Origin of the sequence: Emticicia agri, assembly GCF_004168285.1 — a bacterium.
In the GTDB taxonomy this organism is placed as follows: domain Bacteria; phylum Bacteroidota; class Bacteroidia; order Cytophagales; family Spirosomataceae; genus Emticicia; species Emticicia agri.
In genome coordinates, this window is sequence record NZ_SEWF01000003.1 from 1 (window position 1) to 57,671 (window position 57,671).

Sequence of the window (57,671 nt, forward strand, 5' to 3'; positions counted from 1 at the left end):
TAACGTGAATTCGATGTTTATTTAATGATGAAAGTAGCTGGTTTAGTCTCATAAAAGCAATATGCAATTAGTCCACCAAAAGTATGAGCCATAGCATTGATAGGATTTCTATGTCTGGTATGATCTATGTCAAAAACAGTCATTAGAATGTCATTGACAGATTCTATCAAAGCCCGTTTTTTTAGGTTGATTTTGTCTTTTATTTTCATCAGTTTATTTTTCATATTTTTTCTGACTTTAGTAATCAATAAAAGCCCTCTGAGATAGTATTGTTCAAAGAGTTTAGTTAGATATCCTTTATCACCAAAGCATTGTCCTTTTAGACCATCAAACATATAATTCATAAGTCTGTCATCATTATCAGAGATATTGGCTGGTGTAAGGGCGAAATTAATAATTTGACCTAATTCATTGATTATCAGGTGGGTTTTTAGTCCATAGAACCAACCAGTAGAAGATTTTCCACGACCAGCAAACCCTACAAAGACTTTATTTGAATGAATTCGTCTATTATCACAAACGGGCATTTTCTTACTATCAATAAAATAATTACCCGTCCTAATAGAAAACAAAGAAAGGTATTTTAAGAACATTTGTAATCTCAGAGTCTGATAGGGAATTAATTCAATAAAACGATTATATGAAGGTATTTTAGGGAAATCTTTCACTAAAACATTCCTTACTAAATCTTGATAATAGTACTGAAAGCATTTATATCCTGAATAATGATAGAATATAATAAGTGTCAAAATTTCACTATCACTTAAGGTACTTAAGGGTTGGTTTTGGTTTGCAGGTACCCCCCTTTTTGCTAACCAATTATCAAATAATTGACAGAAATCATCGCATCTCACAAAGATTTCAATTAGCTTATTTTCATTATATTGCATAAGAATTGGGGTGATTTTTGAGGTTTATGGACGGGAATTCATAAATTTCTCATTTTTACTCCAATTCTTATTATAACTAATTGAAATACAATATTTTAACCATCGAACTCACGTTATATTTAAGTGAATCCGGTTTTTATTGAGGAAGCAAATTTGCTTTTGAATACTACTATTTCTACCTGACAATTCTATGAACATCTGGAGTATATTTAAGCGTTTACAGCCTTTTGTGAAGCCTTACAGGGGCTTAATTTACTTTGCCTTAATACTTACTTTATTGGGCTCTATTACCGCACAGGTAAACCCCTGGGTATTGCGTTATACGGTTGACACTATTCAAGGCATGTTAGATAAACATCTGACGATTCAACAAGGCTATCCACTACTATTAGAGATTACCTTAATTCTTTGCATTAAAGAAGTAATCAACTCCTTTATCACTTTCGGGCAGAAATTTTATGGTGAAAAAATCAGGATAAATATTTCGAGCGATTTATCGCAGGAGGTAGTTAACAGAATTCTGAGCTATCAGATGGCTTTTTATGCCGACAGCGAAAACCAGAAAGGTAAGCTACAGACACGCATTGACAGGGGCGTTGAAAGCCTCACGAAGCTGGTTCAGAACTTTTTCATTGATATTCTCCCGCTTTTTGCCAACTCAATCATGGCTTTGATAGTGATGTACACTGCCAATGTTTATGTGGGTTTGGTTGCTACGATAATTCTGCCTGTTTATTTCTGGATAAGTTATGTACAGGCTGATAAATTACAGGGAGTGAGAAGAAAACTAAAGTTTCAACGAGAAAATAAGAGTAATGGTATTATTAATCTGATAGAGTCTATTGTCGTAATCAAATCATTTGTAAGAGAAAAATATGAAGAGACTAAGCAATATGGTTTACAAATGAAGTTGATGGACTTGCAGTTGACTACCCGCCGAACCAACTTTTTGTTTGATGCTATCAAGAGTTTTGTAGAGCAGATAGGCGTAGTGTTGATTATTATTCTGACGGCTTATCTGGTTTTAGACCGGCAAATCTCTATTGGGGCTATTATGTTTCATATTATGCTCTTCAATAATGTTTCGGCACCTATCCGCCAGTTGCATCGTATTTATGATGAAATGAACGATGCGCTTACTTATTCAGAAGGTTTTTTTGATATTTTAGATAGTAAGAAAGCTATTGAAAAAACAGGTACTTTTCAGCCGGTCCAAATTAAAGGAGACTATTTATTGAAGAATGTGAATTTCACGTACCCGAATGGAACAAAGGCGTTAAATGATATATCTATTGAAATTGAAAATGGAAAAACAACTGCTTTAGTTGGGCTTTCAGGAGCGGGTAAGAGTACATTGATTAATCTTTTAGTGAAATTTTATGCGCCTGATTCGGGACAAATATTGTTAGATGATATAGATTTAGCAAAATATGATACGCAAGTATTGCGTGATGATATAGGGATGGTTTTACAGAAAAACCATATTTTCAAAGGAAATATTGAAGAGAATATCCGCTATGGCCAGATGACTGCATCTAAGGAAGAAATCATGGAAGCGGCTAAACAGGCTTCTTTGCATGAACAGATTATGGAACTACCCGATAAATATGAATCAGATGCACAACTTTTATCAGGCGGGCAACAACAACGCATAGCTATTGCCCGCTTATTTCTGAAGAATCCACCGATAATTATTTTAGATGAACCCACGGCCAGCCTTGATGCCATTGCTACTGAGCAGATTAAAAATAGTCTGGATGCTATTAAGAAAGGGCGTACGGTAGTGATTATCTCTCATAGCTTATCGCAGATTATTGATTCAGATAAGATTGTTGTGATGAAAAAGGGTAGGATAGTTGAACAAGGAGTTCATCAGGATTTATATGAAAAAAATGGTGTCTATCGGGAAATTTTCGATGCCTCTGCCAGAAGTCTGAATTTAGAAAAAATAGCCAAGACATTTGATATTGACGAACATTAAAAAAGAGGTAAGTTTTGCTTACCTCTCAGTTATAAAGAAATAAAAACTTCTAAACCTTTTTTGGATCCGGGTGAATATAAGGTTTGCGATACGGACGAGCCAAAAGACCATTGGCTTCACGGTCGCCTACTATTTCACGTTTTATGGGGTCATAGACTATCGGGCGGCCTGTTTGCATAGAAATATTAGCTAACAAACAACTGGCTGTTGAGATATGCCCCTGTTCAATGTCAGCTACCGGTCTGCCTTTGTTTTCGATAGCAGCTATAAAATCTAACATGTGCAAGCGTGTAGCCGGAGCTGCATTCAATTCTATTCTTTCTTCTGTCAAATCTTCCGGGTATTTTTCTCTTTCATAGACCACATCCTTATGGATTTTTTCTCCTTTACCCTGTGGGATAAAGTCATAAGCCATTGTACTTGCCCATAATGTGCCTTTTTCGCCATATAAAGTAAACGACCAAGGATAGTCAGGATTGTTTGGTGTACCCCATGTACGGTGTTGCCATACACAGTTTAGTTCTGGATATTCAAAAATAGCCGATTGGGTGTCTTCAATATTCGATTTTCCTTCTTTTTGTACATAAATGCCCCCTGTTGAAGAAATTTTGGTAGGCCAGCCTAATTTCAGCATCCAACGCACGGTGTCAAACATATGGATACACATATCACCCATAATTCCATTGCCATATTCTTTAAATGTACGCCACCAACGGATATGTGGTAAGCCATCATAAGGGCGCATAGGAGCAGGCCCTGTCCACATCTCATAATCTAAAAAATCAGGTACAGCCTGTACAGGAGGATTGCCATTGTTTCTCATATGGAAATAGCAACACATTTCAACATGCGAAACTTTGCCTAACAAGCCCGCATCAACAATGTTCTTTTTGGCATCTATCAGGTGTGGTGTGCTTTTACGTTGAGTACCTACCTGCACTACTTTATTATATTTACGGGCGGCAGCCACCATTGCTTCACCCTCCATTACATCAACACTAATAGGTTTTTGTACATATACATGGGCACCTGCTTTTACAGCATCAATCATATTCAGTGCATGCCAGTGGTCGGGTGTACCTACCAGTACAATATCCAATTGATTATCAGCCAGTAATTTTTTGTAATCGGTATATAATTTGGGTACTTTGCCTGACTTCTGGCGTTGACCTACCAATTTTCCGGCAGCCTCAAGCATATTTTTGTCAACGTCGCAAAGTGCTACTACTTCAACAGGAGCCACTTGAATCAGTCGGAACAAATCACTTTTGCCGTACCAGCCTGTACCAATTAATGCGACACGATAGGCACTTGGTGGATTGATAAGGTCCATGCCTCTTGCACCAAAAGTAGATAAGGCAAGCGAGGCAGACGCCCCTTGCATGAAGCGTCGTCGGTTAATATTAAAGTTATTCATTAGAAATTGAGGGGGTTGACTTTGATGGTTTTAAAATCTACCAATTTTAAGAATTTTTCTTAACACTTTTATGAGTTTCAGCAGATACTTAAAAAAATAATAACAAAATATAGGTTAGAAACCCAAAGCATTCAAGGGTACAGACAGGCTAATATAGACTATTCTACTGTATTCAACGACCAATGGTAAGATTATAGGAAAGATGCCTTGGCATGAGCCAATAAAAAAGGCCATAGAAGCTCTATGACCTTTTCTGCACTGTTTTATTCTAACTCTATTTTTATTTTTTCTTCACTAATTTGTATTCAATTACTGGTTTTCCACGCTCTCCACCGTCAGCTGCAAGACCCATACTTACAAATTTCAATTTATAGATATTGCCAAGTGGGTCTTTGATTACATAGAAACGGTCTTTTCTGATACCTGCTGTAGTACCAGGTGCGGTTGAGCGCCATTTGCTACCAATTGCATCTCTTGTTTTAACAAAAGTAGTAGTAGCAATATTTGCTTCTGCATAGTTGGCATAAGTAACTGTGCTTTCAAGCACTTCGGCTGCTTCTGCTCCGGCAGCATAGTTAAGCAATACGAAATCCTGGAACCAGTATGGTGTAGGAGGTACAGTACCTGCATTTGAAGTGCTGTATCCCCACTGAATATCCCAGTTAACTTTACGTGGCTCTACCTCTGCTGTTTTACCTGTTTCCAAAGACAAGAAAGTAAAGTTTACGTCGGCATTTTTAGCAATGTCAACTGTTTGAATGGTTGTTTCACCAATTCTGGCAAATTGTACTTTGTAACCTTCGCCATTACGGTTTACTTTTACTTTAAACCATTTGCTTTTGGTTTTGCTTCCTTCAAAGCTTACTAAATATACTTTGTTTTGTGCTTCTGTAGCTGAAACTTCTGCAAAAACTGTTTTAGTAAGGTCTCCGTCCCAAGAATCTGCTAAAGCAAGTGTGCCTTCTCCACCCGGTGCGAAATCAAGATTTGGTACTGAAGTAGTATCAGCCAGAGTTACCGCTGCAATATCTGTTTTAGCAGTTGGAGCAGCCGATGATTGGTAGCCCGGATTCAGGATTACTCTGAATTGTCCGCCTTGATAGAAACCTAAGTTCCAGCTTTTTCTGTTGACAGCCGTAGAAGTATTTGCGCTCAAGTCGGCATATACAGCGTTTGTATAGTTCGATTCAGCAGTTTTACCTTCTAATGTCAAGGTACTTCCTGTTGAAGTGATAGCCGCAAAGCTTAATTTCAATTCAGTACTATTGCCAGTTAATACAGGGCTACCTACTGAAGTCATTTTAAGTGTCAGGGTTTCATCACCGTTCAAAAATACATTTGCTTTTTTCTTTACTTTGAAAGACACACCCGATTGTCCGGCAGGGATTGTTACGTTTAATACGTTGTTAACGGCTGCAGGTTCTGTTACGAACTCCTTATCGTAGGTTACTAAATATGGAGTTAATTGAATACTTATAGGAATAGCTACATCAGCAGCCCGACTCAATGAGATTTGAACAGTAGCTTCTTCTCCGTCAATACCTTGTGTAGCAGTGGTAAATCCGGCTAAATTGTCAGGCAATTCTACATCTTCTTTGCATGCTCCCAGCACTACAATACCACATATAATAAGAAATTTGTTGAATAAACGATTCATGGGATTTAAAACTTTGGTTTGTATTAGAAAAAATAATTAATGCTTTGATAATTGTGCGGTCAGCCCCAGAAAATAAGAGCGCCCGTAAGACATAGGCACTGCTCCGCCGCCTGAACTATGCGCACCACCTGAGTCCACGGCGGAATTGTTTACACGCGTTACATTAAACAGGTTTTTAACACCTGCTAACAACGAGAAGTTTTTATAGAAAACTTTATTGAAAGTCAGGTCAGAGGTATGAAAGCCGGAAGTTTCAGCCAATCGTGTCTGCAAGCCTGACTCGGTTGAGATAGCCTGATAGCTTGGTTGTTTACCTGTATATTTATAGAATAAACTGATGCTTGCGGCAATTTTAGGAAATGTGTAACGGACATTGGTATTTATTTCACTTGACCATACAAATTCTGGAAGACTCTCTGTAGTTGAGAAACGATTGAAACGACCTATGTATGAATAGCCTAATGTTGCCTGAAGATTTTCCCAGTATAAGGTATTAGTCCAGGTTGTACCAGTAGTTTTATACAAGTCTACATTCAGATAAGTTGATACTTTGGTATCATTAGGGTCAACACCAATTGAAATCAGGTTATTGAATACATTATAAAAACCGCCCAAGGTAGAGTTCAGACGAAATTTAGGTTTTTCGATTAACTGATAAGATAAAAATGTGTTGAAGCTATTAGAGTTTTCAGCTTTCAGGTTTGTGTTTCCTCTGATAGAGTGGTTGCTGTCGAAGAAAGTGAAATATAACTCACGCAAGGCCGGGGAACGGAAACCTCTTGCATAGGCCATTCTTAAATCAAGACCTTTAGCTAATGTAAATTTGGTATTGATAGATGGAATGACAGGTGGGGCATCGTAAACAGAGTTTTTGATAAATCTTAAACCCGGACGAATGTTTATATTGGTGTTTAGTCTTAATTCGGAAGAAGCAAAATAGGCAAATTCGCTAATGGTTGGTGTGCCTTGAATCCTTGCTCCTGCACTTGAATTGATATTTGCTTCTAACCCATGTTGCAAAGAGATTTTTGAAGAGAACTTATGCTGACTTGTTACCCGTGCAAATGTTGTCTGAAAAATAGCTTTATCCTGTGCGCCTGAGGTCAATGATAATGTTCTTCTGTCTCTTACCAAATCAATATCAGTTGTTTGGGTTTGTCTGCTATAATCGGTGTAAGAAGCCGCTAAATTCAGACTATTTTTAGTATTAAACTGGTATTCGCCCTGTACCTGATGGAACCAGCGATTGGTAATATAGTATTGGTCTGTTGCTGAAAGATTGTTGGTTTGGGTACTGATGTAAGTATTTCCCAGACTTTTCAGTGTTTCGTTTGTGCCATTAAAACGGTACCAGCCATTAAATTTCTGTGTCCGATAAGATATGCCTGCAGTGGTAAGATATTGTTCTTTAGGCATCCATTCTTTAGACCTTCCAGTTGAGAGACCTTGCCAGCCACCAAAGAAATTTCTCGTGAAATTACCGGATAACTGCAAGCCTTTTTTCTGCCATGCCAAGCCTAAAAACTCATTGTGTGTGCCTTCTCCCTGAAAGGCCTGATATTCATTGCCAGCAGTTTCTTCCTGTGCTCTGGCTGTAAGTGTCCAGTTTGCACCTTCTTCACCTTTTTTAGTAATAATATTAATAACTCCTGCCAAGGCATCAGAACCATAAGTTACTGACATAGGCCCTTCTACAATCTCTATTCTATCAATAATATTAATATCAATCTGTCCGATACTTTCACGTGTTGACCCTCTATCGACTAATGGGACACCATCTAATAATACCTTTACATTCTGGCCTGACATGCCCATTAGTTGCACATCAGTAGTACCCAGAGTTAAATCGTTTGAGAAACGCATACCTAATTCTGTATTCAGAACAGTCTGGATATTGGTAGCACCTCGTAATCTGATTTGTTCGTTGGTAATGGTACGTACCTGATAAACAGAGTTTCGAACTGATTGCGGGTCGAACTGTCCAGTAATGACTACGTCTTGTAATTCGTTGTTTTTTTCGTCTAATGTAATTGTACCAAGCCCAACAATTTCTTCTGCTTTTACTTCAATTACTTTCTCAAAAGACTTATAGCCAATGAATTGTATAACCAGTGTTTGTTTGCCGGCCGGAGCCTTGAGTGAAAAACTTCCATCAGCCTGTGTCAACTGACCTAACCGTGTATTTTTGAGTATAACCGATGCACCTGCTACCACGCCATTATTATCAATTACTTTGCCTTCAATTTTTCCTGAACGTTCTTGTGTGTGAGCAGTAATAGCAATGTTGAATATGAATAAGAATAGATAAAGAAACCTCATTCTGTATATTGTTTTTATTTAGACTAAATATAAATAATTATGCAAATGTAATAGTTTATTTAGACTAAATCCAAATAAAAAAATAAAAAATTCCAAATATTGAATTCGTGATTAAAATGTTTAAGATGAGAATGGGTAATGCTTAATCATCGGCAGGTTATTGCAGGTTGCTTGAAAACTGTGATGGTTAGAGGTAGGTACATAAGAAAAACAGCATCGCTCCAGAAAGAAGCGATGCTGTTATGACAAAGGTTTTGTGGGGACTATAAATTATTGGTTGTTTGACTGTAATTCATGGTGATTAACGATTTTGTGCTAATGTTGCACCACGATTAATTTGTGTTTTGATAACAAAACTTTGAGTTGCTTTTTCTGTTGGTGTCTGAACAACGAAAGTGTACTCGCCATCTACTAAATTAGTAAGATTAAATGCTTTTGAATATTGCGCATCACCTGAGGCATATTCGTTGTAGTAAACGGTATTATCCTTATCTACTAAAAATATCTGCGCTTTTTGTTTATTCGGATTTTCGAATGACAATTTGAAACGTAGGCTTCCTAAGTTCTGAACATTTAGATTAGCTACCTTCTCTGCTGCACTTACTTTCCCGTTTGAAGTGCCTTTGTTTGTTTGTGCAAAGCTTGTGCTTGCTGATGTTGCGATGATTGCGATTGCTACAATTAGTGCTTTCATAATTTTCTTTGAATTTTGTTTTCTATTGGAGTAAATACTTAAAAGATTAAACTAAAAAAAGTTATACCATTTATTGCCTCCTCTGAAAACCTTTGTTGATGCAAATTTACGTAACTAATTGAATACAAGTCAATTAATAAATTGTTAATTTCGAAAAGTTGTTTTAATAATATACGTCATTATTAAAATAGTACAATGTTTTAAGGAAAATTGCAAGAGAAAGTTTAAATAATCCTATCAAAAAAGTAGACTAATTTAGGCATCAGAATTTTATTTGGGTAAAAATGATTAAACTGTAGCTATGAATAATACAAAAAGCCAAAAAGCAGTAAAAAATGTGCTTTTTGAGGTCTCTAAGTAAATAAATATTTTATCGGGGATAATTCATAAAAATTTATTTCTTTCGCAGTAAAATTCAGTAATTAAACATATGCTTAATATTCAAAATTTTCTGAAAACTTATAATAACCATAAGATTTTAGAAATTGAAAATCTGCAGATTCCGGAAGGTATCCATTGGTTTAAGGGGATTAATGGCTCAGGGAAGTCAACGCTTTTCAGGTCAATTGCCGGAATAATTCCATTTAAAGGTAATATCTTATTTAACAATACAGACTGTCGGAAAGAGGTAGTAGCTTATCGGTTGCTTGTAAATTTAAGTGAAGCCGAGCCGCTATATCCTGATTATCTGAGTGGATATGATTTATTGAGTTTTATGGCTGAAGCTAAAAAAGCCCGGGATGGACAATTAAAAAAATTAGCAGATAGCCTCGGAGTAAGCCAATACTGGAAATCTCCTATCGGGACTTATTCCAGCGGTATGCAAAAGAAAATATCCTTGCTATCTGCTTTTTTAGGAAGCCCGAAATTAATTATGCTTGATGAACCCCTGATTACGATAGATGACCGAAGTGTGCAAATTGTCTATGAATTGGTAAAGGATTATTACGAAAAACAAGGTGTCAGTTTTCTGTTATCCTCGCATCAGGATTTTCGTTTTGAAAGATTAGCTATTAAAAACATTTATCTGGTTCAGAACCAGACAGTAACTCAGCAATGAAAAGTTTAATCAGGATACTAAATCTGACAATCATTAAAGAATATTACCGCCAGAATGCTGTATTTATTTTTGCTGTAATGATGTTTGCTTTTGGCTTTCTGAGAGCCGTTGAGCATATAACCATTATAAAGCATGCACTTAAATATCCTTCTATATTGGGCTTTTTTTTCTTAGCATGGGCATTGCACGGGCTGAAAGTTACTTTATTTACGCTACGCTTGTTGGAGTCCAAGCAGAATGAATTTCTGTATCATGCAAGGTTATTTCCACCTTTGAAGAGGTTTTGTGCATTTTGCTTGTTACAACTCAGCCTGATTCAACTGACTTTTCTTTATTCGCTGGCTATGATAAAATTCGGTATTGAGGAGGGGAAATTGTTAGAGATTGGGTACATTATAGGGTTTAATGTAGTTTTAATAGTAGTAGGAGCTTTGATTTATGAATACCGCATACAAAGACCTAATGCAGAGCAGGTCAGAAGCAAGCCTATTCAGAAATTGTTTGCGCAATTCCGTACGCCACCTTATCTTTTTTTTGTAAGGTATCTGTTCTCTAAACAACCTGTTTTGCTTTTGCTGACAAAACTTTTCTGCTGTTTGATACTGTTGGGAATTTGTAATTTGTATCCGACAGATGATTATGATGAGCGATTGCTTGCCTTAGGTGGTTTATTTGTAGCGGCGGGTCATACAGTATTCTGTCAGCAATATTTTATTTTTGAGAATAAGTTTATGCTTATTACTAAAAATCTGCCATTGAGTGATTCACAACGGTTAGTACATTATTTATTAGCGTATTTTCTGCTTTTATTACCTGAAATAATTGTATTAGCCAGAAACCTACCCGATACGGTAAGTTATCTGTTTATAGTGTTTCTGATGCTATTTGTTTTATCAATGATATTTCTGAATCATCATGTGCAGTATATCAATAATATTTCGCATGATGCCTTTATGCAAAGGCTTTTTTTTACGGGTATTCTTTTTCTGGTGTTGATAATGTTCAAGATTCCTGTAATTTTGATGGCTCTTATAAATTTTTCAATCGCTGCGTTCGTTTTTAAGAAACATTATTTTTTGTCCGACTTCAATCCATAACACTATGATTCGCATACTTACTACATTATTGTTTATTACTGCCTCTAATTTTGCTTACAGCCAGTTCAGAATATCGGCCGAGATACAGGAACCTACAGAAAAAAGGGCTATTTTAGTACTTCACCGTGATTGGGTTGGTAAAGAAGAAGAGTATGAATTAACTTTAAATAGCGATAATCGCTTTAGTTTTATTACTACTATCAAAGACCTGGCTTATATAGATTTTTATTACGGAGACCAGAGTTTACATTTCTGGATTGTAGAACCCAATGACGAAATCACTATCAAATTTGACCCTAAAAAATTCTGGAGTACTTTACAGGTAGATGGGCAAGGTTCGGAAAAGGGTAAATATTATGCCGAGCATCAGAATAAATTTGAAATAGCAAATGACTGGGAACTACAGGTCGAAAAATGGCGCAAACTGCCACTGAAAGCTTATTTTGAGAAACTTGATGAGGAACAAGCTAAACAGATTGAATTCTTAGAGAACTATCAGAACCTTTCACAGAGTTTTAAAGATACACGCAAGGCAGATATTATAGGTATTATTCAGAACTATAAAGTTGAAGCCTTGTCAGGCGACCAATATACTTCATTATCGCCGGACAGTATCAGGAATAGTTTAAAAATGGGAGATATACCACCAGTAGCGCAGGCGGCTTCTTTAGAGTATGGAAATACTTATCTGAATCTGATAGATTTATTTATTGCTAAAGAGGCGATACGTAGGAAAAAAGAACTGACAGAAGTGGATGAGTATAATTTTATAAAATCGCTTTATACAAAAAAGCAAATCTCTCAGGAGTTGGGGGAGCGTATATTGGGTTTTAAACTTCAGAATGCTATTGAAGCCAACGGAGCAACTTCAAAAATTTTAACTCCTGCTTATGATTATATAGGTTTTGTACAGAACAAAACTTATAAGAATTATATCAATCAATTGATTAGTTTGCAAAGAACTTTGGCGAAAGGGTCGCCAGCCAAAGATTTTTCGCTGCGAGATATAGAGGGTAAGGAAGTTTCGCTGAAAGATTACAAAGGCAAAGTAGTTTATCTTGATTTCTGGGCAAGTTGGTGTGGGCCGTGTATTTATGATATGAAGTTTGCCGAGAAAGTAAAGGAACATTTTAAAAATAAAGAGGTAGTATTTATTCAGATTTCGATTGATAATGAAGCTGAATGGAAAGAAGCAGTGAAAATGTATGATTTGAAAGGTATTAATGTTCGGACGGATGATAATAGTGCTATTGTAAAAAATTATGCCATTTCGGGAGTACCTTCTTATTTTCTGATAGATAAAAGCGGCAATTTTGCGGTAGCAAAAGTAGTTGACCCCAGTGATGAAGAAGGTAAAACACTTATCTCACAAATTGAAGAGGTATTAGCCAGAAACGAATAGGATAACTCTTTTAATGGCTACCTATTAATCTGATAAAATCTTTGTAATAGCTTTCTCCAACAGGAATAGTAGCACGGCCGATAAATATTCGTTGGCGCTCAATTGAATTGATTTTTTCTAAGGAAATGATATAAGATTTATGTACTCTTACAAAGCGATTGGCAGGTAATAATTCTTCCATTTTCTTCATGGTTTGCAAGGTCAGAATTCTTTCGTCTACGGTATAAATGGAAACATAATCTTTTAACCCTTCTATGTAAAGAATAGATGAGAGGTTAAGTTTGATGATTTTGTATTCAGTTTTTACGAAGATAAAATCTAATTGTTGTTCAGAGACAGGGGCTTTGTTCTCAATAGGTTCAGGTATCTGTAGTATGGAATGATTAACAGGTATATGCTGAAGTCGGCCACTGACTTTTTGAACGGCTTTCAGAAATCTTTCGAACGAAATAGGTTTCAGTAAGTAGTCAATTACATCTAACTCATATCCATCCATAGCATATTCAGAATAGGCCGTCGTCAGGATTGCCTTGCATTTGCCATTTACTACCCTTAAAAACTGAATGCCTGTCAGGCTTGGCATCTGAATGTCCACAAAAACCAAATCAACTTTTCCTTGTTGTATCAGACTTAGGGCTTCAAGTGGATCGGTACAGGCATCTACCAGGGTTAAAGAAGGGAGTTGGTTAATGTATTTTACCAGAATATCTAATGCCAGAGGTTCATCATCTACTGCCAGACATCGTATTTTCTCCATATTATAATATCAAATTTAGTTCAGACGAATATTTATTGCCATCGTTTTGTATTTCTAAGTGATGGTTTTTAGGATAAATCAGGTTCAGTCTTTTTTTGATGTTTTCAAGACCAACACCCCCATATCTATCTTTATTCTGGTTCGTTAGCTGGTTCTTTACTGTAAAAATCAGATTATTCTGATTTAACAATAATTGAATTGAAAGGGGATGATTTATATCTTGCACATTCCCATGCTTAAATGCATTCTCCACAAAAGGAATCAACATCAGAGGTGCTATTCTCTGCGAAGATACGTCACCTATTACTTCAAAATCAACATAAGTTTGTCCTGAGTATCGTATCTTCTGCAATTCTATAAAATTATTCAGATAAGTTAATTCCGTATAAAGACTCACTTTCTCCTGATTTGACTCATACAGCATATAGCGCATTAACTCAGAGAGTTTCATAATCGCCTCCGGAGTTTTAGACGATTGATTGAGTGCTAACGAATAAATATTATTAAGCGTATTGAATAGAAAATGTGGATTTAACTGATTTTTCAGAAATGCATTCTCTGCATTCAGTTTTTCGGTAAGTAAAGCAGTTTTTTCTTTTTCGTTGGCGAAGAAATCTTCAATCATTTTTAAAAAGAAAGCATTGAATGAAAAAGTAATGACATTATAGGTACTATCAGTAATGTAATAAGGAAAATATCTTGATTCTTCTGAGTAATTATGATAACCGAATAAATGCCAGAAAAGAATCTCTTCAATCAAATAACGCAGAGCCACATAAATGAAGCAGACTGCTACAAAACCTAAAGCGAGATTGAGGTATTGTTTAGAAGAAAAGTAGCGGTTAAGAATAAAAAGTATTAAATAAGAGATAAGTATAGTGAAGAAAATAGTAGTCCAGTAAAATGGGTTCTGGTATCTTTCCCAAGAGAACTGATAGTTTTTATCTCCAATCAGGCTTAATATATCTCCTTTGAAGTAGAGAAACAGCCAGAAAATAATATGAAGCAGATTACGCTGACGCTTATTCATAAGAATATTGTTGAAATTGGCGTTGAAAGTACTTGTTCTCTATCATATCTCAAACAGATACCGACAAACACCGATAAAACACCGTCAAACACTCTTCTGAACCGACGAAGTCCATAAAGTCTATTAGTCGAGCGATTATCGTGTTAGACGGTGAAAAAGACTTCTATGACGATTGGAAACGATTTGTTATTGATGGCTCTTCTACTTTTGAGTATCATAATCAAAAACCATACTCACATATGAAAAAGCTGTTATTTATTCTATTGATTAATCTATCAGGTTTCGCACTTTTTGCTCAAAGACCTACGCAAGATTTAGAAGTACTCATGATTGGTGCATCGCACCAGTATGACCCTGAACCCAAACAAGATATGAGCGGAGTACATGCCAGAATCAGAGCATTTAAACCGGATGCAGTTTTTGGGGAATGGCTGTCGCCGGAAGATGAAAAAGCTATAAAAACCTATTGGAACAAAGCAGGCGTATTAAAGCGTCTGGAACGTCTGAAACAAAAAAACAACATCAACGAGAAGGATTTACCTGCTGCGATTGCTCGTTATGAAAAAACTTTAGATAAAAGCCCTGAGGATATGAAAAACAGGATAGACCTGGCAGTAGCCTATTATCTGAGTTATGATGCAGGCAATGGGTATTATCAGATGTGGCATATTGCCAAGCATCTGCAGAAAAACCCGAAAGATACCAGTGTATTTAACTATGCCCGTAAGAAGTTCTTTACCGCCTCGGTTGATTCTTTACACGAAGCAATTAACCCTTATATAGATGATGAGTACGATTATGTGGCTCATCCTATGATGGTAGAGTTGGGTATGAAGAAAATTTATCCGATGGATTCGCAACGCTGGGATAATGAATGGAGTGAAGCATGGAGTAAGGCTGATTCAGTTTTTTATGCCCGGTTGAATGAGTTGAAAAAAGATTCATTATCGGCCGAAGGAAAGAGAGCCAGAGAAATTTCGGGAATTGTAAAAAATAGAATGGATTACCTCATTAAAGATGCGATTCAAACTTATGGCAATAACCATCATACTGAAGGCATGAATGGCCCGGAAATGACAGAATGGCTTTTCAGAATTAATTTCTATTCCAACGAATATCAGGAACTCTCTATTTTTCCGGCTGATTTGTATGGATGGATGTTACATTGGTGGTGGCACAGAAATAACGATATGTGTAATAATACCATTGAACGTGCCAAAGCGAACGGCTTTAAAAAGGTGATGATTGTGGTAGGAGCAAATCATGCCGCTATCATGACTAAAATATTCAGAGAGAAAGGGGTGAAAGTAGTGAGTATATTAGATGCACCTCTTAAATAATTCAGTAGGCACTACAAGGAGATTATCTGAAATGAATTAAAACCATTATTGATACTTGTTATCGGTTTAGGTAAGGCAAACCTGTTTTGAATATGGTTTGCCTTTTCTTTTAAATTCTGCTTATAACCTAAGATATTCGATAGAAAAAGTAGAGGATAGGATTGGTAGTTAAGGCAATACCTGTTATCTAAATAATTTTAATAAGAATTTTAGTTTTTAACCATCAAATACTCCCTTTTTTTAGCGTTCTTTGTAACAATTTATAGGATGTAAAACTTTTTGTATGCTACACTCAATGACTGGTTTTGGCTCGGCGACTATCGAGAACTCCAAAATCTCTGTAACTGTCGAAATAAAATCGCTCAATTCAAAATTTTTTGATATCTATTGCCGAATCCCAAGAGGTTATTCAGAACGTGAAGTTGAAATCAGAAATATACTTACTCAAGAGTTAGAAAGGGGTAAGGTAGAGTTTATGATGTCTATCACACCCAAAGATGAAGCTGCGGCATCGACTGCGGTTAACCGGGCATTGGTAAAAGCCTATTTCAAAGATTTAAAAGAAACTTCTCTTGAACTTGGATTTGAACCGAGTCCTACCGAAATACTACGAATGGCAACCATGATGCCGAATGCGTTTAATACTGATGGGTTAAGTGAAACTGATGCACAGGAAGAGTGGGACCTGATAAAAAATGCAGTTACTGTAGCTATTTCGAAATGCAAGGATTTTCGCTTGCAGGAAGGAAAAAATACTGAGTTGAAATTCAGAGAGTATATCGAAAATATTGAAGCGTTACTGGCACAAGTTGAAGAACAAGCACCTAAGCGTATTCCGCTCGTACGTGAGCGGATTGAGAAAGCTGTATCGGAATGGATACAGAATGAAAACTTTGACAAAAACCGATTTGAGCAGGAATTAATCTATTATGTAGAGAAATTTGATATTTCGGAAGAAAAAGTACGCTTGAAAAACCACCTCGAATACTTTATTAAAGAGTTAAAGACGGCTTCTAATGGCAAGCGTCTGAACTTTATTGCGCAGGAAATTGGCCGTGAAGTAAATACTATCGGCTCTAAAGCGAATGACTCGATTATTCAGCGACTGGTTGTTCAGATGAAAGACGAATTGGAAAAGATAAAAGAACAAACAATGAATATTGTTTAAAATATCTTTATTTTTGCTCCAGATTATCTGCGCCAAATCAGGCAAGAAACCACCTTATTTTTATATTTCTTATATTTATTACCAATAACTCTAAATTTTAATTTCTGAATTATGAGCCAAATTGTTAGAGTACACGCCAGACAAATTCTTGATTCAAGAGGAAATCCTACTGTAGAAGTAGATATCCTAACCGATAACGGTTATTTGGGACGTGCCGCTGTACCTTCAGGTGCCTCAACAGGTGCACACGAAGCAGTTGAATTACGAGATGATGATCCTAAAACTTACGTGGGTAAGGGTGTAACAAAAGCCGTTGCTAACGTAAATAATACAATAGCGCCTGAAATTCTGGGAGCAAATGTTTTCGAGCAAGGATTGATTGACAAAATCATGATTGACCTTGATGGCACGCCAAACAAAGGTAACTTGGGAGCTAATGCTATTTTGGGAGTTTCGTTGGCAGTAGCTAAAGCGGCTGCTTTTGAAGCTGGTTTGTCTTTGTTCCGCTATTTAGGCGGTGTGAATGCCAATACCTTACCTGTACCAATGATGAACATCCTGAATGGAGGATCTCATGCAGATAACTCAATTGACTTCCAGGAGTTTATGGTAATGCCTGCTAAAGCAGACTCTTTCTCTCAGGCTCTTCAAATGGGTACAGAGATTTTCCATAATCTGAAAAAAGTTTTAAAATCGAAAGGTTATTCTACAAACGTAGGTGATGAAGGTGGTTTTGCACCAAACATCAAATCGAACGAAGAGGCTATCGAAATCGTATTGCAATCAATTGAGAAAGCAGGTTTCAAACCGGGCGAAGATGTGTTTATTGCTATGGATGCTGCTGCTTCTGAGTTTTACAATGCAGAAACGGGCTTGTATACCTTCAAAAAATCAGATGGCAAACAATTAAATTCGTCTGAAATGGCCGGATATTGGGAAAGTTGGGTAAATAAATATCCGATTATTTCAATCGAAGATGGTATGGCTGAAGATGATTGGGGTGGATGGGCAGAACAAACCAGATTGATTGGTGACAAATGCCAGTTAGTAGGTGATGACCTTTTCGTAACCAACGTAACACGTTTACAAGAAGGTATCGACAAAGGAATTGCGAATGCTATATTGGTAAAAGTAAACCAGATTGGTTCTTTAACTGAAACTATCAATGCGGTTAATTTAGCACATAGAAACAAATATAAGAGCATTATGTCGCACCGTTCAGGTGAAACAGAAGACTCTACTATTGCTGACTTGGCAGTAGCTTTGAACACAGGCCAAATCAAAACAGGTTCGGCTTCTCGTTCAGACCGTATGGCTAAATACAACCAATTGCTTCGTATTGAAGAAGAATTAGGTGAAATGGCCTACTTCCCAGGTTTAAAATTCTAATACCTGTTATATAGCAGGCAAAAGCACCAGACAATAAAATTGTTTCGGTGCTTTTTGTTTTTTTGCACCAAATTTATAGTTTTGAGGTTAAGAAACTATTTGAATCAATCTTGTTTCATCCAAAATGATTATTTTTTATAAATACTGCGTTACTAAAATCCTCATTTAGCTCTGCTAAATTCCGGTTTTAGTGCCTTGTCTTTACAAAAAATACTCTATTTTGTTCTGAAAAAGCTGATTCAAATAATTTCTAATTCGTGCTTTTAACAATTCCTAATTAAAACCTTTGGGCTAAACTATTTGTTTATTCAAAGATGCCAAGCTTTATAAGTCTATGAAAATTTACGTCCCTGCTTTTCTGCACAAGTACCGTTTTTATGTACTCACTACGGTAGTTCTACTGGTCTGGATAGCTTTTTTCGACGGTAGCAATCTTATTTCCCAATTTCGACTCTGGCAAAAATACCGAGAACTCGAAGATGAGAAAGAATACTATGTTGAGGCCCTGAAAAAAGTGAAGTATGAAGAAAAAGAGGTAATGGGCAATGCCGATGCTATGGAAAAATTTGCCCGTGAGAAATACCTCATGAAAAAGACCGGAGAAACTGTTTTTGTGATAGTTGATGAAAATAATCAATCTGTCGAAAAAGAAGAGTAAACAAAAAGCCTTCAGGTTTATGTCTGAAGGCTTTCATTTTTTATCTTACCTCAACTCTCGCAGTTCGCTGGCCCGAAGCATTGCGGATAGCTACCTGTTGGGCTAATGCCTCTGCTGTAGATTTAAAAGCTTCGCTGGTAATTGGCTCGTCATCCATCATAATCGGCCGCCCTTCATCGCCACCTTCTCTTATGCTTTGAACGATTGGAATTTGTCCTAATAAAGGCACATTATATTTTTCTGCCATTTCTTTCCCTCCATCTTTCCCAAACAGAAAATATTTATTATCCGGCAATTCGGCAGGGGTGAAGTAGGCCATATTTTCTACAATACCAAGAATCGGTACGTTGATTTGTGGTTGGCGGAACATGGAAATACCTTTGTTCACGTCGGCGAGTGCTACTTTTTGAGGAGTAGTAACCACTACGGCTCCGGTGAGCGGAACTGTTTGTACTAAAGTTAAATGTATATCACTAGTGCCCGGGGGTAAATCAATCAGAATATAATCTAATTCTCCCCAGTCAACATCTCCAAAAAACTGGCGCAATGCCTGGCTTGCCATCGGACCACGCCATACCACGGCACTGTCTGGCGGAGTTAAAAAGCCGATTGAAATCATTTTTATGCCATATTGCATAATAGGCGAAATCATGTTTTTGCCATTTTTCTGCGAAATTAGAGGCTGCATAGTTTCAGCCCCAAACATTAATGGGATAGAAGGCCCTGAAATATCGGCATCAATAATGCCTACCTTAGCTCCTGATTTCTTTAAAGCCATCGCTAAGTTGACCGTAACCGTTGATTTGCCTACGCCACCTTTACCTGATGAAATAGCAATAATATTTTTAACACCTTCCAGCATTGGCGCATTACTTCGGATAGAAGTAACGTCAGCCGTCATATTAATGGTTACCTGTATATCTTTGCTAAGCAGATTATGAATGGCATCTATACAATTTTTTCTGATGAGTTCCTTTAACGGGCAGGCAGGAGTGGTTAAAACTACAGTAAATGTAACCTGATTGACGCCGACCACAATGTCGCGAATCATGTTAAGGGTTACGAGGTCTTTTTTTAAATCCGGCTCTTCAACCGTACTTAATGCTTGTAATATTTTTTCTTTGGTGATAGTAAATTCTCCCATGCAATGGTAATTAATTCGTAAATACTTTTGTCGTACCTCTCCAATCAACAAGGAAAGTAGATTTTTAGTTTATTGTTTTTCCTTTCAAGACAGCTATTTCAGAACCCTCGGCAAGTAAAACAGAAGCAGGAATGGTGTTCTTTAAAAAAGCAAAATCATCGCCATAAAGTTCACTGAAATTACATTGTATCTCATAGTCTGTAACGGGGTAGACATTCCAGCGAGGGTGTGTTACTTCATATTCATTGGTTTTTTTATCCGAATATCTGGCGTAACCCCAATAATGCTCAGTAATAAATTCTTCTTCACTATCAGGCAGAATGGCATGAGACTGATTACTGGCAGTAGCCTGTAAATGATTCCATCCACTTTTTGATTTCCAGGAATACTTCACAAATAACTGTGAGTCGCTTTCGGTAATTTCGTGTTTGCAGGCATGGGTGGCATAATTTTCATTATAAACTGTATTAGCCACCAATGTAATCATCATTTTAGGGACAATCTCTTTGATAAAAACTACCCCTCTTTTCCAGTTACCATTATCGTTGTAACGTACATAAAAACGAAGATTCACTTCTTCGAAATTGACATGAAACGGGAATTTAATACCTAATACTTTGGTCTCTACAAAAAGAAAACCTACTAAACTCACGTAGCATCTATTATTCCATATATCCAGTTCGGTTTTATAAGGCAGGTATTTTTGCAGAATCTCCGGTGAAACCTCATAGTTGGCCATGAGAAGTTTTCTCCATTGAGCATCTAAAAAAGTAGTTTTTCCGGAAGGTTTCTCTTGCATTGCCAGGATTGAGGATAGGTTAATACAAAAACTGACATAACTTGCTTACAAAGGTAAGCAGGCTTATGTCAGTTTTGATAATATTTTTATTAAAATTATGCTGCTACCAGTTGTGAAAGTACTTTTTCTTTCTCGCTCGATACATCAAATTTTTCACTAAAGCCATCTAATTTAGCCAGTAACTCAGTCAGGAATTTCTGATGAGCAGGCGTATCTGTCTGAATAGGGCGATGATTCAACGACATTTTTACTTTATACCATTCTTTCAGAAAGCTACTCAGGTCTTCGGTAAAATATGTTTCAGAGAATTTTTCAAATATATATTTTTCTGCCTGTTCGTTCGGATGAATCATGTCAGCTTTATAGAAACGATAATCCCGTAAGTCGTCCATCATTATTTCATAGCTTGGGAAATAATGTACATCGGCAAAATCTTGCTCAATATGATAGCAGGCAGTACGAAGAATACTTTTACTCACTGAATTTAATTGTAAGGTTTCACGGGTGTGCCTTACAGGGCTTACAGTCAGCAAAATTTTTATTTTATTGTTGTGCATTTTCAATAACTCATACATAGAGCGAAAACGCAGCGTAATATCTTTAATACTCAAAATCTCTTTTTTGAAATTAGCTGCCGGAGCTTTATGACAATTGGCGACTGCCAGACCATTTTCTTTTAACTGATGAACAATGGATGTGCCCAGTGTGATGATTAAGAAATTGGCTTTTCTTAAAAACTGCTGTGCTTTTTTGTTGGTTTGGTTCAACAAATCTTCTAATTCTTCTCTTGAATTAGCATAGAATTTTGAATGATAGTCGTAGTGTTGCCAGATACCTGAATTTTCTACCATGAGGTGTTTATAAACAGGCTGACTCTGCAGGCTATTACTTACCAACTTGAAAATGGAAGAAGGGTTAAAAACAGTCCCGTAGGGATTACATAAGCATTGAATCTTATTATCAGCTAATTGACTTCCAATAACCTCGGAGAAACAAGAACCAACGGTCATTATTCTGGAGTCAGTGCCGATACGGAAGCGAGAAGGACTCACTTCAATTTCAGTACGGAATTCCATTTCTTTATACTTTATTAGGGGTTAGTTTTAGGGACAGTTAAGTATTTGATAATCAACTATTTGCGAAAGTAGATTTTTCAATTGATTCTCGCAAACTTTTTCTGAAAAAAAGATTAAAATTAATATTATGGAGAATATTCCTGTAACTAATATGTATATACTCAGAAACTATTGTATTATTTATATGATAATCTTATTGTATCAGAACCATCCTCAGTCAATTACTTTACCTCTGTACCAAACCACCTCTTTTATTAATAGATACTTTTTTAAATAGCGAATTTTCACTACTGTTTATTGTACAAAACTTTTAATTCTTTGATAATTAATTTCTGATTACCAATTGGCTGCATAACGATAAAGCCATAGAAATCATTCTATGGCTTTATATATGGTCTTTATGAAATACTATAATTTCAGTTTATAAGTAAGCTGAATTGTAAAATCATCTAATTCGGTATCGGCAAATTCATGAGATATAAAACCGCCTAAAGTAATGGTATTTTTTTTATTGATTTTAAAGTCAACATCTGCTTTATACCTTACTTCATCAAAGGCTTCTCCCATTCTATAAAATAAATCGGCTGATAGGGCAGGTGTAAATTTGGTTTTATTAGGGTAAGAAAGCTCTATTCTGTTTCTCAGATAACTCTTGTCATTTTCAAGTGTACCGTTATCATCTTTAAACTGGTTCTGATAACGCAGGCGATAGGCAAATTTCAGAAAAGCTATTTTGTGGTCATAATTGAGGTTGGCATAAAAACGATGATAAGATTTAAAAACGTAGGCTTCATCACCGTTATCGTATTTTCTGCGACTTATATACCGATAAAATGCGCTGACCTCCCAATGTTTATTGAATTTATAACCGGCACCTAATTCTCCAATGTATGACCCTGTTGTACTCAGGTTATTGGTTATTCTCCATTGGGCATCAGCTTCAAGAAATATTTTCTTGGTAATACTTTTGCTTACATTTATCCCTGTCCAAAGATTTGTATTTCTTTCCTGAGATAATCCGGCTACTGGTATAATAAAGAGAATTATTAAAAAGTGTTTTTTCATTGATGATTTTGTTGGTATAAGGGTAATAAGTGTTTAATGTATAGCAATAATAAAGCCTTGTTTGTCCGAGTAAATTAGTATCTAAAATCAAGAGCTAACCATTTTTTTAGTGGTATTTAAGGTTCTTTTATTCACAAAGACGACGAATACATTATAATGGTAACAAAGTGTAGAAAATTTACGTAAATGTGTAGAGGTTAACAATAAAAATTATAAATCTTTATTAAAAACAATCCTGCCTGATTATCTACACAATTATACAGATTATATACAGACTGACGTTTCTGCGGTTTTAGCTATATCAATCTGTAGCAATTTATGGTTTGGTACTTATTACCTTAAACTCCCTTTAATGAATTTTCTGAAACGCTACTCTATCTGGCTCCACCTTATTGGTTGGATAGTTTTTATAATCATGCCTTTTCTGACAGTTCCCAACGGCAATTTCAATGCCTTTCGTCAGGCTAATTTTCCATCATTTCTGATTTCACAAGTAATCAATGATGTTGTTCTGATAGCTATCTTCTATTTTAATCTTAATTTTCTGACACCCAACCTGTTTATTAAGAAGGACACAACAGCCTTTATTCTATATCTGGCAGGTATATTTATATTAATGCTGCTACTCAATAAATTTACTTTCGACACTTTTGTAAAACCTGATTTTCAAAGATTTTCAAGAACTGATATACCAGAGTTCAGGAGTAGAGAAGTGCCAACATTTTTTTTTATTCCATTACCTTTTTTTTTCAGAACTACTATCTCATTTTCTTTGGTGATATTAGCCAGTTCATTAGTAGCCCTAATAAAACAACACGGTATTCATAAAGAAGAAAAACAGCAAATGGCCTTAGAAAAAACTGCTGCCGAATTAGCTGTATTAAAATTACAAATCAGTCCGCACTTTTTATTCAATACGCTCAATAATATTCGTTGGTTGGCCAGACAAAAATCTGAAGAAACAGAAGATTCAGTTGTGAAATTGTCTCAATTGCTCAGATATATGATTTATCAGGCCAGACATGACAGAGTATCGTTGGAACAGGAAATCAATTATTTGCAGAACTATATTGAATTGCAGAAAATGAGGCTTTCTGAAAAAAATGAAGTAAGGTTCATATATGAGGGAGCTATTAAAAACTGGAGTATTGAGCCATTACTGTTTATTCCATTTGTAGAAAATGCTTTTAAATACGGTTTGCACAGCCAACATGAAAGCCTTATAGAAATTATTCTGAAAGTTAATGCTAATAAACTCAACCTATTTGTGAAGAATCCCGTCTTTGATAATAGTTTTCCCTCAGATATTGAAGATTCAGGTATTGGTATTCAGAATGTAGAAAAGCGTTTAATGCTACATTATCCGGCCAGGCATGAATTAAATATTGTGAATATAGAAGGGTATTTTAGTATTGATTTAACCATACTTCTCTCAGATGCTGAACCAGCTCAATAAAGAAAAAATCAGGTGTATAGCCATTGACGATGAACCCTTTGCGTTGCAAATCATAGTAGATGATATTCGAAAAGTGCCATTCCTTGAGTTAATTAATGTATTTTCAAATGCTTTAGATGCCGAGCTGTTTCTGAAAGAAAATGCGGTTGATTTGATTTTTCTTGATATTCAGATGCCCACGCTTACTGGCATTCAATTGTTAAAAAGACTTGAACTATCACCTATGGTGATTTTTACGACAGCCTACGAACAGTATGCACTTGAAGGATATGATCTGAATGTTTTGGACTACTTATTGAAACCTGTACCGTTTGAGCGTTTTTTAAGAGCTGCAAACCGTGCATTTGAATTGCATTTGCTAAAAGTAAAAGATGAATTGCCAGAAGTGCTTGATGAACGTTTATTCTTCTTTATTCACTCTGAATACAAGCAGATAAAACTATTTTATGATGATATTTTATATATTGAAGGACTGAAAGACTATGTAAAAATATTCATTAAAAATAATCCAAAGCCTATATTAACCCGTATGAATCTAAAAGCAATAGATAGTAAATTGATGAATACTCAATTTTGTCGGGTGCATCAATCGTATATTGTTGCTTTAAATAAAATTACCTCTTTTCAAAAGACCAAATTATTGATTGCTCAACAGGAGATTCCGATAGGCAGAAGTTTTTTAGACACATTCAGAGCAAAATACCAACAGGTTTAAGCAAACCGGCTTATATAATCTACACAAATCTTTTAAATCTCTACACTCTGCAAAAGGCAGGCATCTGAAATCAGAGTGGTTGCGTCCTTGACGATAAACCATTTAAAATGCCTGTATGCGAAAAAGACTATCCTACTTTTCATTGATTGTGTTATGGATTTGCCTTGCCGGAAAAACCTATGCACAGAATTCTAAAAAAACTACCGTAAATAACCCATTGATAAAGGATGAATTCTTTAATAATATCCCGTTAGCTAATGTTTTGGCTGATATGGAAAAAAAATATCCTATCAAACTTATTTATGACAAGACTGAGCTAAAACCTTATAACATTACCTATTGGTTTGCCAATGAGACTTTTCAGGAAGGTCTGAAAGTCATCTTCAAAAAAATGCCTTTGAAGTTTTATATGGATGAAAACGATGTGATACATATAGTAGGTAAGAATAAAAAAATAGAAACGATAGCCGATACTAAATTTGAGGGGCAACCTACTAAAAGCGATTTTACACTAACTGGTAGAGTGGTTGATGCCACCAACGGCGAAAACCTGCCTTTTGCTACTGTAACCATAAAAAACTCCAAATCGGGTAGCCAGACTAATGTTGATGGGTATTTTACTTTACTAAAAGTACCTTCAGATACAGTTACGCTTGAAGTAAGCTATGTTGGATTTGTTACGAGGCTTTTTCATTTACATCCAAGATTGAATATGGAGGACTTGAAAATTGAAATTGACCCCGCTACCGGAGTATTGGAAGAAGTAACCGTAACGGAAAAGAAGACTGAGGTACTGAAAGCAAATGAAGTGGTAGGTATGATTAAGATGACACCACGCAATATTGCCCGTTTGCCCAATGTAGGTGAAAGAGACCCATTCAGAGCTTTTCAGTTAATGCCGGGCGTAAGTGCCTCTAACGAATCGTCTTCCGGCTTATATGTAAGAGGGGGTACGCCTGACCAGACACTGGTTTTGTACGATGGTTTTACCGTATATCATGTTGACCATTTATTTGGCTTTTTTTCAGCTTTTAATTACAATGCCATCAAAGACATTCAGTTGTATAAAGGTGGGTTTGACGCAAAGTTTGGCGGAAGAATTTCGGCAGTAGCTGAAATAACCGGAAAAGAGGGAAACAAGAAAGAATTTAATGCAGGCGCCGATGTAAGTTTATTAAGTGCCAATGGCTATATAGAAACACCGATAGGCGATAAATGGACATTTTTATTAGCTGCCCGTCGTTCGTGGAAAGGCCCTTTGTATAAAAAACTATTTGAAAGATTTACCACTGAAAATACTACTCAGAATACACAGACAGGTGGTAACTTACCCGGTGGCACAGGTCGTAATCCATTCGGCTCGTTTGGACAAGAACAGGTTGCCAGTTCGTACTTCTACGATTTGAATTCTAAACTCACTTTCAGACCTACCAAAAATGATATTCTTTCACTAAGCCTTTATAATGGCACCGATAATATGGATAATTCGAGCAGTTCGAGTCTGACAGGTTTTGGCCCTCCAAGAGGAGGCGGTGGTTTTAGTGGCAGAGGGTTTAATACGGCTACCAATGATATTTCTAACTGGGGTAATTTAGGAGGTAGTCTGAAATGGTCGAGACAGTGGAATGAGAAATTTTATAGCAATGCACTGATAAGCTACTCAAATTATTACAGTAATCGTGATAATAGCCGCTTAATGACTATAACCAGAGATAGTGTGGATACAGACGTAAGAATAGGACAAATTGAAGATAATAGTTTAAGCGATGTTACAGCTAAAATAGATTTTGAATGGAAGCCTATTCTAAATAATCAGTTTGATTTTGGCTTGCAAGCCGCCAGGAATACTATTAAATATACTTATAGTCAGAATGATACAATTAAGGTTCTGGATAGAAATGATACCGGAAGTTTATACACGGCTTATGTGCAAGACCAAATCAGATTATTTGATGGCAAACTGCACATTAATCCTGGTATCAGAATGACGTATTTTGACGTAACCCAAAAAGTATACTTTGAACCAAGAATTTCCGGAAATTTTAATGTTACCTCAAAACTTAAACTGAAAGGAGCAGCAGGTATTTATTATCAGTTTGTGAAACAAATTAACCGTGAAGACATTTCACAAGGAAACCGGAATTTCTGGGTTTTATCCAATTCTTCTACACTTCCGGTTACACGTTCTAAACACCTGATTTTAGGGGGAAGCTATGAAACGGCAGATTATTTGTTTGATGTAGAGTTTTATCAGAAAAAAAGTACAGATATTACTGAATATACCCTGCGCTTTGTTCCACAGCTAAACCGGATGTTAGCCGCCAGTGAGACCTTTTTTAATGGTGATGAAACTATCAATGGCGTTGATATTTTAGTGCAAAAGAAATTCGGAAATTTTAACGGCTGGATAGGCTATACTCTGGCTGAGGCCAAACGAAGTATTGCTGCTTTTTCAGATAAACCTTATTATTCAGACCAGGATGTGAGGCATCAGTTTAAAATAATTGGTTCTTATAAATACAAGAAATGGGATTTTGCAGCTACCTGGATTTATTCAAGTGGTCGCCCTTACACTTCCATTTTGGGTGCCTATCAGGTTACGCTGCTGGATGGTACAGTTAGAAATTTTACCAATCCGTCTGACAAAAATGCCAATCGTTTCCCGGCTTACCATCGCCTTGATGTCTCTGCTACTTATAATTTCAGTCCCAAATTTAACATAGGTTTTTCTGTTTTCAATTTATATAATCATACCAATGTGTGGTATAAGAGATTTCAGGTAATTACTGATGAAGACCTGACAGTTTTGCAAACTACCAATGTCAATTATCTCGGATTTACACCTAATGTAACCCTCTCGTGGAAACTTAAATAAGCTAACAAGACAATGAAAAAGATATATAGTATTCTGTTTATTTTATTAATTATAAACTGTATCATTAGTTGTACGGATACCAATGATGTCATCAATCCCGGAGAGAAACCCATAGTAGAGGCTTATCTGGCACCGGGTCATCCGGTAAGTATGAAAGTTTTCACTGAAATACCTTATGCTGAGACATCAGAGGGCATTTCAGAACCTATTGATGGACTGAATATAAAGATTACAGGCAGTAATGGAAAAGTTTTTAACTTAAAATCAATGGGAGATGGCGTATATGTTTCAGACAATACTGAACTGATAGAGGGCGCACCTTTGAAATATAAAATGGAATTTGAATACAAAGGCAGGATAGTAAGTGCCGAAACAGAAATTCCTGAAAAACCCTTAGATTTTACCATTAGCACAAATCAGATATACCGAACCCAGATAGATTTATCAAGCGGCGGTTTCCCCGGTGGAGGTTTTGGAGGGAGCGATAATACGCCTGTTGAATTATCGTGGAGTAACCCTGACAATGTTTATCATTTTATTGCTGTGGAGAATACAGAAACAGAACCACAACAGATTATTATTCCGCCCACAGGTTCTGAGTTTCCGACTTTCAGATTCAGATTTACCAATGAGCCACTTTTAGGAACACACAATAATATTCAGCCGCAAAGTTTGGAGTATTTCGGAAATTATGATGTGATATTGTACCGAATCAATCCTGATTATTCGGCTTTGTATCAGTCAAGTGGAACAACGACCCAGAACCTGAGTACGCCGCCTTCAAGTATAATTAATGGATTAGGTGTTTTTACAGGCGTTAATGCTGATACAGTAAAATTGAATGTCGGGAAAAATTAATGGTTTTGTATAGGTATACAGTTTAGTCAGATAGGGGTTGGTAAATAGCGTTGCCAGCCCTTTTATCTTTACCAAATTGTTAAAAATGCAGACAGTAAATTAATGGTAGTTTTTTATAAGAATTGCGAATCTATGATTTACTTTGCGATAGATAAGGTAAAGCCAATTACTGCATCGTGATTCAATTTTCAACCTATAAAACCTGCACCAATTACATGAAATTAAGTTTTATTCTTATGCTTTGTGGCGTCATGTCAGTCTCCACAGTTTTTTCTCAGAAAGGAACACCCATTACTGTAGCTACTTACAACCTACGCTATAATACAGCTAATGATGGTGTGAACGCCTGGCCTAATCGTAAAGAATTTGTAAAAGCACTTGTGAGCTATCATGGATTTGATATTTTTGGAACACAGGAGGGCTTGCGTGGGCAATTAAACGATATTGCCGAATTAAACGAGTTTGCTTTTTTAGGAGCGGGGCGTGATGACGGCAAGGAGGCCGGCGAACACTCGGCTATTTTTTATAGAAAGGATAGATTTAAAGTATTAAAGTCTGGGAATTTCTGGTTGAGTGAAACACCAGAAAAACCCGGTAAAGGCTGGGATGCAACCTGTTGTAACAGGATATGTTCGTGGGCTAAATTCAAAGACCTTAAAACCAAAAAAGATTTTTATTTCTTTAGTGTACATTTTGACCATCAGGGCGTTGAAGCACGTCGCCAGTCTGGAAAACTAATGGTAAAAAAGATACAAGAAATAGCTAATGATGCACCCGTGATATGTGTGGGAGATTTAAACTCTTTGCCTGATACAGAGCAAGTAAAAGAAATACAGACTATTCTGAATGATGCGCATAATGTAAGTGCTATGCCGCCTTATGGCCCCGAGGGTACCTTTAATGCCTTTAAGTTTGATGCACCCATGAAAAACAGAATTGATTATATTTTTACAGATAAAAGAATCAATGTTTTGAAATACGGTGTATTGACAGATGCCAAAGACCAACGGTATCCATCAGACCACCAACCTGTGGTAATAAAAGCTGTTATTAACTAATTTAATGATTCTATTTTAAAAGGAGGTCATTTTTCAGGAATTGAGAAATGGCCTTCTTTTTTTAATTTATAGTGTTTTGGCTCTATTTTTGATAGTAAATAGATAATTTATTAGGCATTGACTAAAAAATAGTAACTAATATTCTGCTATGATAGAATAATTTTTTGATATTTGTTCTTTGCTATTGACTAACTTTTTTTGCACTATCTTTTATGAAAAAAACTGTACTCTTGCTATGGCTTGTATGCTGTACTAACCTGCTTTATGCCCAAAAAATAGCTTTACCCAAAATCAAATTCGGAGAGTTTAATATGGCTGACCTGGAGATGAAATCTTATGAGTCAGATTCTACTGCCGATGCTATTGTATTGTATGACTACGGGCAAACAACCTTTGAAGCCAAAGGAGGTATGATTTATACACATTTTGTGTATCATGGCCGAAAAAAAATCCTGAAGAAATCGGCTTTAGATTTAGGAACCATTTCTATGCAATTGCTGAAATTTGGTTATGAAAAAGACCAGTTGATTTCAGATATTAAAGGATTTACCTTTAATCTTGAAAATGGGGAAGTAAAGAAAGAAAAACTGAATAAGGAATCTATTTTCTTAGAAAAAATAGTTGGCGATGTGCAGAATGTGAAAATCACCTTACCCAATGTAAAAGAAGGCTCGGTGATAGATTATACTTATACTATTGATACGCCGTTCTCTTTATCAAACAACCCATCGACCTGGACTTTCCAGGGAGAACGCCCTGTGAAATGGAGTGTTTATGAAATTTCAATCCCTTCTTACTTTACCTATCGGCTTTTGATGTCAGGCTACCTTCAACTTAGCGGGAATGAGGTAGAACCGGTCAATTTGTCACTTGGCTCTTACGAAACTAACGGCCTTTTCCAGAGGTTCATAGTAAAAGATGCGCCTGCTTTCAGAAAGGAGGCTTTTATTACCAGTGCAGGAGATTATATTTCAAAAATTGATTTTGAACTGGCAAGTGTGGTGTGGCCAAATGTATTAGTTAAGGATTTTTCACTGGATTACACAGCACTTAATAAAACTATGCTTGAAAATCAATCGTTTGGGGGGCAACTTAAACGAACAGGATTTTTAGAAGATGCTGCTAAAGAGATTAAAAGTAAACATAGTGATTCTACTGCACGCCTGAAAGCGGCTTGCGAGTTTGTTCGGAAAAATGTAAAGTGGAATGAAAGCTATGGGTTATATGCTAATAACCTGAAGAAAGTATTGGAGACACACAAGGGCGATGCAGGAGATATTAATTTGCTATTGGTAGCCTTATTAAGAGAAATAGGCTTTGATGCTAACCCTGTGATACTGAGTACGCGGGGGCATGGTAAAATTCATGAGCAATATGCTTTGATGAAAAGATTCAACTATGTAGTGGCACATATTGAAAGAAACGGAAAAGATTTACTTTTAGATGCGACTGATGAATACCTGAGATTAGGGATGCTCCCGATGGATTGCCTGAATGGAAGTGGCTGGTTAGTACATCCAACTAAAGGAAGATTTGTAACAATTATTCCGGTAGAAAAAGACGTGGAGTTTAAAAAGGCAAGCCTGGTACTTGATGAAGAGGGAGAACTGAAAGGGAGCATTTTAAAGTCGTATGCTGGCTATGGTGCATTGAGCGCAAAAAAAGAATTTAAGGAGAAAGGCTATGAAAAATATCTGGAAGAAGCCAGAAAAGATAATGCTACGTGGACTATTGAAAAGGCGGACTATGTGAATACTACCGAATTAGAAGCACCAATGGAGGCACAGTATCAGGTAACTTTAAGCGATTACGTAACGAAGGCAGGTAATATGCTTTATCTGAAACCTATGCTTTCTGAAGGGCAAACGGAAAATCTATTGAAAGCTAAAGAGCGATTGTATCCGATTGATTTTGCTTTTCCGATAGAAGAAACTTTTATGGCCACTTATGAATTGCCCAAAGGTTACTCAGTGGTTGAAATACCAAAAAATATTTCTCTGAATTTGCCTGAAAGTTCAGGTAAGTTTACTTACCTCGTTGCAATCAATGATAATAAACTGACTGTAACCAGTCGAATTCAGTTTCGTAAGTCATTATATTTTGCAGGTGAATATCCATTTTTACAGGAATTTTTTGATAAAATGATAGCAAAGCATAACGAACAGATTGTATTAAAGAAAAACTGATTGTAAGATGAGATATTTGATTTTGCTATTGATAAACTTTCAGACAATTGCACAGGATTTTTCTGCCACTACAATTCCGGCAGAACTGAAAGAAAAGGCTCATGCAGTAATAAGAAACCATGATACTGAATTTTATGTGCGTGATATTGGCGAAGCTGTCATGAAAGTTAACGCCACCATCACTATACTCGACGAGAAAGGAAAAGACCATGCCAATATTGTGATTTTCTATAATAAGTTTACGAAAGTAAATAATATTGAAGCACGTATTTATGATGCTAATGGCAAACAGATTAAGAAATTAAAAAAAGATGATATTGAGAGCTTCAGTACCTCATCGGGAGAAAATTCGATTGAAGACAGCTATGCAAAGGTTGCCACATTGTCCCATAATTTATATCCTTACACCATAGACTATTCGTATCAATATACCGAGCGAAACATGATGTTTTATCCGACCTGGAGGCTTATAACAGATAGGGCAGAGTTTACAGCCATAGAAAAAGCATCTTTTAGGGTCTCAATGCCAAAAGAGCTTGACTTGAGATATAAGGAGCAGAACATGCCTGCCAAAGTTACGATCGCAACAGAAGACAGTAGAAATACGTATAGTTGGCGAATCAACAATCTGAAAGCAGTTGAGAGAGAAAGCAATAGCCCAAGTTTTGATGAAACTATGCCAACGGTTTACACAGCCCCAACAGATTTCAAAATAGACGATTACAAAGGCAACGTCAATTCATGGAACGATATAGGAAAGTTTTACGGGGCATTGAATGCTGACAGGGATAAATTACCTGCTGAACTGACGGCTAAATTGAAAGACCTGGTGAAGAATGAGGCAGATATGAGTAGTAAGACAAAAAAAATATATGAGTACCTGCAGGCTAACACACGTTATGTAAGCATTCAGTTAGGAATAGGTGGTTGGCAATCGATGAAAGCGACAGATGTAGCATCCAAGGGATATGGAGACTGTAAAGCATTAACTAATTTTACCAAGGCCATGTTGAAGGAACTGGGAATTCCATCGTATATGGCTTTAGTAAGAGCGGGAGAGGGGAAATCTGAAATTCAGGCAGATTTTCCGTCGTTTCAGTTTAATCATGTGATTTTATGTGTACCTATGCCTAAAGACACGCTATGGCTGGAGTGTACGAGTCAGGATAACCCATTTGGCTATTTAGGAAGTTTTACAGGAGACAGAAATGTGGTTTTAGTTACTGAAAACGGTGGTAAACTGATAAGAACACCTACTTATAAACATAGTGATAATCAACTTTTAAGGAATGCTACTATTGAAATAAAAGATAATGGAGAGGCAGTGGCAGATATAAAAACTGAATACACGGGTTTGCAACAGGAGATTTATGCACAGGTAGCCAATTCTTTAAGTAGCGATGACCAGAAAAAATGGTTATACAAAAACCTAAGCCTGCCAAGTGTAGAAATTATCAGTTTTTCGTTGAATGAAAAAAAAGAAAAACTGCCGTCGGTAGAAGAAAAACTGAACCTGCATTTAAGAAATATAGCTAATAAAAGCGGCACACGTCTGTTTATTACTCCCAATATACTGAATCAACATCATAAGTTGCCTGTAGCCAATGCAAACAGGAAAACAGAACTGGAATTGGATGGAAATTATTTAGATATTGATAATATCTCGTTTAAGGTTCCAAAGGGTTACACTGCAGAATACCTGCCAGAACCCATAAAAATTGAAACAAAATTTGGGAAATATTCGGCAAAAGTTGAGATGAAAGATGATATGATTATTTATAATCGTGAGGTGAGTATGTTTAAAGGACGGCATTCCGCTGCTATGTATAACGAATGGGTAGACTTCAGAAAGAAAATAGTAAAGGCCGACAAAAATCAGGTTGTTCTGGTAGTTAAACCGTAACAAATCTTTATTTTTACGTGTTATTACTTAGCCATTCAATGATTCAACTCGTCATGTCTTTACCAGTCTCAGGGCATGAAAAACCTTTAAACGACCCTTCCTATGTGTAGAGACAGCACAAACTATAGGAGGTTATAGACCAATGAAGAAAATAATCTTACCCTTGAGCCTTGCATTTGGTTGGTTTCTGCTTACAAGTGCATCTGTCGAAAAAAACGTTAATGATGACCCCAAAAACACTAAAATCAGACCAGATAATGATAATGGAGGTATTAAGTTAGCTTCCGGCTTTGGTGCAGTGGTAGTAGCTGAAGCTACAGGTAAAGCACGCCATATTAAGGTATTACCCAATGGTACAATTTATATTAAGAATAGTAACGCCAAAGATGAAAAAGGCATTACAGTACTGAAAGATACTAATAGTGACGGGAAAGCTGACGAAACAGAGTATTTTGGTAATTTTGGCGGTACGGGGATAGATATTTATAATGGCTATTTATATGCCTCTTCAAATTCGGAGGTGTTTCGTTATAAACTGGATGCTAATGGAAATGTAATTGATAAGAAAAATCCGGAAACGGTTATTACCGGACTACCTGACTTAAAACAACATGAGTCAAAGCCTTTTACGTTTGATGAAAGCGGGCATATTTATGTAACTATCGGGGCACCTTCAAACGTATGTCAGGAAAAAGACCGCCAAAAGGGTTCTCCGGGTATGATGCCCTGCCCGTTGCTTGAAAAAAACGGAGGTATCTGGCAATTTGACGCAGATAAACTAAAACAGAAACAAGAGAATGGTATCCGTTTTGCTACCGGCATCCGTAATGCTGTGGCACTTGACTGGGATACCAACAGTAAAACCTTGTATGCTCTGCAACACGGCCGTGATATGTTGTTTCAGCATTATCCTGAAATGTTTTCGGCAGAAAAAGGGGCAGAATTACCTGCAGAGGAGTTTTTGTTAATAAAGAAGAACGACGATTTTGGTTGGCCTTATAGCTATTATGACCAAGATAAAAAACAAATGATGTTAGGGCCGGAATACGGTGGCGATGGTAAGAAAACTTATGCTAAAGCCAAAAAGCCTATTATGGCATTTCCTGGCCATTGGGCACCAAATGATGTATTGTTTTATCATGGTAATCAGTTTCCGGCCAAATATAAAAATGGGGCATTTATTTGTTTTCATGGTTCGTGGAATCGTGCCCCTTTAAATCAGGCAGGGTATTTTGTTGCCTTTGTTCCTTTTAAAAATGGACTTCCGTCTGGCCCGTATGAAGTTTTTGCAGAAGACTTTGCTGGTGGTCCGGAAATTAAAAGCCCGGGTGATGCAAAGGCTCGCCCGATGGGATTAGCCGAAGGTTCTGATGGCACGCTCTATATCACCGATTCTGTTAAAGGAAAAGTGTGGAGAGTTATGTATAATAAATAATATTTTTAAGCAAAACCTTACAAACTCTATGCCTGTGAGGTTTTGCTTTTTATAGATTCATGAAAAAAAACATAATACTTTTTTTAATTTTAAATGCCTTTTTTGCCTTTGCTCAAACACCAAAAGTAACTGATGGAAAAGGAATTTACACACAGTATTGTTTAGCTTGCCATCAGGAAGATGGCACAGGTGTGCCTAACCTGAATCCTCCATTAAGAAAATCTGACTGGGTGAATGGAGACAGGAATCGGCTGATAAAGGTAATATTAGAGGGTCTGGATGAGGAGATTGAAGTAAATGGTGAAAGCTACAACCGGGTAATGGCCGCGCATAGTTTTCTGACCGATAAACAGGTAGCCGATGTGCTGACTTATATCAGGTCGAATTTTGGTAATTCATCTGATGCTATAAAGGAAGAAGAGGTGAAAGTGTTGAGAAACAAAAAACCTTAGTTTTAGAGTTGTCGGGTTGATTTAGCCAAAAGTCCTTAATCAGGATTCTTGCTTTAAAACATAAATGGCATCAAGGTTTCTACCCATTCCATCATAATCCAGTCCATATCCTACTACAAACTTTGTTTCTATTTCAAAGCCGATATAATCTACTTTCAAAGGCACTTTCAGCGCTTCAGGTTTATACAACAACGTCAGGATTTTGATAGAAGCGGGTTTTTGAGAGGCTAACTGGCCTAATACTTCTTGCATGGTCATACCAGTATCCACAATATCTTCAACAATAATTATATGCCTGTTTTTTATATCTTCTTTTAAACCTAAAATCTGCTTTACTTGTCCGGTTGACTCAGTATTATGGTAAGAGGCTACTCTGATAAATGTTACTTCACATTCTATTTCTATAGACTTAAACAGGTCGCCGATAAACATAAATGAACCATTCAACACACCAATCAATAAGGGATTTTTTCCGCTGTAATCTTTGTTTAATTGTTGTCCGAGTTCCCGTACACGTGCCTGAAGCGTTGGTGATTCAATGAAAGGAATGAAGTTTTTGTCTTTGATTTGTTTCATGTTTAATTTTTGACAAACAAAAGAATGTCCGGATATCAGTTGCAATTTAGTAAATTTGCAGTAGAAAAATAATTTTAAGAAAATTTTAAGTTTTGCAATTTTATTTTTATTCTATACGTTATTCAGAAAAAATTGGTAGAAATGAAATTAAAATATAGCTGTATTATTTTGTTGATGCTGACGCAGGTAGCACAGGCGCAGTTTTCGTGGTTTGGTGGTAGTACCAAGAAAAAGCATCATGAAGTATTGTTAGCCAATCGTGCCATTCAGATAGAAACTACGCAGGCCATTAATAATATGTATAACTTTAATTATGATGCCGCCGAACGTGATTTTAAATGGTTGACAGTAAAGTATCCTGAGCACCCAATAGGCTATTTTTTAATTGGGCTCAATGAATGGTGGAAAATTTTGCCTGATAGTAAAAACGAGCAATATGATGATGCTTGTTTTTATAATATGGACAAAGCCATTGATATGGCCGACGATATGTTAGACGATGACAGTGAAGACAAAGAAGCTGCATTTTTTATGTCGGCTGCCTATGCTGTTAAAGGACGTTTACACTCAGAGAGAGAAAACTGGATTAAAGCTGCCTGGGCGAGTAAGCAAGCCATGAAATACCTCGAAAAATGTAGAGGTTTTGGTGATTTTAGTCCTGAATTAGCAATGGGAGATGGGTTATATAATTATTATTCCAAATGGATTCCTGAGAATTATCCTTCTTTGAAGCCTATGCTTGTATTTTTCAGAAAAGGAGCAAAAAATGAAGGAATCAAGCAATTAGAGTATGTAGCACAAAATGCTTTTTATACGCGTATGGAGGCCAAATACTTTTTGATGCAGATATATTCGATGGAAAATCAGCATCAGAAAGCCTACTATACGGCATCGCAAATGCACAGTATGTACCCGAATAATTCTTTTTTCCATCGCTACGCTGCCCGTACAGCTTTTGTATTGGGAAAATCAGATGAAGCAGAAACTTTAGCGCAAGAATTGCTTAGTAATGTTAATTCGGGTAAACCGGGTTATGAAGCTACCGCCGGGCGTTATGCGGCGTATATTCTGGGGTACATCAGTATGAATTACAGAAACGATATACCTAAAGCGAAAGAGTATTATCAGAAAACGATTGATTTTGCTGTACAGAGTAAGGCTAAAGATTCGGGTTATTTCTTAGGAGCCAATATGGCATTAGGTAAAATGGCGATTACTGAGAAAGAGTATCCGAAAGCTATTCAGTACTTTACTATTGTAGCCGATAATGCAGAGAAAAAGTCAGAAACCTACAAAGAAGCCAAGAAGAAGATAGATGAGGTGAAAGGGTTGATGAAACCAGTCAAGAAGAAATAAATCATAAAAAGGAGAGATGTTTTAACTGATGGGTGTATTTTTGAAAAAAAATAGATTGTCTTGAAAAAAGCCCAAAAGTATATACTAACATTTCTCCTTTTTTTTGTATCCGTCCTATCACTTCAAGCACAAAATATCATCAGAGGACCTTATCTGCAACAACTTAGTAATAGTGGCGTAATTATCAGATGGCGTACAGATATTGCTACTGAAAGTATTGTTAAGTTTTATCAGAAAGATTCTACTCAGACTATTAGTGTTGCAGATGATAAAATTACAACTGAACACATTGTTCAGTTAAGTAATTTATCTGCAGATACCCGTTATCATTATTCGGTTGGTACTGCTGCAAAAATATTAGCCAAAGGTAAAGATTTTTATTTTGTTACAGGCCCACCTAAAGGTAGTACTCGTCCGGTTCATATCTGGGCTATGGGAGATTTTGGCGATGAATCGACCAAGATTTATATGGAAACCCAAAAAGGCATCAGGGAAAGCTACCTGAAGAATCGCCCTGACTTTACAGATTTATGGCTGTGGTTGGGTGATAATGCCTATTGCTGTGGCACTGATGCAGAGTACCAAACTCAGGTATTTGATTTTTATGGGTCAGGTATTTTTGGTAACACTGCCTTTTTCCCCGTTCCGGGTAATCATGAATACTTTGCCAGCCCTACAGGCAGAGTAGATAGGAAAATTCCTTATTTTGATATTATAAGCGTGCCGACTAAAGGCGAAATGGGCGGAATAGCGTCTAACACGAAGGCTTATTACTCGTATGATTACGGTAACGTTCATATCATAGCACTTGATTCTGACGGTTTTGATAATGGGAAGAGAGTCTATGAGCCACAAAGCCCTCAATACCAGTGGTTAAAGCAGGATTTAGCTACCAATAAAGCTATGTGGACGATAGTCATGTTTCATCATCCGCCTTATACTAAACGTTCGCATGATTCTGATGCCGAGCCTGAACTACAATACATCAGAGAAAACCTTGTACCCTTGTTTGACCAATATAAGGTTGACTTGGTACTGACAGGACATAGTCATATTTACGAACGCTCGTATCTGATGAAAAACCATACAGGGCATTCTATGTCATTTAATAAGGATTCGTATGTAGTACAAAAAGTAAATGGTCGCTATGACAGAGACCTCGGCTCAAGCCCGTTTATCAATAAAAATGATGGTACCATCTATTGTACAGTTGGTTCAGCAGGCCGATTAGACTGGAATGGCTCACATGAGGTTCACCCATCGTCTATTTATTCTAATATATCCATAGGTGGGTCTTTATTATTAACAGTGAATGGGAATCGATTGGACGGTAAATGGATTTGTGCCGATAATGTGGAGCGGGACCATTTTTCTGTTTTTAAAAATGTGAACAAAAGAGAAGACTTGCATGTAGAATTCGGGTCTAAAATTCATCTGAATTCATCATGGAGAGGAAGCCATGTGTGGTCTAATGGAGACATCAAAAATGAGGAAATAGAGTATCAGGCTTTAAAACAGGAGAAGATAATAGTAAAAGACTCTTTAGGTTTTTTAGAAGATGATTTTTTTATCACAGTTACCCCTCAGCCTATTATCAGTACTGATTTTAACGATACAGTAAGTGTCTGTACCAACAAAGCACTGAAAGTAACTTTTAATGTGCAGCATACGGATTTGAGGAAGTGGAAATATTCTTTAGAACTCTCTGATGCCTCCGGCTCTTTTAATAAACCTTTGCTATTGTCTGAATCTGCTCAAAGTCCTATGCAGTTTACTTTACCTGATAGTTTAGCAGAAGGAAACTATAGAGTAAGGGTAAGACCTGAAGTAGATTTTTTTGATGAGCGCCCAAGTAAAAGTTTTCGATTGAATAAGCCTGCAAAAGGAGGGTTTATTGGCGGAAAGAATATTCCTTTTGATACATTGGTGCCTCTCACGCTCCGGTTTACAGGTACTCCGCCTTATACCTACCAATTGAGCCAATTGCCTGAAACTACAACTTATGACAGCGAAGTAATTATTAAAGTAAGGCCAACGGCGCCGATTACTTATACCTTAGAAAATCTGAAGAATGTTTGCGGAAATGGTTCGATAAGTGCCAATGATGCAAAGGTTTCGATATTAGCTCCATTATCAGTAGAGGAGGAAAGCAATAAAGTTTTTACTATTTTCCCGAACCCGACCTATGGGGATTTAATTATTGAGAATCAAACTGAAAAACTGATAAAAACTCAGATTCATTTACTTGATTTGAATGGTAAGAAAGTATTGAGTAAAACAATCACTATTGACAAGCGAGAGGTTATTCCGCTTAATGATGTTCCGGCAGGGACTTATGTACTAAGCTTAAAAACTTCTTCACTGAAAGTAATCAGGAAAATTACCAAAATGTAATAATGTTAGCTATATGAAAAAAGCCTTTTTCTCATACGAGAAAAAGGCTTTTTTCATTTGATTCTGGCTATTTTCAAGGTACTGGTAGTACCTGACTATCTTTGAAACTTGAGAGAATTACCATTGTCTGTGTATTGGCAACTTCTTCTATTTCGTTGATAGTTTCCATAATCAATTTCTGATACGAATTTATATCTTTGGCAATTACTTTCAATAAGAAATCGCATGAGCCTGTTACGTGATGACACTCTATGATTTCAGGAACTCGTAAAATTTTCTCAACAAAAGCATCGGTAATTGATTTTCTGTGGCCTGACAAAGAAACCTGTACGAAGGTCATGACACCTAAGCCAACTTTCTCTCTATCTATCTGGGCATGATAACTTTTGATGATACCGGATAATTCTAATTTTTTTACTCGTTCGAGCGTGGGGGCGGGAGACAAACCAATTTCTTTTGAAAGCTGTGCGTTGGTAATCTTTCCATTACTCTGGAGTATTTCCAGAAGTTTATGGTCAATTGGATCGAGTTTGTTAATACTCATTGTTTATAATTATTTTGAAGTGCAAAATTTTATTTGGTGCAAAGGTATTGGTTTTTTCTTAAAAAACATAATAAAATACCGAATATTTGCCAAAAAAGAAAATTTTTTTTTAGTAAAATCCAAAAAATCAGTAATTCGTAATATGAAATAAAAGATTATTTGGTCTGGAATGTAATTCGTTATTTCGGTGTTTATCAACTGTTGTTACACTTTAAAGAAATTTTGTATGAGTAAGTCATTAGCTACAAAAATAAGAGCCATCGTAACAGGTGCAACGGGTATGGTAGGAGAGGGCGTATTGCACGAATGCCTACTACATGAAGATGTAGAGGAGGTATTAATTATCAACAGAAAATCTTCAGGTGTGACGCACCCGAAACTAAAAGAAATTGTGCATAAAGATTTTCAGGATTTTTCACCGATTGAAGCACAATTGAAAGGCTATAATGCTTGCTTCTTTTGCTTAGGGGTGTCGTCGGTAGGTATGAAAGAAGATGAGTATTATAAACTCACTTATACATTAACTCTTCATGTGGCTCATACACTTGCTAAATATAATACAGATATGACTTTCTGTTATGTTTCAGGGGCAAGTACTGACAGTACTGAGGCTGGAAGATTGATGTGGGCGAGGGTAAAAGGCAAGACCGAAAACGATTTAATGAAACTGCCTTTTAAGCAAGTATATAATTTCCGACCGGGAGCTATTGAAGCAACCAAAGGGCTTAAGAACGTTTTACCCTATTATAAATATTTAAGCTGGCTTTTTCCGGTAATTAAACTTTTTGCTCCTAATGCCGTAGTAAAGTTGAAGGAAATAGGAATAGCCATGATAAAATCGGTAACAAAAGGATATGAAAAACCTATACTGGAAGTGAGTGATATAAAAACTCTGGCAGCCCGATAAAAGAAAAGCCTCTCCAAAAGGAGAAGCTTTCTCGGGTTAACCAACAGTTACATTTCTGTAATATCTTATATGATTTTCAAAGCCAGTGTAATTTGCCATCCGCTGGCTTTCTGGCTGAATTGTGAATTGCCTTGCAGATTTAATTGTGAAATTTCGGATAAACTGCCTTCTTTTCTTAAATCTATGTCAAAGCCTAATATCTTTACACCTACGCCTATCTGATAACCGAAGGTGGCTTGTTTCATGGCATCGTCAAAACTACCTGACGTATAGCTTTTGATAGATTCGCCTAATTTCTGGTCTTCGTTCAATTTGAAAGTAGCTACCGGGCCACCCATAATGCGGATAAATTTAAGCACTCTTACACCCACTAATACAGGCACATCAATATTGCTGTATTTGAATTTTACCTTACCGTATTGGGTAGTTTCAATTGTGCCACCTCTTTGCGCAAAGAGTACTTCAGGCTGTAAATAAACTTTATTACCAATGCGACCAAAAACACCAAAAACATAGCCTGTTTGTGTATCTAAACTTTCTTTGATATTATTGTTCAAAGAACCCGCATCAGTATAAACTTTGTTGAAATTGACACCTCCTTTGATGCCTAAACCTGATTGTGCAAAGGAAATTGAGAAAGAGCATAGCAACGCAAAAAGACTAAAAATTGTGATTTTTTTCATGATGTTTTTTGTTAAAAGATTAGTAACGACTTTTGAGGGTACACGTCAATTCATAGCTGCTATTGTGTTGCTTTCTGATTTATGGAATTAACGTATATAAACCTCCAAATCGTATTTGATTAACGAAACATTAACAGTTTTTCAGGCTTGATTGTTATCATTTTATTTGTTATCTTTATGATAAGCTGAACTTATATTTTACTGATGTATCCGCATACACTTTTTAATTCTTAAAAAATTATTCAATGGCTAAAGTTAAAACAGCTTATTTCTGTCAGAATTGTGGATATAATTCGCCTAAATGGTTAGGACGCTGCCCTTCATGTGCAGAATGGAATACAATGGTAGAAGAGGTAGTCAGCAAAGACGAACCCGAAAAAGGCAACTGGAAATTTACTTCATCAGGCACGCCCAAGGTAGCTAATAAACCTAAAACCCTCACAGAGATTTCGAAACATGAAAGGTATAGAATCATTACTGATGATGGGGAGTTGAACAGAGTTTTAGGTAGTGGCATAGTACCCGGTTCATTGGTATTAATTGGCGGAGAACCCGGCATTGGGAAGTCTACTTTGATGTTGCAGATTGCCTTGAGCCTGAAAGATTATACTGTTTTATATGTATCAGGCGAAGAGAGTGAGCAACAGATAAAGATGCGTGCCGAACGTATGAGCTTCTCAAACGAACGTTGTTTTATTCTGAATGAAACAGCTACTGACAATATTTTCAGGCAAATAGAATTAACAGAGCCTGATATTGTGATTATTGACTCTATTCAGACCCTGGTTTCTCCATTAATTGAGTCTGGTGCAGGCAGTGTGTCTCAGGTGAAAGAATGTACTGCCGAACTGATGAAGTTTTCTAAGGAGTCTGATATTCCGGTTATTATGATTGGACATATTACTAAAGACGGTTCTTTGGCAGGACCTAAAGTTTTAGAACACATGGTTGATACTGTGTTGCAGTTTGAGGGAGACCGCCACATGACCTACCGGATACTGCGTACTACTAAAAATCGCTTTGGGAGTACTTCTGAATTAGGTATTTACGAAATGCAGAGCGATGGACTCAGACAAGTGAGTAATCCCTCAGAAATTCTGATTTCGCAAAGAGAGGAAGATTTAAGTGGGATTACGATTGCTGGGATGTTAGAGGGTAACAGACCTTTATTAATAGAGATACAGTCGTTGGTAAGTACAGCTACTTATGGAACTCCCCAACGGACAAGCAATGGTTTTGATAGCCGACGCACACAGATGCTATTGGCAGTTCTCGAAAAACGAGGCGGTTTCAGACTTGGTACGCAAGATGTGTTCCTGAATATTGCCGGGGGGCTAAAAGTAGAAGACCCTGCTATTGATTTAGCCGTTTGTACTTCAATTGTTTCTTCTTTTGAGGATATAAGTATCCCTCATCTGTATTGCTTTGCCGCAGAAGTAGGCTTAGGGGGCGAAGTAAGAGCTGTAAACAGAATTGAAAACCGGATTTCAGAAGCTGAAAAGTTAGGTTTTAAGAAGATCTTTATTTCAAAGTATAACCTAAAAGGGCTGAATACGAAGAATTATAAAATTGAAATTTTTGCCGCCAGTAAGTTAGAAGAAGTTTTTAGCGAATTATTCGGATAGATTTTAAACTTTTCAGGTTTAAAATCTATCTTATTGATAGTAAAACCTGTATCATGAAAAAGCTTTTCACACTTCTTGTCTTATTATCACTTTTAGTAGCCTGTTCTTCGAGAAACTGGCATTCAAATACCCATAAAGAGGTGTATAATTATGCCAGAAAAGTAGAGCGAAAACCTTCCAATGATAAATTTAATGAAAGACTTCAACTGGCTTACAAAGAGCAGAAAGATAAACTATTGATTGAAATAGAAAATCTAAAACAAATTAAACAGGCATTTTATTGGGAGAAAGTTCATGATAATTACAGGATTTTAAATGAAATGGCTTCGAGGATTCGGGACTGTGTAGTTTGTTTGAATAAGGTTACTCCTGTATATTATGAAACAGAGCAACTGGAGGCGTTAGAAAATGCAACTGATAATAGGGTAGAGGCGGGGCTACTGGCATTAGGTTTAAATACAAAACCTAATGCCCAGAAAGCGTATTATAGCTTTATGAAAGCCAAGAAATTATCGCCTAAGCGAACAGATATTGATTCATTGATTAATGAATCTGTGGAAGTGGGTACTGTAAGAATAGTATTAGAGGGAGATTACAAATATGATAAATCTTATGTGCAGGAAATTGAGCGAGATTTATTAAGAAGCCTACCAGTTGCCAGAGAAGCAAAACCATTTTATCAGTTTTTTAGCCCGGAGGAAGCTACTGAGAATCATATAAAACCCGATTATATAATTAGTTTTGGGTATGAATACCTGAATGTAGGTTTTGAAAACCGGAATTGTTCAGAAGAATCATTCAGTAAAGATATTAAGGTTGGAGAGAAAAAAATAGATAGTGTAAAAGTAGAACCCATCTATGAGAAAGTGTCGGGTAAAATCGTGAAATGTGTAAAGAGTGTAAAAGCTGAGGGCAGGGTTTGGTTTAAGGTGATTGACTACAAGCAGGATGAAGTTATTTTAAGAGATAGTTTTTATGATGATGATAATTGGGTGAATGAATGGGTAACAGTTTCGGGAGATGCAAGAGCATTACCTGCTGGAGCTGTTAGTTCTGGTACGGAATCATTTGCCCCCTCCAGATGGACACAGTTTGACAATATTACAGATGAGTTATGCAGCTCGGTTTCGTGGAAAATCCGGCAGTTTATCAGAAGGCAAAATTCGTTAGCTTTGAATTAAATGATTGGCTTCATAATTCTGTACACTTTTGTGAATTCGGGCGTGTATTCTCTTTTTAAATGCTTCAGGAGCAATTACCTGCATGGTGTCTCCAAAACCTAAAATTTCTCTTTCTAATTCAAAATTTAGCTGTACCTTAATCTGAATAATTATCCCATTTTCATTTTTTTCTAAAATTCTTTGAGAATGATGCAATGGTTTGGTTTCAACATAAGGAGCATCGGCCTTTGCAACAAATAAAGTGATTTCTTCTGCCCTTAAATTAGTAGAAACAGTTACACCTATTACGTCCTGATAAAAGGTTTCAGAATCATATAGGTCATTTTCGATATAATCTATTTTTTCATCAGGGCATAAAGACTGAATCCGGTCTAACGCTAAGTGAGTAATAAATTTTTTAATACCCCGAACACCTACAGCAAACCATCGGTTTTTAAATTCTTTTAGCCACCAGACATGAAATGTAAACGTATTGGCTTCATGCGCTTTAAATGACTGATAGGTCAATTTAATTGCTTTTTTCTGCACGATAGCATGATACAGCAAATCAAGGTAAGATAATCCTTTCAGGTTTTCATTTTTCTCAAAATTAATGACTGATTGCTTCTTATGAGCCGCTGCATAAACATGGTCTTCTAATTTCTGCACTACTTCGTTTAGCTGATTAAAATGTGAAAACCCTTTGAATTGCTTTAGGAGTTCGACGGCTTCATTCATTCTTCCTAAATCTGCGTTTGAAATAGGAATGTTAGTGATGCTGTATTTGGGGTCTTCGTAGGTATAATACTTTTTATCTATGACTACAATAGGAGCGAAGTACCCTAATTTGTCACTCCGCATCATCTGAATATCTGCTTGTATAGTTCTGACACTAATGCCCTTATCAATACCCTCATATTCATAAAGTGTATCTGAAACCTTTTCAACAAGGTCTTCCAACGTCCATTTTCTTTGTCGATTTCTCAGACAGGCATCAATAGTTTTATAACGAACGAGAGCGTTTCGGTTAGCAGGCATAAAAATTTTAAAGATATTTGGCAAAAGAATAAAATTATCTTTAACTACGCAAATATACTGCGTAGTGATATTTTTATTTTGTAGTGTAAAACAAAAACAAAATGAATATTCAAGCACTTCATGAATTAATTGCTAACGATTATATCAATGTACAGAAGCATAATGATGCCGATTTGTATATCTATAATTATTCGGCCAAAGCGCAATATGATAGAGTATGGAATGAATGGACGCTAGCGTGTAGAGGCTTAATCATGAATGCTGACTATGAAGTGGTGGCTCGCCCATTCGGGAAATTCTTTAACTGGGGAGAACTAGCAAATCAGGTGATTCCACAAGAATCTTTTGAAGTGTATGAAAAAATGGATGGTTCATTAGGAATATTGTATTGGATTGGTGAAATTCCTTATATTGCCACCAGAGGTTCATTTAATAGCGACCAGGCTAAAGTAGCTACTCAGCTGTTGCATACAAAATATGCTACTTCAATTCCGCTTTTAGATAAAACTAAAACCTATTTGTTTGAGATTATCTATCCTGAAAACCGCATTGTAGTAAACTATGGAGATACCAAAGCATTGGTTTTATTGGGTGTGATTGATACTAAAACCGGAGAAGAATGTGCTTTGCAGCAAATTGGTTTTGAGGTGGTAAAACTATACGATGGTATCAATGATTTGTATCAGTTAAAGAAACTGGAAGAAAACAATAGAGAGGGGTACGTAATAAAGTTTGAAAGCGGCTTGAGACTAAAGGTGAAATTTGAAGAATATCAACGTGTTCATCAGATTATTACCAGAGTATCGAATGTCAATATCTGGGAGCATTTAAAAGAGGGAAATGATTTAAGAGAGATTTTAGACCGTGTACCCGATGAGTTTTATGATTGGGTAAAAATGACTGAACAGCAATTATTTGAAAGTTTTAAAGCTATTGAGGCAAAAGCTAAAAGTGAATTTAAAATGTTTGGTACCAGAAAGGAAAATGCGCTTTATTATCAGACTTGTAGCTATCCGGCTGTTTTATTTAAAATGATGGAAGATAAACCTTATGACCAGATTATCTGGAAAATGCTCAGACCAAAATTTGAAAAACCTTTTGCAACACCTATAGAAACATGAAAATCTTATTGAAAGCCATTGTAGGAAGTCAGGCATACGGAACGAATACAGCTAATTCGGATATTGATTATAAAGGAGTATATGCGCAACCAGTAGAGGATTTGATTGGATTTAATTATAAAGAGCAGATTGAAGTCTCGAAAGACGAATGTTATTTCGAGGTACGACGTTTTTTGCAATTGCTTCAATCTGCCAACCCCACCATGTTAGAGTTGTTGTATTTGCCACCAGAGTGTATTGTTGAGAAGCATCCTGCTTTTGATTTGATTATACAAAACCGTGATAAATTTTTAACGCAAAAGTGCTTACAATCTTTTGGTGGATATGCCATTGCCCAGATTAGTAAAGCTAAGGGGCTGGAAAAGAAAATGAACTGGGAACAGACCAAAATAACACGCAAAACGCCTTTTGATTTTTGCTATGTTTATGAAGAAGGTAAAACCATGCCTTTGCTATACTTTCTGGAAAGAAACCATTGGTTGGCAGAGAAATGTGGTTTGGTAGCTTTGAAGCACTTTAAGAATTGCTATGCCTTGTATTATGATAGCACAGGAGAGTTGGCATATAAAGGTATTGTGTCAGAAAAAGGGAATGATGTCAAACTGAGTTCTGTGCCGAAAGGAGAAAAGCCAGTGAGTATTATGTGTTTTAATCAGGAAGGGTATTCATCGCATTGTAAAGATTATGTGGAGTATGAAACGTGGCTGAAAAACAGGAATGTACAACGTTATGTGGATATAGCCAATCATCAGCAACAGATTGATGGCAAAAATCTTTTGCATTGTCGCCGATTATTGGACATGGCTATTGAAATAGCTACTCAGAAAACCATTCATGTAAGACGTCCAAATACAGAGGAGTTATTAAAAATCAGGCGAGGCGAAATCGACTTAAATGCCTTTATGCAAAGAGCAGAAGAAGAAATAGAAGAGCTGAAAGATTTGTTTGCAAAGAGCGACTTGCCGAAGGAAATTGATAATGTATTTGTGAATGATTTATTATTGGAGGTGAGAAGGGTGATACTGTAAATGAATAATTGAACCTTTTAAACAAATGATAAGATTTATATTTGACTCTTTTGGTAGCTCACATCAAGATATATTTGTAAAAATAGATGCAGGTATTGCAACGAATGAGCCTTACATAGCAGACTTTTATTTTGTTCCTGATTTTTTGGAATTTGAATCAGCAATTCAAGATGAGATAGAATGGAAGAAGGCATGTTTTAGGAAATTTTTAGAATACTTGATTGACCAGATAAGTTTAAATCTTGATAAAACATACTTAATATTTGATCTTTCAGACCAATATATAGGTGCTATTAAAATCGAAAAATTTACCAGAAATAAGACTGTCTGCTACAAGACTTCTGCAGTTTATAGTGATAAATATTATGGGTGGAATATGAATTACAAGATTCAGCAGTCTGAATTTATGGATAGTGATTGGAGGCAAAATAGCACTATTATTTGGGAGATAACCAAAGATAATTTATTAAAAGGTATTAAATGGAGTATTGAAAATTTAAGTATTAAAACCCTGTTATAGAATAGATTAAATAATCTTTAGTTTTAAAAAATGAATAAAACAGAGACCATCAGAGATTTTTATCAGATCAAGGTAAATAGCATACCGGATAATTTAGATAAAGAAATAGGACATTTCAATGTATTTAAGTTAGAAGATTTTTTGCCTCAATATAGCAGGGAGATTCCCTATAGCCGTAAAGACTTTTTTAAAATCAGTCTTATTATCGGTAAAAACAGGGCGAATTATGCTGATAAAACAATTGAAATTGATAAGCAGGCTATATTATTTGCAAACCCGCAGATTCCTTATAACTGGGAATATCTGGGAGAAGAGCAATCAGGATATTTTTGTGTTTTTACCGAAGCCTTTTTTAATCAGTTCGGGAAGATTAAAGACTATCCGGTTTTTAAGCCAGGAGGTAATCCTATCTATTTTTTAAGTGATGAGGATTTAGTTAGGGTTAAAGGAATCTTCTTACGAATAATGGATGAGATTAAGACCGATTATCTATATAAGTATGACTTAATCAGGGCGCTTGTCATAGAGTTGATTCATACTGCCCAGAAAATGCAACCTGCAACTGTGGTGCAATCGAACCACAATGCGCATACTCGTATTTCGGCGATTTTTCTGGAGTTACTGGAAAGACAATTTCCGATTGAATCCTTACAACAGCAGGTTAATTTCCGTGCGCCTGTCGATTATGCCAATCAACTGTCATTACATGTAAATTACCTGAACAGAGTTATTAAAGAGACTACAGGCAAAACTACTTCCCAAGTAATAGGTGAGCGCATTGCACAGGAAGCAAAGACCTTGCTAAAGCATAGTGATTGGAATATTGCAGAAATTGGATATAGTCTTGGATTTGAAGAACCCCCTCATTTTATCAATTTTTTCAAAAAGTACACTCAGATTTCGCCTAAATCTTTTCGTGCAGCACAGGTAGTTTGATTTTCGCAATTATGGGTTTGTTTGTTGTAATAATTGAGACCTGCCTCAAGCCTAATTTTGTGTCATCAATTAATTTAAAAATTAAATAAAAAAATGGACACAAAGAAAGTTTGGTTTGTAACAGGCTCTTCAAAAGGTTTGGGGCTTGAATTGATAAAAAAATTGTTAAATGAAGGGTATAAGGTAGCAGCTACTTCAAGAAACATCAGTGAATTAAAGGAAGAAATTGGGGAAAATATTCCAGATTTCTTGCCACTACAAGTGGATTTGGTAAATGAAGAAAGTGTAGTTAAAGCCGTCACTGAAACTATTAACACGTTTGGCGAAATACATGTTGTTGTAAACAACGCAGGATATGGACAATTAGGAACTCTGGAAGAATTGAGTGATGAAGAAGCTCGGAAAAACTTTGATATTAATGTTTTTGGTTCTTTGAATGTTATTCGTCTCATTATGCCTCACTTTAGGGAAAAGAGATCTGGGCATATCTTTAATATTTCCTCAATTGGTGGTTTTACTGGTGGTTTTCCCGGATGGGGTATTTATTGCGCAACAAAGTTTGCCGTGGCAGGTTTTACAGAGGCATTGGCAGTTGAGGCAAAATCTCTTGGCATCACGGCAACAATTGTCTATCCGGGTTATTTTCGTACCAACTTTCTTTTGAAAGGTTCTTTATGTTTGCCACAAAAGCCTATCGCAGCCTATAAAGAGGCAAGAGAATTAGAGGCATTACACGAAAATCAAATAGTAGGTAATCAACCGGGCGACCCAGAAAAAGCAGCAAGTGTACTCATAGAAGTCTCAAAAAATGATAATCCTCCATTACATTTATTCTTGGGCAAGGATGCTTACGGTATGGCCAAAGCAAAATTAGAAATGATTCACAATGAATTAAATATAAACGAAGTGTTGGGTACTTCAACTGATTTTTAGCCATATTCTTAGATTAGAAATAGCATAATTATGACGGCTAAATGAAGTTTATCGACTGGTATATTTCTTTTAGCCGTTCTAAAGGTATCCAACGCTAAGAAAATACAAACAAAATGAAAACTGTATTAATATTGCGTGGATTGCCGGCAAGTGGGAAGTCCACTTTTGCCCGAAATTTATTAGAGGAAAAAAGAGGCATGTGGAAACGGCTGAATAAAGATGAGCTACGTGCTATGTTGGATAATTCGCATCATACCACATATAATGAGAAGTTTGTAGAAAAAGTACGGGATATAATGCTGGTAGAAGCCTTGAAAGCCGGACATCATGTAGTGATTGATGATACTAATTTATCAGACCGTCCGGTAGAGCGCATTACGCAAGTAGTAGAAAAATATAGAAAAGATACAGGCGAAGAGGTAAGAATTGAGATTAAAGAGATGATGACCTCATTAGAAGAGTCATTGGCAAGAGATGAAGTAAGAGAGAAAAAAGTAGGTAAGGAGGTGATTATGAAAATGTATAGACAACACGTATTGAAAGATGAGCGAGGGCCACATTATCAGGCTCAAGATGATACTTTGCCACCGGCGATTTTATGTGATTTAGATGGTACACTGGCTATTTTACATGCCCGAAGCCCCTATGATGCTGAACGTTGCGAGACTGATTTGTTAAATAAGCCTGTGGCAGACATTGTTCAGACTTACTACCAGTTAGGTACAAAAGTGATTTTTATGTCTGGTAGAGAAGAAAAGGCCAGAAAGCAAACCATTAACTGGTTGGAATGTAATGGTATTAATTATGATGCTTTATATATGCGAGCTACGGGAGATTCACGTAAGGATTCAGTAGTTAAAAAAGAACTCTATGAAACCCACGTGAAAGGTAAGTATTATGTAAAATTTGTTTTAGACGACCGTAACCAAGTGGTTGACTTATGGCGTTTAGATTTAGGGCTACCGTGTCTGCAAGTAAACTATGGTGATTTTTAGTGAGGTAGTATTTACCTCACTACTAAAACTTTGGCTAACGAATACTTGCCAAAACCTATGCGAACAATATAATTGCCAACAGGTAGGTCATCTATTTTAATTGTTCTTTTATAACTGGCCGCACTCAGCTTTTCTTCCGGCAGTTCTTTTACTTTTCTGCCCGCTACATCAAAAACCGAAATCTGAGCGGAAGTATTCTGTTTTAAGGTAAAATCAATTAATACCTCACTGGTAGTTGGGTTAGGTGATATTTGCCAGTCTATCAATTGACTTACAGGTTCTTTTCCGGTAAGTGATATTTTTACTTCAGTAGCCTCTTTCAGAACCTTGTTCTCAGGGTCAAAAACTACCTGATTTATAGTGCCCTTGATATTAGGAATTTCAATATCCTGCGTTGCCTTATCAATAAAAACAGATGTAGTGGTTTCGCCCTGTGAAGTAATAATTTTTATGTCAACAGGCATTGAAAAATATTCAGGATTAGTATTTTTGGTTTGGGTAACTTTAAGAGTTACAGTTGATGACCCATCTGCAGCTGTGGCAGTTGTCCATCCATAACTATATCTTGGATAACTCTCGCCATAAATCCATTCTTTGAAAAAATAATCAAGATTCAGGCCTGTGGTTTGTTCGGCTACTTTCTGAAAATCCTCAGTAGTTGCAGAGTTATAGGCCACAGATGAAACAAGATAGTTCTGAAGGGTTTTAAAGAATTTTTCGTCGCCTACTATGCCTCGCAGCATGTGCAGTACAACGCTTCCTTTGGCATAACTACGGTTAAAACCAAAGATTTCGTTTTCGCTATTAATGTTTTTTACAAAAAGACTACCTGCAGCTCTTCTGGCGAAAACCATATTGCTGTTCATCGTTGTATTGTAGGCATTTTTCCCTCCGACAGCTTCGGCATAAACAGCTTCACTAAAGGTAGCGAACCCTTCATTAAGCCAGATATGCTCCCAACTTTTGCAGGTGATTTTATCGCCAAACCATTGATGCGCCAATTCATGGGCTACAAGACTACTCTCAAAATTGCCCATCGAACTGCAAGTCTGGTGTTCCATGCCTCCACCAAAACCACATTGTGCATGCCCGTATTTTTCTTTAATAAATGGATATTGCCCGTATTTATCAGAGAAAAGTTTAAGCATAAACGGGGTTTGGTCTAACTGATTCCTTACGTTCGCAGAGAAGTTTTCGGGGTAAATGTAGTGGGTTACCACCATAGAATCAGTCGCACTATACTTATAATAATTCTTATATTCGGTGTAGTTGGTAGCGGCAATTGAAATCAGATAATGTGCAATCGGATAGTGGTTTTTCCATTGATAAGTTCTTGTACCATTAGTATTATCTAAGGTTTTTGTCAAAGTACCGTTAGATACTGACACAAATTCTTTGGGCATTGTAACCCATACATCAGATGAGTCTGCTTTATCTGCCGGAGTGTCTTTGCATGGAAACCAGTCAGGTGCTCCATAAGGCTCGCTTAATGTCCATACAATTGGAGATGTGGCATGAGAGCCAAAAGTAAAACTGCCAAATGATGAAGCAACCGGATTGCCCTGATAATAGATAATCAGGGTAAGAACTTGATTTTGCGTATAAGACTTGTCAAAAGTGATATTCACTTTGGCTGTCTCCTGGTTGTAAGTTAATTTTTTTGTACCCAACTTAATGGAGTCAACTTTCAGGGTATTTTTAAGGTCTAAAAAACAACCCGAAATAGTTGAATTTGCTTTAAGACTAATAGTAGCTTCGCCTTTCAGGTATCTTTGGGCATAAGAAATATCCAGATTTAATTTATAATACCCTATGTCTATTTTATCATCGCCAGGATATGCCATTTCAGCATAACGGGCATTTCGGGCAAATGTGCTTTGTTTAGATAATGAACAACTCATGCCACCTTTTTCCTGCGCCAGCCCTGACAGAGGTAATACTAAAAATATAAAATACAAAAATGGATTTCTCATGTGTTTTGTTATCAAAATTCCCAACGATAGCTAAGAATTGGAATTAAGCCTAATTGATATTGTTTAATGACTTTTTTCTGTAAAATATCATAATAACTATAAGCTGTATTTTTATAACCTGCAATATTCTGTATATCTAAAGCCAAAGTACGTGAATATCTTTCTTTTGATTTTTTGAGATAAATACGAAAATCAGGTCTGAAATAGTCGGGTTGTTTGACAGTAAATGCCTCAGTAACTTTATAAATAGCTCTGCCCGCCTGCTGAGATGCCTGTTCATCAATAGGTGTTTCATAGAAACCTCCTAACCAGATGATTCTGATGCTTGTTCCCAGTATCCGGTTTTTACTATATTCCCATTCTTTACCTGTTGTTAAATTAAAAATATGTTTACCGTTATAACGGGTATTTCTTTTTACACCATCGCCACCTACATATGAAGAATTAAAATAAGTACCATTTACTAACGCATAAAACCCATTGGCCAGGTATTGCTGATACGTAATTTCTATACCATAATTCTGACCTGTACCTTTGTTTTGTAATGGTTCATCTATAAAGCCTTCAACCAGATTTAAGGTAGAAAAACCTGGTTCAACTTTTTGCGTTACCAGTGGAGAAGCAGTAATAACAGGTACATTAAATATTTTCTGGTAATATAATTCTGTCTTGAAATAAGAACCACGTTTGAAAAAATACTGGTGGCTTAACACATAATGATGTGCTTTAGTAAAGTCGAGCGCAATATTGGGGGTATTTTGTGCTAATGTGCTATAAGCAAAATAAACCTGTGGTAGCTGTAACTGACTGTGCAAACCATAAGCAAAACTAATTGATTGATTATTTGTAAGCTGATAACCCACAGAAACTCGGGGTTCAACTGACTGGGATTTGCTGACTGTATAATTGAGGTAATGTAAACCAATGTTTGCAGTTAGCTTGGAAACAGGTGTAAATTGCCAGTTAATATAGGGTTGAAGTACAAGACCTCGGCCTTCACCCTTAGCCGATTGTTCGCTTGCTACTGAATAAATACCATCAGACTGATGGGTGATAAATGCACCTACTTTTAATAAATTTCTGGTGTTAATTTTATATCCAAGTGAACTGGTAAAAGAGATTCTACCTTTATAAACGCTATCAGATTGGGTTAAATATCTTTGAAAATTACTTTTACTCAGGACATAACCTTTACGGACACTTTCTAAGCCAGAGCCTACGAGTGTAGTTCTCCATAGTAATTTATCTCCAATATTGATACTATGAGTGGCACCTAAGGCTCCCATTTTGTTGGTATAATTTATATCAAAACCATCTTTTTGTACTTCCCATAGGGTTGTATCACGTTGTCCGGCAAAGTAATTACTGCTTAGTCCGGCCATACCAAATACTGTAAAAGTGCCCGATTTTTTAGAGGGCAACGATATATTGAACGACAAATCCTGAAAAGTAATGTCTTCTCCGCCAAAAGTTACTCCCAATAAGCCTAATAAACCTGTAAAAGAGTATCTGTAGTTGACCAGATAACTGCCATTTTTCTTTGAGTTGCTAAGAGGGCCTTCTGCTGCCAAATCAATACCTATCAAGCCTGCCTGAGCCGTAAACTCATGCCGCTGATTATTGCCCTTTCTTAAACGCATATCCATTACACCTGAAAGCGCATTGCCATATTCTGCCGGAAAAGCTCCTGTAAGAAAGTTCATGTTTCCTAATAACTGTGCTGATAGAATATTTACTCCTCCCGAATTCTGGGTGATTCGGTCACTGAAAGTACCGGCATTACTTAAATGGTTGGGGTTTACAATCTCTACTCCCTCTAAACGCCATTGCATGCTGTTGGGCGAATTACCTCGGATAATCATGCCATTAGCCTGATCATTTGAATTCGCAACTCCCGCATAAGCTGATGCTAAACGGGCAGGGTCGAGATAGGTACCGGGGTAGCGGAATATCTGCTCGGTTGTAATAGAATGAATACTTGTCAGTGAACCTGTAAGGTTATTAGATGGAGCCTTAACAATGGCTTCTCCTAATTGTTTGGTAGCTTCCTGCAGACGAATTTCGAGTACTACTTCTTTGCCTGACTCAACCAATATTTCTGAAATAACCTGGGTTTCAAAACCTATTGAACTAATTTCAAGCTGATGACGACCAACCGGAACTTTTTCGAGCCGGAAGTATCCGTTATCGTCAGTCTGAGCTCCTTGAGTAGTATTTTTTAAAATAATATTTGCTCCGGCAAGTGGTTTTTCGTTATTTGTATCAATGATTCTGCCGCGCACTGTCTGGGTAGTTTGTGCAGAGAGACTAACGTAAAAAAAGAATGTAAGTAGTGATAAGGTAAATTTTTTTAACATCTGCTTTGAGACTTGGGAATTTTCTGAATGACCTGAAATTATTCTTTAATATTAAACATTTTTGATTAGCAAAAGTTTATTAGTTTAGTTAAAACTACCTCTATGATACTAAGTAAGTTTGAAGTGAAATTCTATCAGCAACTGGAGGAGTTTTTCCAGGAGCATGACTTCAATCTGCACATAGATAACAAGCAATTTCGCAAAGCTACGCAAAACGGATTTCAGAATGTAATATTTTCTATTTCAGAAACACAAAAAGAATTCTGGATTGAAGTGAATTTTGGAGTACGGTATGAATTTATTGAGCAATTAGCCCAACAGTTTCTCAATAATGCCAGAGGGAACAGGTCTTCAGCCAATACGCTTGTGATTAGTTTCGGTAAGTTTCAGAATCTTAAATACTTCAGATTCAAGGTAACAGATGAACAAGAGTTATATAAGATTTTAGAAGAGATTAAAAGTTTTTTCAAACTCCGGGGGTTCAGGTTCTTAGAAGAAGCGGCTTGTTTAGAAAAAATCAACGATCTGATTAATGATATGCCTACCAAGCCTTGCAGGTATTTGTATAATCAGATTCATCGGTGCTTTAAAGGTGTAATTGCCGCAAAACTGACAGATAACCATAGTTTTACGACAATTACAAATATTTACCGACACTTTTTATTAAAAAACGGTTCAGACGAAGAGTTACTGAACTATGAACGCCTGGTTAGTTTTCTTCATTTTTATAGTCCGAATTAATCTTTCTCCACTTTACTGCTGCCTGATAAATTAGAGTTCACCTGAGGATTCCCACGGTATCTCACTTTACTTGCTCCACTTGCTCTTACGTTTAGCTGCCCACTTACATTTACCCTGCCGCTACTTGCACCAGATACATCAAGCGTTGCTTTTTCTACAACCGTATCGAAGGCATTTAATTTAGAAGCACCTGATAAATCTATTTCCATTTCTTTGCCGCTTCCTTCTATGTCTAATTCTGAGGCACCTGATAAATCAATTTCATAAAACCTTGCTTTTGCTGATAGGGTAGCTCTTGAAGAACCGGATAAATCAATTTCTAATTCATCAAGGTTATCGAAACCCTCAATGTAGGAAGTAGATGCTCCTGAAAAATCAATTTCTTTCACCGTAGGCATCTCAATGTCAATTTCCATACGATAACGCCTGACACGCCAGTTGGCATAATAGATTTTTAACTCACCATTATTTACTTTTACAATCAAATCATCAATATCACGGCTATCACCATTGGCTTGTATTTTGAAATCGTTACCTTGTTTTACATTGATATGAAAGGCATTACCCATTTCTAATTTATCGAAATTCCGTAAATTAAAAGTTTTATCTTCCGGATTACGAGGTTCGATTCCTTGTTGCAAAAGTCCACATGAGCTAATACTGAAGGCTACTATTATAATAGCTACTGCACTGTTTAATCTTAAGTTTTTCATAATCGTTTTTGTTTGTATTTGTGTGTATGACAAACGAAAAAAGCTGAACCCCTATTCGACAAACCTATTTTTTTGAAAATTTTTCTCACCTCTCAAAATTCAGAATATTTTATTATGGGTTATTAAAAAAAATTACTGAAAGTAAATGGGGGTATGGGCTTGTTGAGTTGTCACATAAAAAAATCCGTTT

Annotated in this window: 47 protein-coding genes; 29 read left to right on the forward strand and 18 right to left on the reverse strand. The window is 36.5% G+C overall.

All coding sequences use genetic code 11. The features are described 5' to 3' along the window. Nucleotides 1–17 precede the first annotated feature (17 nt). Nucleotides 18–890, reverse strand: a complete 873-nt coding sequence (locus EWM59_RS02225; protein ID WP_229239262.1) for an IS982 family transposase — start codon at nt 888–890, stop codon at nt 18–20. Between the two features lie 190 nt (nt 891–1,080). On the opposite strand from EWM59_RS02225, the gene EWM59_RS02230 reads away from it, so the two are divergent. After that, nucleotides 1,081–2,871 (forward strand): ABC transporter ATP-binding protein, encoded by a 1,791-nt coding sequence (locus EWM59_RS02230; protein WP_130019324.1) that lies wholly within the window; start codon nt 1,081–1,083, stop codon nt 2,869–2,871. A gap of 49 nt (nt 2,872–2,920) precedes the next feature. On the opposite strand, the gene EWM59_RS02235 is transcribed toward EWM59_RS02230, so the two are convergent. From EWM59_RS02235 to EWM59_RS02250, 4 genes are all read right to left on the reverse strand, one after another. Beyond that, nucleotides 2,921–4,288, reverse strand: coding sequence for a Gfo/Idh/MocA family protein (locus EWM59_RS02235; protein WP_130019325.1), 1,368 nt, complete (start codon nt 4,286–4,288; stop codon nt 2,921–2,923). A 280-nt stretch (nt 4,289–4,568) separates the two neighbouring features. After that, complete coding sequence (locus tag EWM59_RS02240) at nt 4,569–5,945, reverse strand: HmuY family protein (RefSeq protein ID WP_130019326.1); 1,377 nt, start codon at nt 5,943–5,945, stop codon at nt 4,569–4,571. Between the two features lie 36 nt (nt 5,946–5,981). Then, entirely contained in the window at nt 5,982–8,264 is a 2,283-nt protein-coding gene (locus EWM59_RS02245; protein WP_130019327.1) for a TonB-dependent receptor, read from the reverse strand. 301 nt (nt 8,265–8,565) lie between these two features. Further along, on the reverse strand, nt 8,566–8,958 hold the full coding sequence (locus EWM59_RS02250; RefSeq protein WP_130019328.1) for a hypothetical protein: 393 nt from the start codon (nt 8,956–8,958) through the stop codon (nt 8,566–8,568). A 430-nt stretch (nt 8,959–9,388) separates the two neighbouring features. Between EWM59_RS02250 and EWM59_RS02255 the strand changes: the two genes are divergently transcribed. The 3 genes from EWM59_RS02255 to EWM59_RS02265 are packed head-to-tail and all read left to right on the forward strand — an operon-like array spanning nt 9,389 to nt 12,517. Continuing rightward, complete coding sequence (locus EWM59_RS02255) at nt 9,389–10,018, forward strand: ABC transporter ATP-binding protein (protein WP_130019329.1); 630 nt, start codon at nt 9,389–9,391, stop codon at nt 10,016–10,018. Then, on the forward strand, nt 10,015–11,115 hold the full coding sequence (locus EWM59_RS02260; RefSeq protein ID WP_130019330.1) for a hypothetical protein: 1,101 nt from the start codon (nt 10,015–10,017) through the stop codon (nt 11,113–11,115). The genes EWM59_RS02255 and EWM59_RS02260 overlap by 4 nt, the downstream gene beginning before the upstream one ends. A 4-nt stretch (nt 11,116–11,119) precedes the next feature. Beyond that, a complete protein-coding gene (locus tag EWM59_RS02265) occupies nt 11,120–12,517 on the forward strand; it encodes a TlpA family protein disulfide reductase (RefSeq protein WP_130019331.1) in 1,398 nt (465 codons plus the stop codon). 10 nt (nt 12,518–12,527) lie between these two features. Here the strand turns inward: EWM59_RS02265 and EWM59_RS02270 are convergent, their stop codons facing one another. Beyond that, nucleotides 12,528–13,274: a LytR/AlgR family response regulator transcription factor gene (locus tag EWM59_RS02270; RefSeq protein WP_130019332.1), complete on the reverse strand. Its 747-nt coding sequence runs from the start codon at nt 13,272–13,274 to the stop codon at nt 12,528–12,530. 1 nt (nt 13,275) lies between these two features. Then, nucleotides 13,276–14,304, reverse strand: coding sequence for a sensor histidine kinase (locus EWM59_RS02275; protein ID WP_130019333.1), 1,029 nt, complete (start codon nt 14,302–14,304; stop codon nt 13,276–13,278). A 239-nt stretch (nt 14,305–14,543) separates the two neighbouring features. Here EWM59_RS02275 and EWM59_RS02280 point away from each other — a divergent pair, with 239 nt between their 5' ends. The 4 genes from EWM59_RS02280 to EWM59_RS02295 all read left to right on the forward strand — a co-directional run bounded on the left by EWM59_RS02280 (nt 14,544) and on the right by EWM59_RS02295 (nt 18,859). Then, entirely contained in the window at nt 14,544–15,644 is a 1,101-nt protein-coding gene (locus tag EWM59_RS02280; protein WP_130019334.1) for a DUF5694 domain-containing protein, read from the forward strand. A 283-nt stretch (nt 15,645–15,927) separates the two neighbouring features. Continuing rightward, nucleotides 15,928–16,812 carry a YicC/YloC family endoribonuclease gene (locus tag EWM59_RS02285; RefSeq protein WP_130019335.1) on the forward strand — a complete coding sequence of 295 codons (885 nt, stop codon included), beginning with the start codon at nt 15,928–15,930 and terminating at the stop codon, nt 16,810–16,812. Between the two features lie 111 nt (nt 16,813–16,923). Next, entirely contained in the window at nt 16,924–18,201 is a 1,278-nt protein-coding gene (eno, locus tag EWM59_RS02290) for a phosphopyruvate hydratase (protein WP_130019336.1), read from the forward strand. A gap of 334 nt (nt 18,202–18,535) precedes the next feature. Beyond that, nucleotides 18,536–18,859 carry an FtsB family cell division protein gene (locus EWM59_RS02295; protein ID WP_130019337.1) on the forward strand — a complete coding sequence of 108 codons (324 nt, stop codon included), beginning with the start codon at nt 18,536–18,538 and terminating at the stop codon, nt 18,857–18,859. A gap of 40 nt (nt 18,860–18,899) precedes the next feature. On the opposite strand, the gene EWM59_RS02300 is transcribed toward EWM59_RS02295, so the two are convergent. The 4 genes from EWM59_RS02300 to EWM59_RS02315 all read right to left on the reverse strand — a co-directional run bounded on the left by EWM59_RS02300 (nt 18,900) and on the right by EWM59_RS02315 (nt 22,943). Continuing rightward, the gene (locus tag EWM59_RS02300) at nt 18,900–20,003 is read right to left on the reverse strand and encodes an Mrp/NBP35 family ATP-binding protein (protein WP_130019338.1); all 1,104 of its coding nucleotides are present in this window, start codon (nt 20,001–20,003) and stop codon (nt 18,900–18,902) included. Between the two features lie 64 nt (nt 20,004–20,067). Then, nucleotides 20,068–20,802, reverse strand: coding sequence for a YqjF family protein (locus tag EWM59_RS02305; RefSeq protein WP_130019339.1), 735 nt, complete (start codon nt 20,800–20,802; stop codon nt 20,068–20,070). Nucleotides 20,803–20,897: 95 nt separating this feature from the next. After that, nucleotides 20,898–21,878, reverse strand: coding sequence for a GSCFA domain-containing protein (locus EWM59_RS02310; RefSeq protein WP_130019340.1), 981 nt, complete (start codon nt 21,876–21,878; stop codon nt 20,898–20,900). 408 nt (nt 21,879–22,286) lie between these two features. After that, entirely contained in the window at nt 22,287–22,943 is a 657-nt protein-coding gene (locus tag EWM59_RS02315) for a DUF2490 domain-containing protein (protein WP_130019341.1), read from the reverse strand. A gap of 352 nt (nt 22,944–23,295) precedes the next feature. On the opposite strand from EWM59_RS02315, the gene EWM59_RS02320 reads away from it, so the two are divergent. The 9 genes from EWM59_RS02320 (at nt 23,296) to EWM59_RS02360 (ending at nt 35,881) form a co-directional block, all read left to right on the forward strand. Continuing rightward, the gene (locus EWM59_RS02320) at nt 23,296–24,399 is read left to right on the forward strand and encodes a sensor histidine kinase (RefSeq protein WP_130019342.1); all 1,104 of its coding nucleotides are present in this window, start codon (nt 23,296–23,298) and stop codon (nt 24,397–24,399) included. Further along, nucleotides 24,380–25,114: a LytR/AlgR family response regulator transcription factor gene (locus EWM59_RS02325; protein ID WP_130019343.1), complete on the forward strand. Its 735-nt coding sequence runs from the start codon at nt 24,380–24,382 to the stop codon at nt 25,112–25,114. Before EWM59_RS02320 ends, EWM59_RS02325 begins: the two co-directional genes overlap by 20 nt. Before the next feature lie 115 nt (nt 25,115–25,229). Further along, entirely contained in the window at nt 25,230–27,989 is a 2,760-nt protein-coding gene (locus EWM59_RS02330; protein ID WP_130019344.1) for a TonB-dependent receptor domain-containing protein, read from the forward strand. A 12-nt stretch (nt 27,990–28,001) separates the two neighbouring features. Beyond that, nucleotides 28,002–28,847, forward strand: coding sequence for a DUF4249 domain-containing protein (locus EWM59_RS02335; protein ID WP_130019345.1), 846 nt, complete (start codon nt 28,002–28,004; stop codon nt 28,845–28,847). A gap of 215 nt (nt 28,848–29,062) precedes the next feature. Then, nucleotides 29,063–29,905 carry an endonuclease/exonuclease/phosphatase family protein gene (locus tag EWM59_RS02340; protein ID WP_130019346.1) on the forward strand — a complete coding sequence of 281 codons (843 nt, stop codon included), beginning with the start codon at nt 29,063–29,065 and terminating at the stop codon, nt 29,903–29,905. A gap of 212 nt (nt 29,906–30,117) precedes the next feature. Next, nucleotides 30,118–32,091 carry a transglutaminase family protein gene (locus tag EWM59_RS02345; RefSeq protein ID WP_130019347.1) on the forward strand — a complete coding sequence of 658 codons (1,974 nt, stop codon included), beginning with the start codon at nt 30,118–30,120 and terminating at the stop codon, nt 32,089–32,091. Between the two features lie 7 nt (nt 32,092–32,098). After that, complete coding sequence (locus EWM59_RS02350; RefSeq protein ID WP_130019348.1) at nt 32,099–33,994, forward strand: DUF3857 domain-containing transglutaminase family protein; 1,896 nt, start codon at nt 32,099–32,101, stop codon at nt 33,992–33,994. A gap of 142 nt (nt 33,995–34,136) precedes the next feature. Further along, nucleotides 34,137–35,429: a PQQ-dependent sugar dehydrogenase gene (locus EWM59_RS02355; protein ID WP_130019349.1), complete on the forward strand. Its 1,293-nt coding sequence runs from the start codon at nt 34,137–34,139 to the stop codon at nt 35,427–35,429. A gap of 59 nt (nt 35,430–35,488) precedes the next feature. Then, nucleotides 35,489–35,881, forward strand: coding sequence for a c-type cytochrome (locus EWM59_RS02360; RefSeq protein ID WP_130019350.1), 393 nt, complete (start codon nt 35,489–35,491; stop codon nt 35,879–35,881). Nucleotides 35,882–35,920: 39 nt separating this feature from the next. Here EWM59_RS02360 and hpt read toward each other — a convergent pair whose 3' ends face one another. After that, nucleotides 35,921–36,457: a hypoxanthine phosphoribosyltransferase gene (gene hpt, locus EWM59_RS02365; protein WP_130019351.1), complete on the reverse strand. Its 537-nt coding sequence runs from the start codon at nt 36,455–36,457 to the stop codon at nt 35,921–35,923. A 141-nt stretch (nt 36,458–36,598) separates the two neighbouring features. Here hpt and EWM59_RS02370 point away from each other — a divergent pair, with 141 nt between their 5' ends. Beyond that, on the forward strand, nt 36,599–37,813 hold the full coding sequence (locus EWM59_RS02370; RefSeq protein WP_130019352.1) for a tetratricopeptide repeat protein: 1,215 nt from the start codon (nt 36,599–36,601) through the stop codon (nt 37,811–37,813). Nucleotides 37,814–37,873: 60 nt separating this feature from the next. Continuing rightward, the gene (locus tag EWM59_RS02375; RefSeq protein WP_130019353.1) at nt 37,874–40,207 is read left to right on the forward strand and encodes a metallophosphoesterase; all 2,334 of its coding nucleotides are present in this window, start codon (nt 37,874–37,876) and stop codon (nt 40,205–40,207) included. 73 nt (nt 40,208–40,280) lie between these two features. Here the strand turns inward: EWM59_RS02375 and EWM59_RS02380 are convergent, their stop codons facing one another. Next, complete coding sequence (locus tag EWM59_RS02380; protein WP_116984584.1) at nt 40,281–40,751, reverse strand: Lrp/AsnC family transcriptional regulator; 471 nt, start codon at nt 40,749–40,751, stop codon at nt 40,281–40,283. A gap of 226 nt (nt 40,752–40,977) precedes the next feature. Between EWM59_RS02380 and EWM59_RS02385 the strand changes: the two genes are divergently transcribed. Next, nucleotides 40,978–41,658 carry an NAD-dependent epimerase/dehydratase family protein gene (locus EWM59_RS02385; protein ID WP_130019354.1) on the forward strand — a complete coding sequence of 227 codons (681 nt, stop codon included), beginning with the start codon at nt 40,978–40,980 and terminating at the stop codon, nt 41,656–41,658. 65 nt (nt 41,659–41,723) lie between these two features. On the opposite strand, the gene EWM59_RS02390 is transcribed toward EWM59_RS02385, so the two are convergent. Further along, nucleotides 41,724–42,341 (reverse strand): porin family protein, encoded by a 618-nt coding sequence (locus tag EWM59_RS02390; protein WP_130019355.1) that lies wholly within the window; start codon nt 42,339–42,341, stop codon nt 41,724–41,726. Between the two features lie 245 nt (nt 42,342–42,586). Here EWM59_RS02390 and radA point away from each other — a divergent pair, with 245 nt between their 5' ends. Next, nucleotides 42,587–43,966 (forward strand): DNA repair protein RadA, encoded by a 1,380-nt coding sequence (radA, locus tag EWM59_RS02395; protein ID WP_130019356.1) that lies wholly within the window; start codon nt 42,587–42,589, stop codon nt 43,964–43,966. Nucleotides 43,967–44,019: 53 nt separating this feature from the next. Further along, complete coding sequence (locus EWM59_RS02400; RefSeq protein WP_130019357.1) at nt 44,020–45,147, forward strand: hypothetical protein; 1,128 nt, start codon at nt 44,020–44,022, stop codon at nt 45,145–45,147. On the opposite strand, the gene EWM59_RS02405 is transcribed toward EWM59_RS02400, so the two are convergent. Continuing rightward, the gene (locus EWM59_RS02405; protein ID WP_130019358.1) at nt 45,133–46,164 is read right to left on the reverse strand and encodes a helix-turn-helix transcriptional regulator; all 1,032 of its coding nucleotides are present in this window, start codon (nt 46,162–46,164) and stop codon (nt 45,133–45,135) included. The genes EWM59_RS02400 and EWM59_RS02405 overlap by 15 nt on opposite strands. 101 nt (nt 46,165–46,265) lie before the next feature. Between EWM59_RS02405 and EWM59_RS02410 the strand changes: the two genes are divergently transcribed. The 6 genes from EWM59_RS02410 (at nt 46,266) to EWM59_RS02435 (ending at nt 51,697) form a co-directional block, all read left to right on the forward strand. Then, nucleotides 46,266–47,285, forward strand: coding sequence for an RNA ligase (locus EWM59_RS02410; protein ID WP_130019359.1), 1,020 nt, complete (start codon nt 46,266–46,268; stop codon nt 47,283–47,285). Beyond that, nucleotides 47,282–48,313, forward strand: a complete 1,032-nt coding sequence (locus EWM59_RS02415; RefSeq protein WP_130019360.1) for a DNA polymerase beta superfamily protein — start codon at nt 47,282–47,284, stop codon at nt 48,311–48,313. Before EWM59_RS02410 ends, EWM59_RS02415 begins: the two co-directional genes overlap by 4 nt. Nucleotides 48,314–48,338: 25 nt before the next feature. Next, nucleotides 48,339–48,833, forward strand: coding sequence for a hypothetical protein (locus tag EWM59_RS02420; RefSeq protein ID WP_130019361.1), 495 nt, complete (start codon nt 48,339–48,341; stop codon nt 48,831–48,833). 30 nt (nt 48,834–48,863) lie between these two features. Next, a complete protein-coding gene (locus EWM59_RS02425; RefSeq protein WP_130019362.1) occupies nt 48,864–49,769 on the forward strand; it encodes a helix-turn-helix domain-containing protein in 906 nt (301 codons plus the stop codon). A 93-nt stretch (nt 49,770–49,862) separates the two neighbouring features. Beyond that, nucleotides 49,863–50,702, forward strand: a complete 840-nt coding sequence (locus tag EWM59_RS02430) for an SDR family oxidoreductase (RefSeq protein ID WP_130019363.1) — start codon at nt 49,863–49,865, stop codon at nt 50,700–50,702. Between the two features lie 113 nt (nt 50,703–50,815). Then, nucleotides 50,816–51,697 carry a phosphatase domain-containing protein gene (locus EWM59_RS02435; protein WP_130019364.1) on the forward strand — a complete coding sequence of 294 codons (882 nt, stop codon included), beginning with the start codon at nt 50,816–50,818 and terminating at the stop codon, nt 51,695–51,697. An 11-nt stretch (nt 51,698–51,708) separates the two neighbouring features. Here the strand turns inward: EWM59_RS02435 and EWM59_RS02440 are convergent, their stop codons facing one another. Both EWM59_RS02440 and EWM59_RS02445 read right to left on the reverse strand, forming a co-directional pair. Beyond that, nucleotides 51,709–53,670: a M1 family aminopeptidase gene (locus EWM59_RS02440; protein WP_130019365.1), complete on the reverse strand. Its 1,962-nt coding sequence runs from the start codon at nt 53,668–53,670 to the stop codon at nt 51,709–51,711. Nucleotides 53,671–53,681: 11 nt separating this feature from the next. Further along, nucleotides 53,682–55,952 carry a TonB-dependent receptor gene (locus EWM59_RS02445; RefSeq protein WP_229239263.1) on the reverse strand — a complete coding sequence of 757 codons (2,271 nt, stop codon included), beginning with the start codon at nt 55,950–55,952 and terminating at the stop codon, nt 53,682–53,684. 177 nt (nt 55,953–56,129) lie between these two features. On the opposite strand from EWM59_RS02445, the gene EWM59_RS02450 reads away from it, so the two are divergent. Further along, nucleotides 56,130–56,768: a hypothetical protein gene (locus EWM59_RS02450; protein WP_130019367.1), complete on the forward strand. Its 639-nt coding sequence runs from the start codon at nt 56,130–56,132 to the stop codon at nt 56,766–56,768. On the opposite strand, the gene EWM59_RS02455 is transcribed toward EWM59_RS02450, so the two are convergent. Beyond that, nucleotides 56,765–57,481, reverse strand: coding sequence for a head GIN domain-containing protein (locus tag EWM59_RS02455; protein WP_130019368.1), 717 nt, complete (start codon nt 57,479–57,481; stop codon nt 56,765–56,767). The genes EWM59_RS02450 and EWM59_RS02455 overlap by 4 nt on opposite strands. Nucleotides 57,482–57,671: the final 190 nt, after the last annotated feature.

Bases quoted from the DNA above. Each gene is read 5' to 3' on its own strand.
- EWM59_RS02225 (WP_229239262.1), bottom strand. From the start codon at position 890: ATGCAATATAATGAAAATAAGCTAATTGAAATCTTTGTGAGATGCGAT.
- EWM59_RS02230 (WP_130019324.1), top strand. From the start codon at position 1,081: ATGAACATCTGGAGTATATTTAAGCGTTTACAGCCTTTTGTGAAGCCT.
- EWM59_RS02235 (WP_130019325.1), bottom strand. From the start codon at position 4,288: ATGAATAACTTTAATATTAACCGACGACGCTTCATGCAAGGGGCGTCT.
- EWM59_RS02240 (WP_130019326.1), bottom strand. From the start codon at position 5,945: ATGAATCGTTTATTCAACAAATTTCTTATTATATGTGGTATTGTAGTG.
- EWM59_RS02245 (WP_130019327.1), bottom strand. From the start codon at position 8,264: ATGAGGTTTCTTTATCTATTCTTATTCATATTCAACATTGCTATTACT.
- EWM59_RS02250 (WP_130019328.1), bottom strand. From the start codon at position 8,958: ATGAAAGCACTAATTGTAGCAATCGCAATCATCGCAACATCAGCAAGC.
- EWM59_RS02255 (WP_130019329.1), top strand. From the start codon at position 9,389: ATGCTTAATATTCAAAATTTTCTGAAAACTTATAATAACCATAAGATT.
- EWM59_RS02260 (WP_130019330.1), top strand. From the start codon at position 10,015: ATGAAAAGTTTAATCAGGATACTAAATCTGACAATCATTAAAGAATAT.
- EWM59_RS02265 (WP_130019331.1), top strand. From the start codon at position 11,120: ATGATTCGCATACTTACTACATTATTGTTTATTACTGCCTCTAATTTT.
- EWM59_RS02270 (WP_130019332.1), bottom strand. From the start codon at position 13,274: ATGGAGAAAATACGATGTCTGGCAGTAGATGATGAACCTCTGGCATTA.
- EWM59_RS02275 (WP_130019333.1), bottom strand. From the start codon at position 14,304: ATGAATAAGCGTCAGCGTAATCTGCTTCATATTATTTTCTGGCTGTTT.
- EWM59_RS02280 (WP_130019334.1), top strand. From the start codon at position 14,544: ATGAAAAAGCTGTTATTTATTCTATTGATTAATCTATCAGGTTTCGCA.
- EWM59_RS02285 (WP_130019335.1), top strand. From the start codon at position 15,928: ATGCTACACTCAATGACTGGTTTTGGCTCGGCGACTATCGAGAACTCC.
- eno (WP_130019336.1), top strand. From the start codon at position 16,924: ATGAGCCAAATTGTTAGAGTACACGCCAGACAAATTCTTGATTCAAGA.
- EWM59_RS02295 (WP_130019337.1), top strand. From the start codon at position 18,536: ATGAAAATTTACGTCCCTGCTTTTCTGCACAAGTACCGTTTTTATGTA.
- EWM59_RS02300 (WP_130019338.1), bottom strand. From the start codon at position 20,003: ATGGGAGAATTTACTATCACCAAAGAAAAAATATTACAAGCATTAAGT.
- EWM59_RS02305 (WP_130019339.1), bottom strand. From the start codon at position 20,802: ATGCAAGAGAAACCTTCCGGAAAAACTACTTTTTTAGATGCTCAATGG.
- EWM59_RS02310 (WP_130019340.1), bottom strand. From the start codon at position 21,878: ATGGAATTCCGTACTGAAATTGAAGTGAGTCCTTCTCGCTTCCGTATC.
- EWM59_RS02315 (WP_130019341.1), bottom strand. From the start codon at position 22,943: ATGAAAAAACACTTTTTAATAATTCTCTTTATTATACCAGTAGCCGGA.
- EWM59_RS02320 (WP_130019342.1), top strand. From the start codon at position 23,296: ATGAATTTTCTGAAACGCTACTCTATCTGGCTCCACCTTATTGGTTGG.
- EWM59_RS02325 (WP_130019343.1), top strand. From the start codon at position 24,380: ATGCTGAACCAGCTCAATAAAGAAAAAATCAGGTGTATAGCCATTGAC.
- EWM59_RS02330 (WP_130019344.1), top strand. From the start codon at position 25,230: ATGCGAAAAAGACTATCCTACTTTTCATTGATTGTGTTATGGATTTGC.
- EWM59_RS02335 (WP_130019345.1), top strand. From the start codon at position 28,002: ATGAAAAAGATATATAGTATTCTGTTTATTTTATTAATTATAAACTGT.
- EWM59_RS02340 (WP_130019346.1), top strand. From the start codon at position 29,063: ATGAAATTAAGTTTTATTCTTATGCTTTGTGGCGTCATGTCAGTCTCC.
- EWM59_RS02345 (WP_130019347.1), top strand. From the start codon at position 30,118: ATGAAAAAAACTGTACTCTTGCTATGGCTTGTATGCTGTACTAACCTG.
- EWM59_RS02350 (WP_130019348.1), top strand. From the start codon at position 32,099: ATGAGATATTTGATTTTGCTATTGATAAACTTTCAGACAATTGCACAG.
- EWM59_RS02355 (WP_130019349.1), top strand. From the start codon at position 34,137: ATGAAGAAAATAATCTTACCCTTGAGCCTTGCATTTGGTTGGTTTCTG.
- EWM59_RS02360 (WP_130019350.1), top strand. From the start codon at position 35,489: ATGAAAAAAAACATAATACTTTTTTTAATTTTAAATGCCTTTTTTGCC.
- hpt (WP_130019351.1), bottom strand. From the start codon at position 36,457: ATGAAACAAATCAAAGACAAAAACTTCATTCCTTTCATTGAATCACCA.
- EWM59_RS02370 (WP_130019352.1), top strand. From the start codon at position 36,599: ATGAAATTAAAATATAGCTGTATTATTTTGTTGATGCTGACGCAGGTA.
- EWM59_RS02380 (WP_116984584.1), bottom strand. From the start codon at position 40,751: ATGAGTATTAACAAACTCGATCCAATTGACCATAAACTTCTGGAAATA.
- EWM59_RS02385 (WP_130019354.1), top strand. From the start codon at position 40,978: ATGAGTAAGTCATTAGCTACAAAAATAAGAGCCATCGTAACAGGTGCA.
- EWM59_RS02390 (WP_130019355.1), bottom strand. From the start codon at position 42,341: ATGAAAAAAATCACAATTTTTAGTCTTTTTGCGTTGCTATGCTCTTTC.
- radA (WP_130019356.1), top strand. From the start codon at position 42,587: ATGGCTAAAGTTAAAACAGCTTATTTCTGTCAGAATTGTGGATATAAT.
- EWM59_RS02400 (WP_130019357.1), top strand. From the start codon at position 44,020: ATGAAAAAGCTTTTCACACTTCTTGTCTTATTATCACTTTTAGTAGCC.
- EWM59_RS02405 (WP_130019358.1), bottom strand. From the start codon at position 46,164: ATGCCTGCTAACCGAAACGCTCTCGTTCGTTATAAAACTATTGATGCC.
- EWM59_RS02410 (WP_130019359.1), top strand. From the start codon at position 46,266: ATGAATATTCAAGCACTTCATGAATTAATTGCTAACGATTATATCAAT.
- EWM59_RS02415 (WP_130019360.1), top strand. From the start codon at position 47,282: ATGAAAATCTTATTGAAAGCCATTGTAGGAAGTCAGGCATACGGAACG.
- EWM59_RS02420 (WP_130019361.1), top strand. From the start codon at position 48,339: ATGATAAGATTTATATTTGACTCTTTTGGTAGCTCACATCAAGATATA.
- EWM59_RS02425 (WP_130019362.1), top strand. From the start codon at position 48,864: ATGAATAAAACAGAGACCATCAGAGATTTTTATCAGATCAAGGTAAAT.
- EWM59_RS02430 (WP_130019363.1), top strand. From the start codon at position 49,863: ATGGACACAAAGAAAGTTTGGTTTGTAACAGGCTCTTCAAAAGGTTTG.
- EWM59_RS02435 (WP_130019364.1), top strand. From the start codon at position 50,816: ATGAAAACTGTATTAATATTGCGTGGATTGCCGGCAAGTGGGAAGTCC.
- EWM59_RS02440 (WP_130019365.1), bottom strand. From the start codon at position 53,670: ATGAGAAATCCATTTTTGTATTTTATATTTTTAGTATTACCTCTGTCA.
- EWM59_RS02450 (WP_130019367.1), top strand. From the start codon at position 56,130: ATGATACTAAGTAAGTTTGAAGTGAAATTCTATCAGCAACTGGAGGAG.
- EWM59_RS02455 (WP_130019368.1), bottom strand. From the start codon at position 57,481: ATGAAAAACTTAAGATTAAACAGTGCAGTAGCTATTATAATAGTAGCC.